Here is a 57,671-nt window from a genome sequence, read left to right as displayed (position 1 = left end):
GGCACCGTCCGGGACCTGGGGCCCGCCCGGGCCACCGGGCCTGCCCACACCCCTGGGCCCGCCCGGGCCCCCCGGCACCGCGTACGCCCGGCCGGGAGGGGATCCGGTCGCGGTCACGTCACCACCCGGCCGGTACTCATACGGTGATGCCGCCGTCGACCTGGAGCACCGAGCCGGTGATGTAGGCGGCGCGGTCGCTCGCGAGGAAGGCGACGAGGTCGGCGACCTCCTCGGCCCGGCCGAAGCGGCGCAGGGGTATCTGCTTGGCCGCGTCCTTCTTGACCTTGTCGGCCAGTTCGGCGGTCATGTCGGTCTCGATGTAGCCGGGCGCCACCGCGTTGGCCCGGATGCCGTACCGGCCGACCTCCTTGGCGAGCGCCTTGGAGAAGCCGATGATGCCCGCCTTGGACGCGGAGTAGTTGGACTGCGTCGCGTTGCCGTAGACGCCGGCGACCGAGGAGATGTTGATGATCGTGCCGGACTTCCGCTTCATCATCTCGAAGATCACCGAGCGGCAGACGTGGTAGACGCCGTCGAGGTTGGTGTCCAGCACGCTGTGCCAGTCCTCGTCGGACATGAGCAGCAGCGGGTTGTCCCGGGTGATGCCCGCCGAGCAGACCACCACCTCGACCGGGCCGAGGGCGGACTCCGTCCTGGCCACCCATTCCTTCACGGCGGCGGCGTCGGTCACGTCGACCCGTACCGCCATGGCGCGCACGCCGAGCTCGCCCGCCTCCTTCTCCAGCGCCAGTGCGGCCGGTTCGTCGGACCGGTAGCAGAAACTGACGTCGTGGCCCTCGGCCGCGAGCCGCAGCACGACGGCCCGGCCGATGCCGCGTGAACCCCCGCTGACCAGGGCGACGCGCGTCCCGTTGTCGTCTGTCATGTACTTCTTCTCCTCGCGGCTGCCGGTCAGCGGGACGCTGGTCCGGTGTTTTTCGTGTGGGGTCGCTCGCGGGGGCGGAAGGCCACCGTGACGGTGCCGACGCTCAGCACCGGTTCGTCGCCGGTCCTGCTCTCGCCCTCGAGGACCAAGGTGTCGTCCACCGCGCGCAGCAGCCGCACGTGATGCTCGACCACCTCGCCCGGGAACACCTGCCGGTGGAACTCGACGTCCCTCATGGAGCCGAACAGCATGGTCAGGCCGCCGGACTCCGGCCCGTCCGGCCGTGCGGCCAGCAGGCCCGCGGTCTGGGTCCAGGACTCGAGCAGCAGGAAGTCCGGGTAGGCGAAGTCCGCCTCCGGGGGATCGGCGCCGAGCCGGGCGTACCACGGCTCGTTCAGCGTCACGGCCTTGAGCGAACGGATCTCGTCGGCTCCGGTCATGAGGACCCGGTCGACGAGGAGCATCGGATAGCGGTGGGGCAACGCGGCGCGTGTCTCCCCGGCGCCCCTCACCGTGCCGCCCCGTGCCGGTAACGGAGCCGGGCCGTGGCGGCCGGCCCCCGGCCGGTCGCCACCTTCGCGGTGCAGCGCCAGTCGGAGCCGCGCGGCTCCCAGACCAGCTCGATGTCCAGTACGTCACCCGGGTGCACCGCGGCGAGGAAGCGGCCGGACTCGACCGAGGCCAGCCGGACGCCCCCGGCCCCGGGGGGTACGGAGGTCTCCGCGGCGGTGCGCACACACTCCAGCACGCACACGCCGGGGAAGATCGGGAAGTCCGGGTAGTGCCCGGCGAAGACGGGTTCCTCCGCGTCGATCACCACCGAGTACCGGGCGGACCACTTCCCCGTGCCCGTGTCGTGGCCCGGCTCCCGCACCGTCCGGGGGCGGGCCAGGACAGCGGTCGTCACGAACGCTCCCCCAGCTTGCGCAGCACCTCTTCGTAGGCGCTGTCCAGCGTCCGCACCGTGCGCATCTCGTGCTCGGCGAACTTGACGCCGTACGTCCGCTCCAGCACGACGACGACCTCCAGGGCCATCAGCGAGTCGACCCCGAGCTCCTCCACGAAGTCGGTGCCGTCGCCGACCTCGGACACGTCGGCGTCGATGGTCTCGGCCAGCAACGCACGGAGTTCCTCCCGATCGAGCTGGGCCACCGCGTCGATTGACATGCTCTTCCTTCCGGTTGCGCTCGGACCGGCCGGTCAGCCGGCGAGGGTGCGGATCACGGCGCACGCGACGAGGCCGTCGTCGTCCACCGATGAGATGACGGCGACGTCGCCCGCCGCCGAATCCCCCCGGCCGGCGGCGCTCAGCACGGAGCCGATCTGGAACGCGGCGGACGCGCCGGAGGTGTCCCCGACACCGTCCAGGGACGGCGCCCGGTCCAGGGCCCCGGCGCCGAAGCGTGCGGTGAGCACCTCGCGCTCCTCGTCACCGGCGCGTCCGGCGAGACCGGAGGCCGAGACCGACCGGACCTCCTCGGCGTCGACACCGGCCCGCGCCAGTACCCCGTCGAGGCAGGCGTCGAGCACGGGGCGCAGCCCCGCGCCTGAGTAAACCCGGGACTCCACGGCCAGCACCTCGGCGAGGGCACGGCCGTCCTGGCCGGCCTCCGACGCGGACTCAAGCATGAACATGGCGCAGCCCTCACCGAGCAGCGCACCCCTCGCGTCCTCGTCACGCCGGTGGTGGTCCAGCCACGCCCGCGCGTCGGAGAACTCCTCGACGGCGCCGCACAGTACGGTCTCGGCGCGGCCCGCCCGCAGCAGTCCGGCCGCGTAGTTCAGCGCGGAGAGTCCGGCGACCCGGCCGCCGGCGATCGTGGTGTTCGGCCCCTTCAGCCTGTGCCAGATGGCGCACTGGCCGGCGGCGCAGTTCATCACCGCGTTCGGCATCAGCGAGGGGTCGACGTAGAAGGGCCGTTCACCGACCAGGGAGGCGCGGGTGAAGTCCATCATGCTCTGGGCGCTGCCGGTGGTCGTGCCGAGCACCAGGGCGGTCTCCTCGTCGCCGCCCCTGCGCCTGTCCCCGCTGTCCCGCAGCAGGTCCCGGACGGCGGTGACGGCCAGCCCGGTCACCCGGTCCATCGACCGGGTGCCCTTCCTGCCGAGCACCTCGCGGAGGTCGAAGCCGGGAACCAGGCACGCCCGGTCGTCCGGCGCGGCCCACTCGCCGGAGTCCAGTACGGACGTGGCGTCCCTGTTGGCCAGCACACCGGCCGCAAACTCGTCCTTGCCGATGCCGTACGGCGACACCGCGGACCACGCGGTGATCACCGGCCGGTTGAGGGTCGTGGACGCGCTCGCCGAAAAGGTCATGGTCATTCCGTCCTGCTCAGAGTCCTTGGGGCCGACATCTCGTTCAGACCGCGCCCGGCCCGGGGGCCGACGCGGCCGACGGGGCCGACGGGGAGGGCGGCCGGAGTACCAGCGCCGCGCTGCCGTCGTCCTCGTCGCTGCCCGCGACCAGGCACACGGCGCCGTCCGTGCCGGCTCCGAAGCCGCCGATGGCCGCCGCGGCCTGCACGACACCCAGCGCGCCGGACAGCTCGCCCCAGATCGTGGCGAGGTCGTGGCCCGGCAGCTCGGAGGGCAGCGCCTTGGCCGCGGCACCGGAGGCGAACCAGCCCGTGAGGCCGGTGGGTTCACCGGCGGCGAGTTCCCGGAAGCCGGCGGCCACGTCCGCTCCCCGGGTGTGGCCGCCGATCACCGCGTGGACCGTGGCCCCGCGGGCCTCGGCCGCCTCGGCGCGCTCCAGCACGAGGGCGGCGCCGCCGTCGGCCACCGGGCCGCCGACGAGTTCGCGCACGATCACATTGTCGGGCTCCACGCCCACCACGACGGCCTGGTCGGCACGGCCGGACCGCAGCAGGGCGGTGCCCCAGCGCATCGCGTCGATGCCGGAGCCCGGTCCGTTGCAGACCATCAGGTTGGGGCCGTGCAGGCCGAACCTGATGGCGATCTCGGAGGCGATGATGTTGCTGGAGGCGTTCGGGGTGTCCATCGGGCTCAGCCCGCGGGTGCCCTCGTCCGCGATGGTCCTGGCCACACGGCAGGCCGTGTCGACGTTGCCCAGGTTCGAGCTCACCAGCACGGCCACCCGGGTGCCGTCGGCGGTGAGCGTGCCGTCGTCGAGCAGGCCCGCGTCGGTGAGCACACGCTGCGCGGCGACGAGCCCGAGCTGGGTGGCACGGTCCTTGTAGCGCAGGCCCTTCTTCCCCAGGACCGCCGCCGGGTCGACCGAGCCCACGGGGCGGACGGCGGCGGCCAGTCCGGCCGCGGAGTCCGCACCCGGCAGGGCGACCCCGACTCCTGTCACGTAGATGCTCATGGCGCCTCGACAATCGCGACGGCGTTGATCCCGCCGAATCCGAATCCGTGTACCTGGGCGAGCGAGACCTTGTGCTCGGCCTCCTCACCGCGGACCAGCCGGAAGCCGGCGGCCTCCTCGATCGGCTGCTCCAGCCCGACCAGCGGCGGGACCTTGCCGGTCGCCATCACCTGCAGGGCGGTGACCAGGCTCAGCACCCCCGCCGATCCGCTGGTGTGCCCGGTCATCGGCTTGATTCCGGTGACCACCGGGCCGCCCGCGTCCTGGCCGAAGACCTCGGCGTACGCGGAGGCCTCCACCAGGTCGTTGAGCGGCGTCCCGGTCCCGTGCAGCATCAGCAGGTCGATGTCGGCCGGCCGCGTGCCCGCGTGCAGATGCGCCTGCCGGATCGCCTCGGCGACGTACTTCTGGTCGGGTGCGGTGGGGTGCTTGGCGTCGCAGGTCATCCCGACGCCGCGGAGCCTGCCCCACAGCGTGCCCTCCGGCCCCGCGAAGTCCTCGCGGCGCAGCACGACGGCGGCTGCCCCGTCGCCGAGGATCGTGCCCTTCCGCTTCACGTCCAGGGTCCGCAGCGCGCCGGGCGGCTCGGGCTGGACCCGGTCGGCCAGGCCGAACATGCTCTCGGTGATCGAGTCGACTCCCGCCACGATCACGGTGTCGGCCTCGCCGAGTTCGAGCATGTCGGCGCCCAGCGCCAGGGCGTACAGCGAGGCGGAGCAGGCGTTGGAGAAGGTGTGCGTGTCGGCGGTGGCGAACCGTTCCCGCAGGGCGGTGCCGAAGTGCAGCCGCTCGGGGCCGAAGGGCACCCCGTCACGCCACCACAGTTCGGCGGAGCGCAGCTCGCGCAGTCCGGTGCCCACGAGCACCGGGCAGTCCGACAGGTCGTCGCCGAGGCCGGCCGACTCGGCGGCCTGGCCTACGGCGTCCAGCAGGAAGCCGGTGGCCCGCAGCGTACGGTCCACCCCCGGCTCGGGCCGGTCGTCGATCTCGAAGAGCTGTGTGCCGGTGTACAGGTCGTGGTCGAACCCGCGCATCGGGCCGAGGCCTCCGCGCCCCGCACAGAGGCTGGTGAAGATCTCGTCCGCGTCCCGGCCGATGCTCGCGACCGCGCCGACTCCGGTGATGGGCAGCCTCACCGCTCACCCTCCTGGTATCTGCCGAGGATGACGATCGCGTTGTTGCCGCCGAAGGCGAGCCCGTTGTTCTGCACGATGCGCAGGTCCGCCTCGACGGACTCGTTGGGCACGCAGTCGATCTCGCACTCGGGATCGGTCTCGCGATGGTTGATGGTCGGCGGGATGAAGCCGTGGTAGGCGGACAGCGCGCAGGCGATCGCGGCGAGGGCGCTGGCGGCGCCCATCGTGTGGCCGAGCATCGACTTCAGGGACACGGTGCGCGGCGGGGTGTCGCCGAACACGTCGTGGATCGCGCGCGACTCGGTCACGTCGTTGGCCTTGGTCCCGGTGCCGTGGGCGGAGATGAGGTCGACCTCCTCCTCCTTCACACCGGCGTTCTCCAGCGCGATCTCCATGCACCGGGCGACGCTCGCCTGGTTCGGGGCGACCTGGTGGTAGGCGTCGCAGTTCATCCCGTAGCCGAGCACCTCGGCGTAGATGCGGGCGCCGCGCGCCTGGGCGGAGGCGAGGCTCTCCAGCATCAGCACGCCCGCGCCCTCGCCGGTCAGGATGCCCTTGCGCTCGGAGTCGAAGGGGCGGCAGACGTCGGGTGCGATGGTGCCGAGCCGGTAGAAGCCGGTGAACGTCTTGCGGCACATGGCGTCCGCGCCGCCGCAGAGCGCGTAGTCGGCCGCTCCGGAGCGGATGGCGTCGAAACCCTGGCCGATCGCGTAGTTGCCCGCGGAGCAGGCGGTGGCGATGGTCACCGCGTCCACGTTCGACAGGCCCAGTTCCTGGGCGGCGGCGATGGACAGCCGGTTCGGGGATATCCGGCGGGCGACGGTCGGGTCCATGGCGGCGGGCCCGGACCGGACCTCGGTCTCCACCAGCTGGTCGAGGTCGTAGGACTCCCCGTCGGTGGTGCCGATCGAGATCATCCCGCGCATGGCGCGCAGCGCGTCGAGGTCGACCCCGGAGGCCTCGACGGCCATCCGGGCCGCGGCGACCGAGAAGGTGGTCGCCCTGCCCAGGCTCTCGACCGGCAGGTTGTGGATCCAGCGCTCCGGCTCGGCACCCGTGATCTCGCACCCGTTGGCGTGCGCGAAACCCTCGGTGTCGAACAGGGTGATCGGCTTGGCGCCGCTGCGGCCCGCGCGCAGGCCCTCGGCGAACTCATCGGCTCCGACACCGATGCTGGAGAACACGCCGAACCCGGTCAGCACGACCCGGGACGCCGCGTCGTCGCGCATCGCGTCAGAAAGGCTGTCAGACATCAATCTCCCTCGGTACGGCCTGGTCACCACTGGTTCACCACGTGCTCACCACGGGCATCACGGTCACCACGGAAAGGGGGTTCGGCGGATCACCCGTCGGTCAGGGCCGGGTGATCCGCCGGGGCCGGGGAGCCGGCGGTGTGCCGGCCCCCCGCGCCTGCTTCCGGGCGGCGGTCCCTCCCGGCGGGACCCGTAGGTGCCCCGCGGGTGCCGGGGGCCGATCAGGGGCCCCGCGGGCGCCCGGGGGCGGTTCCGGCCCGCTTCGCGGGGGCCGCAGCGCCCGGGCACCGTGCGCGAGCGGTCGTCCGGCGTGCCGTGCACCGCGTCCGGCGCGGTGCGCCGGTCCACCAGGGGCCGCCGGAACGTGCCTACTTGGCGTCGATCGACTCCTGGACGACGGCGTAGACCCCGTCGAGGTTGACCATCCGCTCCAGCTCGGACTGGTCGATCGTGATCTTGAACTCCTTCTCGAGGCCCGCGAGGATCTCGATGGCCCGCAGCGAGTCCGCGCCGTACTCCTCCTTGAAGAGGCCCTCGTCGGTCACCTCGTCCTCCTCCAGCTCGAGGATGTCGCAGACGATCTCCTTGATGCCGGCCCGCTGTTCGACGGTGGAAGCGCTCATGTGAATCACTCTCAGTTCTTCGGAAGGTGTGCATGGCTCGACCGGACGGGGTGTCCATCGGTCACTTGCTCGGCGGCAGGCGGGCGGTGACCCGCCTGCCGCCCGATCTCAGCCGGTTGTGCCGGCCGGATCCCGGGCCGCCGTTCCGCGGCCCGAGCGGGCCCGCCGGGATGCGCCCCGGCAGACCTCCCTCGGGTCCCAGCCGTCCGGCCGGGCGGGGAGGAGGTCCGGATCCCCGGACACCACTCCCTGCCGGCCCTGCGCGAGCAGCGGCCGGCCGAGGATGTGGGAGGCGCACGAGATGCCGCCGAGCATGACGCCCGCGACACCGTTGCCCGCCTGGGTGCTGGCCCCGACCACGTGCAGTCCGGCGATGCCGGTCGTGGTGCCGGGCCGGGCCGTGCCGCCCCATTCGGCCATGCCGAACGGGGTGCCTCCGGAGGCCAGGGTGTACCGCTCGTGGGTCAGCGGGGTCGCCGCCTCCAGGTGCGTGATGTGCCCCCGCAGCGGCCCGATGGCCTTCTCCGCCGCGCGCAGGGTGGCTTCGGTGAGCTCCTGCTTGCGGCGCAGGTACCGCGCCTGGTGGCGGTAGGTGGCACTGCCGCCCTCGGCCCCGTCGGTGACGCCCCACCACTCGTGATCGGGCGGGCAGAGCGTCATCACCTGCAGGTTGGCGTGGCCCGGCGGGCACAGAGCCCTGTTGCCGGGGTCCTTGAGCGAGGCGAACGAGCAGAAGAGGAAGGGGACCTCGCCGACGTCACCGGCGCGCGCCCGGTCGAAGTAGCCGTCGATGTCGTCGGTGTCGTACCACCACAGGTTGGCGTTCGGCCGGTCCCGCAGGTCGATGTCGAGGCCGAGGTAGAGCACCAGCCACGGCATGCCCATGCGTGCGTTGCGGGTGCGTTCGGCGAGGGACTTCGGGAAGTGTCCGGCGCCGACCAGGTCGAGCACCGTGCGGCGGTAGTCCGCGTTGGACACCACCAGGCCGGTGGTGACCGTCTCGCCGCCGTCCAGGCCGACCCCGGTGACCTTGCGGTCCTCCACCAGGATGCGCCGCACCCTGCTGCGGGTCCGGATCTCTCCGCCGTGGGCCTCGATGACCTCCACGAGCCCTGCGGCGAGCGTCTGCCCGCCACCGGCCGGGTAGTAGGCACCGCGGAGGTAGTGGTCGGTGACGCTGGTGTGCCGGGCGACCGTCGCCTGGCGCGGGGTCAGTCCGTAGTTGGGCGCCTGCGCCGCGAGCACCGTACGGGCCCGCGAGGACAGGCCGCAGTGGCTGAACAGGTCGTCCAGCGTCCGCCTGCCCCACTCCCGGACCGCGACGGTGCCCTTGGCGATGTCCGCGGGCGACCAGGTGTGCGACTCGAAGAGGGCCGCGCGCTGCTCCTCGCCGACGGCCGCGCAGATGTCGGTGAAGGTACGCAGGCCCTCGGCCTCGTCCGGCATCGCGGCGACGAGCCGCTCCCGGTACTCCGGCCAGCCGGCCGGCATGTCCACGGAGGCCCCGGGCACCCTGATGAGGTCGAAGCCGCTCCGGTCCATCTCCAGGAACTCGACGCGGTCGCGGAGTCCGAGCCCGCCCAGGACGGAAGGGATGACACCGCCGGGCTCGCAGTCACCGAGGTAGTGGACGCCGACGTCGAACTCGTAGCTCCGCCGCCTGCGGAAGACGTGGCTGTTCCCGCCCACCACCGAGAACTGCTCCAGCACCAGGACACGCCGGCCGGCGGTGGCCAGGTAGGCGGCGGTCGTCAGGCCGCCCAGGCCGGCACCGACCACGACGGCGTCCCACTCGCCGCCGCCCGGGTTGCTGTTGCCCACAGTGCTCTCCTTGTCGCTTGCCGCTGATGCTTCTTCGTCGCCCCGCGGAGGCCGGTGGCCGCGTTCCGTGCCGCGGCCACCGGCCGGTCTCAGCCGCAGCCGCCGGCGTGTCCCGCGTCGCCGCCGGCAGGCAGCAGGTCGGCGTGGGCCGCCGGGTCCGGCGCGTCGGTCTTCGGAGCGGTGGTGCCTCCGGCCCCCTGGACGGCACGGACGAAGGACTCGACCCGGTCGAGGCCCCAGTACTTGTCCCTGCCGGTGATGAAGAACGGCACGCCGAACAGGCCGTCGTGGGCCGACTCGGCGAGCAGGGCGGCGCCCCGCTTGCGCAGTTCCGCGTCCTGGGAGGCGGTGGACAGCCGCTGGGCGTCCAGGCCCAGCTCCTCCGCGATCGCGGCGATCACGGCGGGCTCGGAGATGTTCTTGCCCTCCTGCCAGCGGGCGCGGTACGCCGCCGCCACGAAGTCCTTGCCCCGGCCCTCGTCCTCGGCCGCTATCCAGGCGAGGTGGGCGACCTCCCAGCACGGCTCACGGTCGACGGGCCAGGTGATCTGTGTCAGTCCGCGCTCGGTGGCGAGCCTGCGGGTGTCCTGAAGGATGTAGAAATTCTTCGCCCGGCTCATGGCGACGATCGGAAGGGTGACCCCCTCCTCCGCCAGCAGCTTCGCGGTCTCCTGGTCGGGCTCCCAGAACGGCAGCCAGTCGAGGGAGTCGAGCACCTCGGGGTGGGTGGCCATGAGATCGCGGTAGGCGAACCAGGAGTACGGGCTGCGCAGGGAGAAGTACCAGCGCGGTGGGCGTTTGGAAGCCATCGGTTCCTCCGGGGCTCGGTCGTCCGGGGCTGTGTACGGGCCGGGTCACTCGCCGCGCAGGGCGCGCAGGACCTCGTCGTCGAAGACGGTCATCTGCCACTCGGCCTCCGGCGACTCCTTGTGGCAGTAGCCGTGGGTGATCGAGCCGGTGGCGGTCCGGACGAGCGCGCCGTCCCGCACGACGTAGAAGTCCACGCGGGAGGTGTAGAGCATGTCCTTGAAGACGGACTCCACGGTGTAGACGGTGTAGAGGTCCTCCTCCATGACCGTCTCGTCCGTGAAGTGGATCTTGCACTGCGTCACGACCGGGATCCAGCCGCGCTCGTTCAGCATCCGCTTGATGCTGATGCCGCGGGAGGCGACGAAGACGTGCTTCGCCTCCTCCATCTGCCGCAGGTAGCCCGACATCTGCATGCGCTCGGTGAAGTGGCAGTAGTAGTACGGAACCCGCCACTTCCAGCCGACCGCGTTGGTGTCGCCGATGATCTCGGCGAGCACCGGGTCGGTGTCGCTGTTCTCGCCGCGGTGGAGGGCCCCGGCGAAGTCGTCGGAGGGGGTCGCGGTCAGCGCGGTGGGCTCCGCCGTGGCGAGCCGGTCGACGAGGAAGCGCTGGAGCCCCTCGGGGAGCGCCTCCGTGGCTTCGACGTTGCCGTCACGGCGCAGCAGGACGCGCAGCTTGGAGGTGACGGCCTTCTTCGGTGCGCCGTCGCGCTGGACGGTCGCGGTGACCGCGAAGACCATCGCGGTGTCGGTGTCCTTCGTCTTCGGCGTGACCTCCAGCAGGACGTCGTCGTCGAGCGTGAGCACCGTGTGCAGACGGGTCTCGAGTCCGGCCACGTCGAAGTTGACGCCGTGGACGAGGTACAGCTCGCTCGCGCCGAGGCCGACGGCCCGGAAGTGGTCGAGGACCGCGGCCTCGAGCAGGTAGTTGACGCACTTGAAGCCGATCGCGGTGTTGATGTTCCCGCCCTCGTAGGGGGGCCGGAGGGTGACCGAACTCGGTTCGTCGAGAAGCTGCTTGAGCGCGACGTCGGACAGGGTGGTCATCGTGGGCTCCCGTACTCAGTTGACCGCCGCCGGGGTGCGCCCGGCCGGCAGGGTGGCGAGGAATTGCTGGACAGCGAGCGCGAAGAGCTCAGGACGCTCGGTCATCGGTGAGTGCCCGCAGTCCTCGATGCGCGTGACCGAGGCGCGGCGCAGCTCGCGGGCGAGTGCCTCGCCCTCGGGCGGCGGCGCGAGCGTGTCGCCCGTGCCGATGACGATGTGGACGGGCAGGTCGATCCGGTCGGCGTGCAGGAACGGTGTGCGCAGGTAGGCGTCGAGATAGCGGACCGCCCAGTAGGGGCCGAGCCGCGCACAGGCGAGCTCGGCCATGTCCGCCCTTACGGCCGGGTCCAGGCGGTCACGGGCCGTCAGGCGGATGTACTCGTCCGCGCTGCGGCGCATGGCGTCGAGGGTCGTCGGCAGCTGGGCCCAGGTGAAGTCGGTCGGGTCCTGCCGGAAGAAGGGGGAGACCAGCACCACGCCGCGGATACCGAACCGCTCGCGCGGGTCCTCCCCTGCGGCGATCGTGTCGGAGAGCAGGGCGAGGAGCAGGATCGTGGCGTAGGAGTGCGCGACCACCACGTCGGCGCCCCCGGGGACCCCGTCGACCGCCTCGCCGACCCACGCCTTCTCGTCGCGCCCGGTCACCGCGTACGGGCCGCCGGCCCGCCACGGCAGACCGGCCGTCCACAGGTCGAGCCCCGGGGGCCGGTGCGCGACGAAGGCGTCCCAGCAGCTCTCGCCGCTGCCGAGGCCGTGCAACAGCAGCGCCCGGTGGTCCGGCCGCGGGCCGGGCACACCTCGCCGTCGGAGCACGAGCGGCTCGACATCGCTGTCTCGGAGCACCGGAGAGCCCTTTCGGAGGCATGGGAGAAGAACAGGAGGACGTGGGGGAGACGACCGGAGCGAGAGGGCCGGCCGTCGGCGGAGGGCGGACGCACCGTCCTCGTACGAGGACTGTCCCGGCCCGCCCCGGGAATCCCGGTGGGTCATGGAGCGGGCCGGGGACAGTGGACGCGTACCCCTGCGGAGGCCGTCCTGCGGTGTCGTACCGGCATCGGTTCGACGTGGTCCGATCGTGCCGGAGGAGCCCTGAGCGAGGACAGGGCCTTTACAGCAAGCTGCGACTACAAAGACTTCCAAGCGGTGACGGCGGCCTCGGCGCCGTCCGGTGTGCCCGTCGAACGGCGGGCCGCGAGAAGGGCCTTGGGCCAGTTCACCGTCAGCGCCGCGCACAGCCGCGGGCCGCGGTGGTAGGCGACCGCGAACCGCCGGCGGGGCCCGCCGGCCCGTACCACCGTCACCTCCGCGCCGGGCTCCGGGCGGCCGAGCAGGGCGACCTTGCCGCCGTACTGGTCGGACCAGACGAAGTACTCGTGCCGGTGCGCCACCGGTCGCGGTTCGAGGATGTTGTGGACGGCGACGTCCGCCTGCTCCACCGCGTCCGTCCAGTGCTCGACCCGTACGTGCCGGCCGAGCCGGGGGTCGCGGCACCGGGCCACGTCCCCGACCGCGTACACGGTCCGCCCGGCGTCGACCGCGCAGAACTCGTCGCACAGCACTCCGCCGTCGCCGTCCAGCGGCAGGCCGGAGGCGGCCAGCCAGTCCGTCGCGGGCCGTACGCCGACACCGGCCACGACCGCGTCGGCGCGCAGCGTGGTGCCGTCGGCAAGCTCCACCCCGGTGACGTCGGGGCCGCCGGTCACCCCGACGACCGAGGTGCCGCACAGCAGCCGTACGCCGTTGTCGGTGTGCAGCCCCGCGAGTTCGGCGGCGACCTCCTCGCCGAGCAGCCCGGACAGCGGGGCGGGCAGTGCCTCCACGATCGTGACGCCGATCCCGCGCGCGCGGGCGGCGGAGGCCACCTCGGCGCCGATGAAGCCGCCTCCGGCAACCACCAGGCGGCCGGAGGGCGCCATGCCGTCCAGGCGCGCCCTCAGACGCAGCGAGTCCGCCAGGGTCCGCAGCGGGTACACACCCCGGCGCGGGGTGCCGGGCAGCGCTCTTGGGACCGCTCCGCACGCCAGGACCAGCTTGTCGTAGGGGAGTTCGAGGCCGGAGTCCAGCCGCAGCGTACGGTTCACCGGGTCGACACCGGCGGCGGACGTGACGTGACGCTCCGCCTGCCACTGCGTGGGGTCTCCGAGCGACGCCCGGTCGGGTGTCCACTCCCCGGTGAGGATCTGCTTCGACAACGGGGGCCGGTCGTAGGGTGCGTCCGGGTCGGGGTCGACGAGTGCGATCAGGCCGGTGTGCCCCGCCCGGCGCAGGCCGCTCGCGACGCGGCTCCCGGCGACGGAGGCGCCGACGATCACCACGCGCCCGGCGTTCACAGCGCCGCCCCGTCCCGGGCCAGGTCCGGCTCCGCGCCGGCCGTGCGGCCGACGAGCCGGCGGGGCGTGCGCAGTTCCAGCACGTCGCGCAGGCCGAAGGTCCAGCCCTCCTTGCGGGCCCGGCCCGCGAGGCGTACGGCCCGCAGGCTGTCTCCGCCCCGCGCGAAGAAGTCGTCGTCGAGGCGGACCGACGGCACCCCGAGCACTTCGGCGACGAGCTCGCACAGCCGTGCCTCCGCGGGACTCTCCGGCTCGGCGCCCGGGGACGCTCCGAGCGCCGGGGGCTCGGGAAGAGCGGCCTGGTCGAGCTTGCCGTTCGCGGTCAGCGGGAGGGCGTCGACCACCATGATCCGTGCGGGCACCATGTAGGCGGGGAGCACCTCCGCGACGGCGGCGCGCAGCGCGGCGGGGTCGAGGGTCACCCCGTCCTCCGGCACCGCGTAACCGGCGAGGTAGCGCTCTCCGGGCGTGTCCTCGCGCGCCACCGCGGCGGCGAGCCGCACGCCCGGCCGGGAGGCGAGCACCGAGCTGACCTCACCCAGCTCGATGCGGTAACCGCTGATCTTCACCTGGTCGTCGGTGCGGCCGAGGTACTCCAGGAGCCCGCCGGGGCCGGTCCTGGCGATGTCCCCGGTCCGGTACATCCGGCCGCCGCCGAAGGGGTTCGCCACGAACCGCCCGGCGGTGAGGCCCGGCCGGCCGAGATAGCCGCGGGTGACCTGCCCGCCCGCGATGTACAGCTCCCCGGCCGTGCCGTGCCCGGCCGGCGCGAGCCGCTCGTCCAGCACGTACAGCTCGGTCGCCGGGGTCGGGGAGCCGATGGGGACGGCGCCCGGGGCCGTCGTGTCCCCCGGCTCGATGCGGAACACGCAGCAGCCGACGGTGGCCTCGGTGGGCCCGTACTCGTTGATGACGGCAGCGCCGGGGTGCGCGGCGCGCCACCGGTCGACGACGTCTCCGCGCAGCATCTCGCCGCCCACCACCAGTTCGCGGGTGGGCGCCAGCGCACCGGGCAGCACGGTGAGCAGGGGCAGGTGCGACGGCGTCGCCTTGACGAAGCCCGGCCTGGCGTCTTCCGGACCGGCCGCCGGCTCGTGGTCCAGCTCCGCCACCCGCAGGCAGCCGCCCAGGAGCAGCGGCCCGTACAGCGCGGTGACGGTGAGGTCGAAGGTCACCGGGGAGTGCAGCAACGCCCCTTCCGCCAGCCCCGGGTACGCCGCGCAGGCGAAGTCCAGGTAGCGCGCCAGGGTGTCGTGCTGCACGGCGACGCCCTTGGGGCGGCCGGTCGAGCCGGACGTGTAGATGACGTAGGCGAGGTTGCCGGGGCGCAGCGGCGCGGTGCGGTCGGCCCCCGTGGGGTCGTGGGCCGGGAGGCCGGCCGCCTCCGCGGCGGCGAGGGCCCCGGCGACCGTCAGGGTCTCAGGCCCGGTGCCCGCGCCGGGCGGCGCGGCGCGCTCCCCCAGCACCAGGCCGAGCCCGGTGTCCTCGACGATGAACGCGGTCCGCTCCGCCGGGGCCCCGGGGTCCAGCGGGACATAGGCCGCACCGGACTTGAGTACGCCGAGCAGCGCCACCACCAGGTCGGCCGACCTCGGCAGCCGCACGCCGACGAGGTGCTCGGGGCCGATCCCGCGGGCGGTCAGGTGGTGGGCCAGCCGGTTGGCCCGGGTGTTGAGCTCCCCGTAGGTCAGCGTCCGGTCGCCGTCGCGGACGGCGGGGGCGTGCGGGGTGCGCGCAGCCCGCCGCTGAAAGAGGTCGGGCAGGAGCTGTTCAGCCATCGTGTCTTCCATCCTTGGGAACGGGACGCCCCGTGACGGCGGGTCCCCGGTTCACCCGGCACGCCCGGCGGCCAGCTGGCGGATCGTCGGGGACAGGTACAGGTCGCGCATCGCGACCGCGGTGCCGCTGCGCCGGCGCAGCGCCGCTCCGACGCGCATGGCCAGCAGCGAGTTGCCGCCGAGGTCGAAGAAGTTGTCGTCGGGCCCCACGGGCACGCCCAGCACCTCCTGCCACACCTCCAGGAGGTCCGAGGTGAAGGCGTCCTGCGAAGCGGTCGAATCCGTGCCGCCCGCCTCCGCCGCCGTCTTCACGGGCGCGGGGCTCGGGAGGCCGCGCGCGTCGAGCTTGCCGTTCGGGGTGAGCGGCATCCTGTCGAGCGCGGTGACGGTCGACGGGACCATGTACTCGGGGAGGTACCGGGCCGCCCGCTGCCGCACTCCGGCGGTGTCGTCGCCCTCCAGTACGACGTACGCGTCGAGCTGAGCGGTCGCCGGGTCCTGGGGGTCGGTCCTGTTGAGCACGACGGCGGCGGCACCGACCTGCGGGTCGTCCAGGAGTACGGCGCGGATCTCGTCGAGTTCGATGCGGAAGCCGCGCAGCTTGACCTGGTTGTCCAGCCTGCCGAGGTGCTCCAGCCGGCCGTCGGGCAGCAGCCTGCCCTTGTCGCCGCTGCGGTAGGTCCGCTCCCCGGTGAGCGGGTCGGTGAGGAAGCGCTGCCCGTCGAGGTCCGGCCTGTTGAGGTAGTGCGCCGCGACCCCGGCCCCGCCGACGTGGATCTCACCGGCGACGCCGACGGGCAGCGGTCTGCCCTCCGGGTCGGCGACCCTGACCCACCAGCCGGGAAGGGCGTGCCCCACGGACCGCGATCCGGTGAGCGCCTCCTCCCTGGTGACGGTCTGCGCGGTCACGTGCACGGTCGTCTCGGTGATGCCGTACATGTTGACCACGCGGCACCGGGACTCCGGGTGACGGTCGAACCAGGGCAGGAGCATGCGGGGTTCGAGCCCTTCGCCGCCGAAGACCACCAGCCGTACGGGGGCCGGTCCGGCACCGTCCCGTTCGACGTCCATCAGGTGGGCGAAGGCGGACGGGGTCTGGCTGAGCACGGAGACCCGCTCCTGGACCAGCAGCCGGTGGAAGTCCTCCGGCGAGCGCGTCACCCAGTAGGGCACGACGACCAGGCGGCCGCCGGTGAGCAGGCAGCCCCAGATCTCCCAGACCGAGAAGTCGAAGGCGCTGGAGTGGAACAGCGTCCAGACGTCGTCCGCGCCGAGCGCGAAGTCCTCCCGGGTGGCGGCCATCAGGCTCAGCACGTTCACGTGCGGGATGACGACGCCTTTGGGGCGGCCGGTCGAACCGGAGGTGTAGATGACGTACGCGGGGTCGTGCGGGCCGGCCGCCGAGGGCGGGGGCCCCTCGCACGTGCCGGGGGCGAGCCGGACGAGCTCCGCCGTGCCGATGACGCGGACGGCGCCGCCGCCGGGGAAGTCCTGCCGGTCGGTGACGACGACGGCGAGTTCCGCGTCCTCGGTCGTGTACGACAGCCGCTCGCGCGGGTAGGCCGGGTCCATGGGTACGTAGGTGGCGCCGGCCTTGAGCACGGCGAGCAGCGTGACGACGAGTTCGGCCGACCGGTCGAGGCAGACCCCGACCCGGTCGCCGTCGGCCACTCCGAGCCCGCGCAGCGCGTGGGCGAGCCGGTCGGCGCGGCTGTCGAGCTCGCGGTAGGTGAGCCGGTCGGACTCGAAGGACACGGCGACGGCGTCCGGGCGGGAGGCCGCGACGGCGGCCACGGCCGCGTCGATCCGCTCCGGACGGGGAAGCGGCGGGTGCGCGGGCCTGCCGAGCTCCGCCGTGGCCGCCAGCTCCGCCTCGTCCAGCAGGGCGACGTCCGCGACGGTGGTGCCGGGCGAGCCGGTGAGTGCCCCGTGCACCCGCGCCACATGTCCGAGCAGCCGGTCGGCGATGGCGGGGTGCAGCAGCCGCGTCGAGTGGTCGCAGCGCAGCAGCAGGTCTCCTCCGGCGGCGCGGACCACGGACAGGGTCACCGGGAACGGAGCGCTCTGGAACGGCAGGTAGGTGAGATCCTCCGTGCCGCAGGCGTCGGCCGGGTCGTGGCCGACGGCGACGACCCCCACCGCCGGGACGGCGCCGGAGTCACCGCGGGCGCGGCCGAGTTCACGGTGGAGCTCCTCGGTGTGCCAGGCGGAGCCGACGGCGAGAGCCGCCCGGACGGCCTTGTCCACGGTGGCGAGCGAGTGGGCCGGACCGGCCTCGACGGGTATGAGCGCGACGCCCTCGACGGCGCGCGGGTCCGCGGTGTCGGTGACCAGTGCCGGGACGAGAGGCCTGACGATCCCCTCGTAGCGGGCGAGAACAACACCCAGGGCGGCCGTCCAGCTCGCGGTGTCGCCGGCGGGGTGGCCGGGGGGCAACGGCAGCACACGGGTCGCCTGAGTGGCCGGCCCGTCCTCCCGGCCCAGCCCCCAGTCGGGCCGGTCGCCGAAGACGCAGCCGGCCAGGTCGGCGGCCTGCGCGACGGGATCCGGGGCCCCGGGTGCCTCGCCCGCGGAGGGCGCTTCGGGAACCACCGGTGGCGCGCCGGACACGCGGCCGGTCACCTCGGCGGCGAACCGCCGCAGGGCCGAGGCTCCGAGCACGGCGCGGTGGGCGACCACCACCAGTTCGGCCACGCCGTCGGTGTAGGTCAGCAGCACCCCGCGCACCGCCGGGTCCCGGTGGGCGACCAGGGGCCGGGTCAGCTCCCGCGTACGCCACCGGTCCGCGTCAGGCGAGTCGGATCGGCACGGCGCCGCCTGTGGCCACAGCGTCGCGGCTCCCCGGAAGACGTCCGGGGCGGCGGTCACCAGATCCGCCGCCCGGGCGGCGAACCGGGCCGCCGTCGCGTCCCCGGCGTCCCCGCGTACGGGTCCGGTGAGGGGCGCGACCACCGCGTGGCACACCGCGCCGGGTGCTGCCGGGCCGCTCGCCCGGATCCGGTCCCCGGAGGGGACGACGGTGCGCCGGGCGGGGCCGAGGCCCGCGACGGCGTCCTGTTCAGAGATCGACACGACTGGTTCCCTCGATGTGGTTGCGGCGCTTCACCGGGCGGTGAAGCCACCGTCGACGGTGAGCACGGATCCGGTCACCTGGGCGGACTCGTCTGAGGCCAGCCAGAGGGCCGCCCCGGCCACGTCCTCGGGCTCGATCAGCGCGTTCATCGGCTGCGACTGGAGGAACGTCTCCTCGCTCTCGGCGACCGGGAGATCGAGGGCCCTGGCTATCTGGCCGAGCATCCGCCCCTCCGCCCGGCTGTCGTCGCGGATCGACCCGGGACACAGGGCGTTGACGCGTACCTTCAGCGGCGCGTAGTCGAGTGCGGTCGCCTTGGTGAGGCCGATCAGACCGTGCTTGGACGCCGTGTACCCGGCGAAGTTGCGGTAGCCGACGAGGCCGGCGGTGGAGGCCACGTTGATGATGCTGCCCGCGCGCTGGGCGAGCAGCAGGGGGCCGACGACGGAGGTCATCCGCCAGGCGCCGGACAGGTTGATGTCGAGCATCACCTGCCACTCGTCCTCGCTGATCTCGTGCGCCGGCTTCCCCGAAGGCCCCACGATGCCCGCGTTGTTGACCAGGACGTCCACCCGGCCGAACCGCTCGCGGACCCGGTCGACGGCGGCGCGCAGGGCGGCCACGTCACGGATGTCGGCCTCGGCCGTGAGGACGGCCGCCCCTTCCTTGCGGCACTGCTCGGCGGTGTGCGCGAGCTGGCTCGCCGTGCCGAGCGCGTACGGGACGCCGTCGATGTCGTCGCACACGTCGAACAGCGCCAGGTCGGCGCCCTCACGGCCGAACGCCAGCGCACAGGCCCGGCCGACACCCCGGGCGGCTCCCGTCACGATGACCGTCTTTCCTTGCAGGCGCACGAGATCTCCTTACGTAGGGGGGTGATCGGGGAATCGGGCCGCCGCACTCATCCGGGGACGACGTCCGCGAGTACGCGGACCAGGGCCTCGGTGTTGTCCACCAGGTACATGTGACCGCCCTCGACCTCCACGAGGTCGAACCCCTCACTGGTGGCCTTGCCCCACTCCATGGCCTGCTCGGGACCGACGAGGGTGTCGGTGGAGCCGCGTACCGATGTGATCGGCACCGGCAGCGGGGTGTCCGACAGGGCGAGGTAGCTCTCGTGCATCTCGACGTCGGCCCGCAGCGAGGGGAGCAGCAGCTCGCGCATCTCCGGGTCCTCCAGCGCTTCGTGCCGGTAGCCGGCGAACTCCCGCACCCTCTCCAGGAACTGGTCGTCGTCCAGGCCGCTCGCACCGTTCTCCCGTCGGGTCCACGGGCCGGGGGAACCGCTGACCACGAGCGCGGCGAGGTTCACCCCCTCGGTCGTGGCCAGCCGGTGCGCGATCTCGTACGAGAGGACCGCGCCGAGGCTGTGGCCGAAGAGCACCACCGGCCCCGCGCCGGACACCTGCTCCAGCACCTCGGGCATCAGCCCTTCGACGGCCACCGCCACGTCCCTGTAGGGCTCCTCCGCGAAGCGCTGCTCCCGGCCGGGCAGCTGGACGGCCGCCAGGTCGAAGCGGCCCTCGCAGAGCGGGAGCCACGGGCGGAAGACCGAGGCCCCCGCACCGGCGAACGGCACACAGAGAACCATCGCTTTTGCCATCTCACATCCTCTTTCTGCTGTCGTACGGCGGCCGTTCGGCCGTCACGCGCGGTCCGCGCCGGGGGCGCCGGCCAGCTTCTTGGCCAGTACCGCCCCGATCCCGGCGAGCGGCGCCGGCCGCATCAGGTCGTTGTGCGCGGCGGGGACGGAGTGGATCTCCAGGTCGCCCTCGATGTGCTGCAGCCAGTCACCGGGCTCGCCCGCCGGATCGACGGTCGCGGCGAACATCACCGCGCCTGCCCGGCAGCGGCCGGTGACGGAACCCGCCTCCACCCGGAAGCTGTTGGCCATCACCCGCTGGAGGCGGCGCAGCTGCTCCTCGGTGAGCCCGGCGAGCTCCTTGCCCGAGGCGTGCATCGCGGCCATCACCCGGCCGAACTCCACCGGTCCGCCGAGCTCGTCGGCGTCCATGCCGATCGCGGCCAGGATGCCCCGCAGGAAGTCCTCCTCGGAGAAGGCGGCGGCCGGCTCCGGCTCCGTACGCGGGTAGGCGTCCAGCAGGGCGAGCAGCTCCACCTCCTGGCCGGCCGCCTCCAGCAGCCCCGCCATGGCGTGCGCGACCCGGCCGCCGAGCGACCAGCCGAGCAGCCGGTAGGGGCCCTGGGCCTGCACCGTGCGGATGCGGGCCACGTAGTCGGCGGCCATCTCCTCCACGGTCGCCGGCAGTGGCTCGTCGTCGCCGAGTCCGGCCGCTTGCAGGCCGTAGAGCCCGACGTCCGCGGGGAGGTGCTCGGCGAGCCCGGCGTAGGGCCAGCTCAGCCCGCCGAGCGGGTGGACGCAGAAGACGGGTGTCCCGGTGCCGCCGGAACGCAGCGGCAGGAGCCGGCTCAGCGGCCCCGCCCCGTCCGCATCGGCGAGACGGACGGCCAGCGCCGCGACCGTCGGGGCCTCGAAGATCGTCACCACCGACATACCGGCGCCCAGCCGGTCACGGACCATGCTGATGAGCCGGGTGGCCAGCAGCGAGTGGCCGCCGAGCTCGAAGAAGTTGTCGTCGATGCTCACCGTGCCGTGGCCGAGCAGCTCGGCGAAGATCTCGCAGAGCGCCGTCTCGGTCGCGTCGCGCGGGGCCCGGCCGGGCACGCGTTCCAGCAGCTCCGGCTCGGGCAGTGCCTTCCTGTCGACCTTGCCGTTGGGCGTGACCGGGACGGCGTCGATGACCGTGTAGTGCACGGGCACCATGTGGTCGGGGAGCACCCCGGTCAGGTGGTCGCGGAGCGCGGCGGCCTCCGGGGCCTCCTCCGTTCCGGCGGGTGTGACGTACGCGGCGAGCGTGACCCCCGAGGGCGTGGTGCGGGCCGTGACGACCGCGCTGCCCACGCCGGGGTGCCGGGTGAGGGCGTGCTCGATCTCGCCCAGCTCGACGCGCCGGCCGCGGATCTTCACCTGGTCGTCGGTACGGCCGAGGAACTCCAGGACCCCGTCGGCGGTGACCCTGGCCAGGTCGCCGGTGCGGTACAGCCGGGAGCCGGGCGGGCCGTAGGGGTCGGCGACGAACCGCTCGGCGGTCAGCCCGGCACGCCCCAGGTAGCCGTGCGCCAGCTGCACCCCGCCCAGGTACAGCTCACCGCCGCTGCCCACGGGGGCCGGTGCGAGGGCGGGGTCCAGCACGTACGTCCTGGTGTTCCAGACGGGCCTGCCGACCGGGACCACCGCGGCGGCGGAGTCCTCGGCGCAGTCCCACGCGGTGACGTCCACCGACGCCTCGGTCGGGCCGTAGAGGTTGTGCAGACCGGCCGGCAGCAGCGCGCGGAACCGCTCACGCAGCCCGGCGGGCAGTGCCTCGCCGCTGCACAGCACCCGGCGCAGACCGGTGCAGTGCGCGGCCTCGGGCTCGGCGAGGAATACCTCCAGCATGGACGGCACGAAGTGCGTGGTCGTCACGCCGGCGTCCTGGATCAGGCGCGCCAGGTAGGCCGGGTCGCGGTGCCCGCCGGGCTCCGCGACGACCTGGACCGCCCCGGTCACCAGCGGCCAGAAGAACTCCCACACCGACACGTCGAACCCGGACGGTGTCTTCTGCAGGACCCGGTCGTCCGGGCCGATCCGGTAGGCGTCCTGCATCCACAGCAGCCGGTTGACGATGCCCCGGTGCGGGACGACGACCCCCTTCGGGAGGCCTGTCGAGCCGGAGGTGTAGATGACGTACGCCGGAGAGTCCGGCAGCGGCCCCGGCAGCACGGCGGTGCCCCGCGCGGCCGCTGCCTCCTCCCGCGTACCGGGCTCGTCCAGGACGACGAGGTTCCCGGCGGCTCCCACGGGGAGAGCACCCAGCGCCCCGCTCGTGGTGACCACCACGGCCGGGGCCGCGTCGGCCAGCATGTGGGCGACCCGTTCGGCGGGATAGTCCAGCTCGATCGGCAGGTAGGCCGCCCCCGCCCTGATCGTCGCCAGGAGGGCGACGGTCAGTTCCGCGGAGCGGGGGACGGCCACGGCGACGACATCGCCCCGGCGGACGCCTCGCGCGACCAGGAGCGCGGCCAGTGCGGCGGAGCGTCCGTCCAGCTCCGCGTAGCTGAGCCGCTCGTCACCGGCCACCAGCGCGAGGGCGTCCGGGGTCCGCGCCACCTGCGCCGCGAACAGCCCCGCGATCGTCTCCGGCTCGGGACCCGATTCCGTGGCGGCCGGCAGCTCCAGGGTCCGGGCGGTGTCGTTCCACCCGGTCAGCAGCAGCTCACGCTCGCCCTCGTCGAGGATGTCGAGCCGGCCGATCGGCGTCGTGGGATCGGCGGTGCCGGCCGTGAGCAGCCGGACGAGCCGCTCGGCGATACGCCGGACCGTGCTCTCGTCGAAGAGGTCCGCACTGAAGTCCAGGGTGAGGTCGATGCCGGCGGGGCCGCCGTCGGGACCCGTGCGCTCGACGAAGTTGAACCCCAGATCGAACTTGGCCGCACCACCCTCACCGTCCACCGGACGCGCCACCAGACCCGGCAGATCCAGCGACGCCACCGCATTGTTCTGCAACACGACCATCACCTGGAACAACGGATGCCGCGCCAACGACCGCGCCGGCTGCAACGCATGCACCAACTGCTCGAACGGCACATCCTGATGCGCGAAAGCCGCCAGATCCGTCACCCGAACCCGATCGACCAACTCACCGAACCCAGGATCCCCCGACACATCCGCCCGCAACACCAACGTATTGACAAAGAAGCCCACCAAATCATCCAACGCCGCATCCGTACGACCAGCCACAGCCGTACCCAACGGAATATCCTCACCACCCCCCAACCGCGACAGCAAACCCGACACACCAGCCTGCAGAACCATGAACACACTCGAACGCGAAGACCGCGCCAACCCCACCAGATCCCGGTGCAAACGCGCACCCAACCCCACCGAAACCGTCCCGCCCCGATAACTCGAAACCACCGGACGCACACGATCCACCGGCAAACTCAACTCATCAGGCAACCCCTCCAACACCTCACGCCAATAACCCAACTGACGCGAAATAGCCGAACCCTCATCCCCCTCATCACCCAACACCTCACGCTGCCACAACGCATAATCCGCATACTGCACCGGCAAATCAGCCCACCCAGGCGCCACACCCCCCACCCGCGCCCGATAAGCCACACCCAGATCCCGCGCCAAAGGCGCCTGAGACCACCCATCACCCGCAATGTGATGCACCACCACACACAACACATGCTCAACATCCGACACCCGGAACAACCACACCCGAACCGGCAGATCAACCGAAAGATCAAAACCAACGGACGCCACCCCCGCCAAAGCAGCACCCACACCCCCCGCCGCCACATCCACAACCTCGAACGGCACCACCACATCCCCCACCGCGACAACCTCCTGCCACGGCTCACCACCCACATCCGGAAACACCGTCCGCAACGACTCATGACGGCCCACCACATCAACCAGAGCCGCCCGCAGAGCCCCCACATCCAGCACACCCGACAAACGCACACCCAACGGAATGTTGTACGTCCCGCTCGGCCCCTCCATACGATTCAAGAACCACAGACGCCGCTGAGCGAAAGACAACGGAACCCGCACAGGACGCACCATCGGCACCAACGCCGCACGCCCACCCACCGACGAACCCACCACCCGCTCCGCCAAAGCCACCACCGACTGCGCGTCGAAGATGTCCCGGAAGGGGAGTTCGATGCCGAAGGTGGCGCGGACGCGGCTGACCAGCCGGGTCGCCAGGAGGGAGTGACCGCCGAGGTCGAAGAAGCTGTCGTCGATCGACACCGAGGGGACCCCGAGCAGCTCGCAGAACAGGTCGCAGAGCGTCCGCTCGACGTCGTTGCGGGGAGCGCGGGCCGTGCTGTGGCTCGGCTCGGGCAGGGCGTCACGGTCGATCCGGCCGTCCGCGGTGCGCGGGAGCGCGTCGAGCGCGACCCAGTGCGCGGGCACCGCGTGGCCCGGGAGCAGGGCGGCGGCGTGGGCGCGCAGCGCTGCGGCGTCCGCCGGAGCCGCCGCGTCGGCGGGGACGTGGTACGCCACGAGGGCGGGCTCGCCCGAGGGACCCGGGCGTACGGTCACGGCCGCGGCAGCGACAGCGGGGTGCGCGGTCAGCACCCGCTCGGCCTCGGCGGGTTCGACGCTCCTGCCGCCGAAGGTGAACCGGGCGTCCGTACGGCCCAGGAGCTCGACCGTGCCGTCGCGCGTGAACCTCGCCAGGTCGCCGGTGCGGTACAGCCGGGCGCCGGGCGGGCCGTAGGGGTCGGCGACGAACCGCTCGGCGGTGTGCGCGGCACGGCCGAGGTAGCCGTGGGCCAGCTGGACCCCGCCCAGGTACAGCTCACCGGGGCTGCCGGGGGGCAGGGGCAGGAGACCGGCGTCGAGCACGAAGGCGCGGGTGTTCCAGGCGGGCCGGCCGGCGGGCGGGTACGCCGCCGCGTTCCCGGGCCCGGTCCCGACGGTGAGCGCGAGGGCGCCGAAGGACGCCTCCGCCGGCCCGTGCAGGACATGGAGTTCCGCCCCGGGCAGGACCGACCGCAACCGCTCGGCCTGCCCGGCGGGCAGCGGCTCGCCGCCGCACAGCACCCGGCGCAGACCGGTGCAGTGCGCGGCATCGGGCTCGGCGAGGAACGCGTCCAGGACGGACGGCGCGAAGTGGACCGTGGTCACGGCCTCGTCCCGGACGAGCCTGGCGAGGCCCGCCATCTCGGCGTGGTCGCCGGGCGGCGCGACCACCTGGGCGGCTCCGGTCACCAGGGGCGCGAGCAGTTCCCACACCGAGGCACCGAGGTCGGCCGGCGCCTTGTGCAGGATCCGGTCGTCCGCGTCGAGCAGGCAGGTGTCCTGCATCCACAGGAGCCGGTTGACGAGGCCCCGGTGCGGTACGGGCACTCCGAGGGGTTCCCCTTGCGGGCCGGCCGTGTGGAGCAGGTACGCCGGGGAGTCCGGCAGGGGTCCGGGCAGGACCGTGGAGGCGGGAGCGGTGGCGTCGTCGCCATCGGTGGTGAGCAGGACGGCCGAACCGGGGGCCGTCCTCGTCAGCACGGACCGCCAGCCCTGGGTGGTGAGCACGGCGGCGGGTGACGCGTCGGCCAGCAGGGCGCGGATCCGCTCGGCCGGGTGCTCCAGCTCCAGGGGCCGGCACACCGCCCCGGCTCGCAGCACCGCGAGGTGCGCCACGGTCAGTTCCGCGGAGCGGGGGACGGCCACGGCGACGACGTCACCCCGGCGGACGCCCCGGGCGACCAGGAGCGCGGCCAGTCGGGCGGAGCGCGCGTCCAGCTCCGCGTAGCTGAGCCGTGCGTCGTGGGCCACCACCGCGAGCGCGTCGGGGGTCCGCGCCACCTGCGCCGCGAAGAGCGCGGTGATCGTCTCCGGCTCGGGCTCCGTGTCCGTCGCTGCGGGCAGCTCCAGGGTCCGGGCGGTGTCGTTCCACCCGGTCAGCAGCCGCTGCCACTCACGCGACTCGAGCAGATCCAGCTGGCTGATCGGCATCGACGGGTCGGCGACGCCCAGGGACAGCAGGCGCACCAGGCGCCGGCCCAGTTCCTCGACGGTCTCCTCGTCGAAGAGGTCGCTGCTGTACTCCACGCTGAGGTCGATGCCGGCGGGGCCGCCGTCGGGACCCGTGCGCTCGACGAAGTTGAACCCCAGATCGAACTTGGCCGCACCACCCTCACCGTCCACCGGACGCGCCACCAGACCCGGCAGATCCAGCGACGCCACCGCATTGTTCTGCAACACGACCATCACCTGGAACAACGGATGCCGCGCCAACGACCGCGCCGGCTGCAACGCATGCACCAACTGCTCGAACGGCACATCCTGATGCGCGAAAGCCGCCAGATCCGTCACCCGAACCCGATCGACCAACTCACCGAACCCAGGATCCCCCGACACATCCGCCCGCAACACCAACGTATTGACAAAGAAGCCCACCAAATCATCCAACGCCGCATCCGTACGACCAGCCACAGCCGTACCCAACGGAATATCCACACCACCCCCCAACCGCGACAGCAAACCCGACACACCAGCCTGCAGAACCATGAACACACTCGAACGCGAAGACCGCGCCAACCCCACCAGATCCCGGTGCAAACGCGCACCCAACCCCACCGAAACCGTCCCGCCCCGATAACTCGAAACCACCGGACGCACACGATCCACCGGCAAACTCAACTCATCAGGCAACCCCTCCAACACCTCACGCCAATAACCCAACTGACGCGAAATAGCCGAACCCTCATCCCCCTCATCACCCAACACCTCACGCTGCCACAACGCATAATCCGCATACTGCACCGGCAAATCAGCCCACCCAGGCGCCACACCCCCCACCCGCGCCCGATAAGCCACACCCAGATCCCGCGCCAAAGGCGCCTGAGACCACCCATCACCCGCAATGTGATGCACCACCACACACAACACATGCTCAACATCCGACACCCGGAACAACCACACCCGAACCGGCAGATCAACCGAAAGATCAAAACCAACGGACGCCACCCCCGCCAAAGCAGCACCCACACCCCCCGCCGCCACATCCACAACCTCGAACGGCACCACCACATCCCCCACCGCGACAACCTCCTGCCACGGCTCACCACCCACATCCGGAAACACCGTCCGCAACGACTCATGACGGCCCACCACATCAACCAGAGCCGCCCGCAGAGCCCCCACATCCAGCACACCCGACAAACGCACACCCAACGGAATGTTGTACGTCCCGCTCGGCCCCTCCATACGATTCAAGAACCACAGACGCCGCTGAGCGAAAGACAACGGAACCCGCACAGGACGCACCATCGGCACCAACGCCGCACGCCCACCCACCGACGAACCCACCACCCGCTCCGCCAAAGCCACCACCGACTGCGCGTCGAAGAGGGCGCGCACCGGCAGCTCGATCTCGAAGACGCTCCTGATCCGGCTCACCAGGCGCGTCGCGAGCAGCGAGTGGCCGCCGAGGTCGAAGAAGTTGTCGTCGATCGACACCGACGGGACCCCGAGGATCTCGGCGAAGAGACCGCACAGCATCTCCTCGTGCGGGGTGCGAGGCGCACGGCCGCCGGCTCCGGCCCCGCCGGCGGCCAGGAGCCCCCGGGACGAGCCGTCACCGGGGCGCGGGGCTGATTCGGGTACCACCCAGCCGAGGGGCGGGGCGACCGACCGCAGGACGTCGGCGACCGGCTGCGTACCGCCTCCGGCTACGGTCCGCAGGACGGTTTCCAGATTGCCGAGGATCCCGGCGACGGACTCCTCGGAGAACAGGCCGTCCTGGTAGCCGAGGCGCAGCTGGAGCCTCCGGCCGGGCACGGCGATGAGTGTCAGCGGGTAGTGCGTGGCGTCGGCCCCGTCGACGCCGGTGACCGTGAGGTCACCGAGCGAGCCCCGCAGGCTCTCCGCGTCCACCGGATAGCTCTCGAACGCGACCAGGCTGTCGAACAGCTCGCCGTGACCGGTGGCGCGCTGGATCTCGGTGAGCCCGATGTAGTGGTGGTCGAGCAGCCCCGACTGCTCGGCCTGGACGCGCAGGAGCAGCGACCGGAGGCTCTCGGTTTCGTCCAGCCTGATGCGTACGGGCACGGTGTTGATGAACAGGCCGACGATGCTTTCGACGCCCTCGATCTCGGGCGGACGGCCGGAGACGGCGGCGCCGAACACGATGTCGCCGGCGCCGGTGAGCCCGGCGAGCTGAAGACCCCAGGCCACCTGCACCATGGTGTTGACCGTGATGCCCAGGCGGCGCGCCAGCGCCGTCAGCTCGGCGCTCTGCTCCTCGGGCAGTTCGAGGGTGAGCCTGCGGGGCAGCCTGTCGACCGTCCCGTCCGCCTTCGGGGCCACCAGGGTGGGGGCGGCGAGGCCCTCGAACGCGGCCTGCCAGGCCGCCAGCCCCTGCTGCTTGTCCTGCTTCCGCAGCCAGGCGAGGTACAGCTTGAACGGCACCACGGGCGGCAGGCCCGCCGCGTCGCCGCCGCGTTCGTACAGCGCGAAGAGCTCACCGAGGACCAGCGGCATGGACCAGCCGTCGAGCAGGATGTGGTGGCAGGTGAACATGAGCCGCCAGCCGCGCTCGGCCAGGCGCACCACCGTGAAGCGCAGCAGCGGCGGGTCGGTGAGGTCGAAGCGCAGGGCCTCGTCGGCCGCCGTCAGCTCGGCCAGCCGGGTCCGCCGGGCGTCCTCGTCGAGGCCGGACAGGTCGTGCGTGTGGACGGGGGTCTCGAACGCGCGGGGCACCACCTGCACCGGCTTGCTCAGGTTCTCCGACAGGAAGCCGGCCCGCAGGTTGTTCCTGCGGAGCAGGAGGGCCGTCACCGCGGCGCGGAAGACCTCCAGGTCGAACGGGCCCTCGAGGTCGACGGCCAGCCGCACGGTGTAGACGTCCAGGGCGTCGTCGTCGTACGTCGCGTGGAAGAGCATGCCCTCCTGCAACGGTGCGAGCGGCAGGATGTCCTCAAAAAGATCCTTGCGGGTCACCGGGTCTTCCTCCACTCAGCTTCCAGTACCCCGAGATCGTCGAGTTCGAGGTCGATCAGTGACAGGTCGGACGGGGCGAGACCGGCCGGCTCGCCCTCGCCCCCGCGCTCCGCGAGCGCGGTGAGGACGCGGAACCATCCCTCGGCCAGCGTCCGCACGGCGTCCTCGCTCAGCAGCCGGCGGGGCCAGGTCCAGTTGGCGACCAGCCGCGGTCCGTCGGGGCCGTCCTGGACCAGGACGTTGAGGGACAGCGCGTGGGGGGCCGGCATCTCCGGGTCGCCGCCGAGCTCCCGGAGGACCTCTCCGTCGGCGGACATGGTCCAGTCCCCCGCGCCGGGGGTCGTGTGCGCGGTGTCGCCGGTCTCCGCGGCGACTTCGGTGCGTCCCAGGTAGTTGAAGCCGAACTGCGGGCCGGCGAGCGCGGCCAGCGTGTCGCGGGTGTGGGGGTTGAGGTGGCGCAGCAGGCCGTAGCCGACGCCCTCGTCCGGCATCTGCCGCAGCGTCTCCCGGACCCGGGTGAGGGCCTTGTGCAGGGCGGCCGGGTCGGTGAGGACCCTGCCCCACGGCACCGGCCCGAGGTCGAGGCGCACGGGTGCGAGGCTGGTGAACCAGCCGACCGTACGGGAGATGTCGAGCTCCTCGCCCTGCGGGATCTGCCGGCCGTGCCGCTCGACGTCCACCAGCACCTCGGTGCCGGCGCCGAGCCCGCGCCCGCGCCGCCAGTCGGCGACGGCCAGGGCGAAGCCGGTCAGGAGCACGTCCTCGACGCCGCCCCGCACGGCGGCCGGCACCTCGGTGAGGAGCGGCCCGGTGACGGCTTCGGGCAGGGTCAGTACGAGCGCGTCCTGGGTGGCCATGGTGTCGACGGCCGGGTCGCGCGTCTCCTCGGTCACCGGCACGTCCCCGTCACCGAGCTGTTCGGCCCACCAGGTGACCTGGGCCGCGCGGGCGGGCTCGGCCGCGAGGCCGGTGAGCCACTGGGCCCAGCGCCGCCACGAGGTGCCGACGGGCTGCAGCGCGGGTTCGCGGGACTCGTGGGCCGCCTGCCACGCCTCGGCGAGATCGGGTACGAGGATCCGCCACGACACCCCGTCGACGGCTAGGTGATGGCCGAGGAACAGCAGCCGTCCGGGCTCGTCGGGGCCCGCGTCGAACCACACCACCCGCACGATGTCGCCGTCCGCCGGGGACAGCAGCGCGACCGCGCGCTCCGCCGCATCGGCGACGGCGGCCCGCACCCGCGCACCGTCCGCGCCGGTGATGTCGACGCGGCTCACGCAGCCGGCGGGATCCACCGCGCCGCGTTCCCGCACCTCGTAGGACCAGGCTCCGCCCTCGTCCACCGTCAGCCGCAGTCGCAGGGCGTCGTGGTGGTCGAGCACGGTCCCGACCGCCGCGGTCAGGGTCTTCAGGGTCATCCGGGCGGGGACCTGGAGCAGCACCGACTGGTGGAACCGCTCCGTACGGCCGCCGTTGTCACGCAGCCAGTGCGTCATCGGGGTCAGGGGCACCGCGCCGATCCCGGCGTCGGGGTCCTGCGGGGGCAGTTCGTCGACGGCGCGCGCGACGGCCGCGAGTCCGGCGGCCGTCCGGTGCTCGAAGACGTCCCGGGGGGTGATGACCAGCCCGCCCTTGCGTACCTGGCCGACGAGCTTGATGGAGACGATGCTGTCGCCGCCGAGCTCGAAGAAGTTGGCGTCGGCGTCCACGTCGGACAGGCCGAGCACAGTGCCGAACGCGTCGGCGAGCACCCGCTCGGCCTCGGTGGCCGGGGCCCGTCCGCCGCCGGGGCCGGCAGCGGGAACGGGTGCGGGCAGCGCCGCGTGGTCCAGTTTGCCGTTCACCGTCAGCGGCAGCGCGTCCACGACCACGTACGCCTGCGGGACCATGTACTCGGGCAGCCGCCCGGCCGCCCATGTCCGTACGGCCGCGGTGTCCAGGACCGTGTCCGGGGCGGGCACCACATAGCCGGCGAGCTGCCGGACGCCGGGCCGGTCCTCGCGCACCACGACCGCGGCGCCGTCCACCTGGGGGCAGCCCGAGAGCACGGACTCGATCTCGCCGAGTTCGATGCGGAAGCCGCGCAGCTTCACCTGGCTGTCGCGGCGCCCGACGAACTCCAGCACCCCGTCCGCGCGCCACCGCACCACATCGCCCGTCCGGTACAACCGGGAACCCGGCACCCCGAACGGATTCGCCACGAACCGCTCCGACGTCAGACCCGGCCGGCCCAGATACCCACGCGCCAGCCCCACCCCCGACACGTACAACTCACCCGGAACACCCACCGGGCACAGGCCGAGGGCGCCGTCCAGGACGTACACCCTGGTGTTGGCGATCGGTCCGCCGATGGGCGGGGTGACGGTGCCGTCCACCGGGTCGCTCGCCGTGGCGCAGACGGTCGTCTCGGTCGGCCCGTAGGCGTTGATCACCCGGCGGCCGGGTGACCAGCGCGCGGCGAGGTCACGGGGGCAGGCCTCGCCCGCCGTCACCAGGGTGAGGCCCTCGGGGGCGTCCTGCGGATCGGCGCCGGACAGCGCCGTCGGGGTGAGGGTGGCGTGGGTGATCCGCTCCCTGGACAGGAAGTCGGTGAGCGCCTGGCCGAGCACAGGACCGTCGGCCGGGGTCAGCACGAGCGCCGCACCGTTGAGGAGGGCCATGACCGTCTCCCAGGCGGAGGCGTCGAAGCTGGGCGCGGCGAACTGCCCGACCCTGCTCTCCCGGTCCACACCGAGCCGCTCGGCGTGCCAGGCGGCGAGACTTCCCAGTCCCCGGTGGGTGACGGCCACGCCCTTGGGCCGCCCGGTGGAACCCGAGGTGTAGATGACGTACGCGGGGTGGTCGGCCGACAGCGGTGAACGGCGGTCCGCGTCCGTGACCTCGGCCCCGGAGAGGTCCGCCAGTGCCGCGGCGGTCCCGGGGCTGTCGAGGATCAGCGGCTCGCCGCACCCGCCGGGCAGCCGGCCGGCCAGGGCGGCGACGGTGACGACGAGCGTGGGGGCACTGTCGCGGACCATGTACGCGATCCGGTCGGCCGGGTGGTTCGGATCGACCGGTACGTAGGCCCCGCCCCCGGTCATCACGGCCAGCAGCGCGACGGTCAGTTCGGCCGACCTGGGCAGGACGAGCGCGACCCGGTCCTCCGGTCCGACACCGCGCCCGATCAGCAGCCTGGCGAGCCGGTTGGCCCGGTCGGCCAGTGCCGCGTAGTCCAGTTCGGTACCGCCCGCGAGCACGGCGGGCCGGTCGGGTACGGCCGCAGCCTGCCGGGCGAACAGCGCGGGGACGGTGCCCTCGGGCACCTCCCGGTCGCTGGCGTTCCAGCCGGTGAGCAGCTGTCCGCGCTCCGTCGCGGGAAGGATCTCGAGACGGCGCACGGGCGTACGCGGGTCGGCGGCGACGGCACGCAGCAGCGTGACCAGGTGACCGGCCATGCGCTCCACGGTGTCCCGGTCGAACAGGTCCGTGCTGTAGCCGAGGATTCCGCGGATGCCGCCTTCCGCGTCCTCGGCGAGGCTCAGCTCCAGGTCCACCTTGGCGACCGGCAGCAGCATGTCCTGGACGGTGGCGCGCAGACCGGGCAGCTCCAGCTCGCCCGAGCTGTTGTTCTGGTACGCGATCAGCACCTGGAACAACGGGTTGTGCGAGAGGGAGCGATCCGCTCCGACGAGGTCGACGAGCCGCTCGAACGGCAGGTCCTGGTGCGCGTAGGCCTCCAGGGCACTCCCGCGTGCCCGGTGCAGCAGGTCGACGAAGCTCGGGTCACCGGACACGTCGGTGCGCAGCACCAGGGTGTTGACGAAGAAACCGACGAGGTCGTCGGCCGCCGAGTCGGTCCGGCCGGCGACCGGGGTGCCGATCGGGATGTCGGTGCCGGCGCCGAGGCGGGACAGGAGCGCCGCCAGGGCGGCCTGGAAGACCATGAACGGCGTGGTGTCGGTCTTGTCGGCGAGGACCCGCAGGCTCTGCGCCAGCTCCGGGCCGACCGTGAGGGGCACCTGGGCGCCCCGGTGGGTGGCGACCGGCGGGCGGGGCCGGTCGGTGGGGAGTTCGAGCTCCTGCGGGGCACCGGCCAGCTGCCGGGCCCAGTACTCCCGCTGCCCGGCCGCGAGGCTGTCCTCGTCGTGCTCGTCGCCCAGCAGCCGCCGCTGCCACAGCGTGTAGTCCGCGTACTGCACCGGCAGCGGGCGCCACTTCGGCGCTTCACCGGCGAGCCGGGCCCGGTACGCCTCGCCGAGGTCGCGGGAGAGCGGCTCCTGCGACCAGCCGTCGCCCGCGATGTGGTGGACGACGACACACAGCACGTGCTCGTCCGCCGAGATCCTGAAAAGACGCGCGCGCAGCGGGAGTTCACGCGCCAGGTCGAAGCCGGTGGCCCCTGCCTCGTCGAGGGCGGCGGGCAGCGCCTCCTCCGTCACGTCGGTGACCTCGACGCCGACCACCGCCACCGCGGCGGGCACGATCTGCTGCCAGGGTTCGCCGTCGGTGTCCGGGAACACGGTGCGCAGCGACTCGTGCCTGGAGACCACGTCGCCGAGGGCCGCTGTCAGTGCCGGCACGCTCAGCTCGCCCTGGAGACGGACGGCGAAGGGGATGTTGTAGGTGGCGCTCGGCCCCTCCATCCGGTTCAGGAACCACAGCCGTCGCTGGGCGAACGACAGCGGTATCCGCTCGGGGCGTTCGGCGGGACGCAGCGGTGTACGGGCCGGGGACGCGCCGTCCATGAGCCGGACGGCCAGCCGGGCGACGGTGGGCTCCTCGAAGACACGCCGGATCGACAGTTCCACGCCGAGCACCGCGCGTACCCGGCTCACCAGCCGGGTGGCGAGCAGGGAGTGCCCGCCGAGTTCGAAGAAGTTGTCGTCGACGGACACGGAGGACAGCCCCAGCACCTCCTGGAACAGCCCGCACAGCAGTTCCTCGTGCGGCGTCCGGGGCCCGCGTGCCTCCTCCGCGACGTACTCGGGGACGGGCAGCGCCTTCGTGTCCAGCTTGCCGTTGGTGGTCAGCGGCAGGGCGTCCAGGACGACGACGGGCCGCGGGACCATGTACTCCGGGAGCCGTTCGGCGGCCCAGGCGCGCAGTTCCTCCCCGTCGAGCGCGGCCCCGGCGGCGGGCACCGCGTAGCAGACGAGCTGCCGGAGGCCGGGCCGGTCCTCGCGCACCAGTACGGCGATCTGGCCGACCGCCTCGTGGCCGGCGAGGACGGACTCGATCTCGCCGAGTTCGATGCGGAAGCCGCGCAGCTTCACCTGGCTGTCCCGGCGCCCGACGAACTCCAGCACCCCGTCCGCGCGCCACCGCACCACATCGCCCGTCCGGTACAACCGGGAACCCGGCACCCCGAACGGATGCGCCACGAACCGCTCCGACGTCAGACCCGGCCGGCCCAGATACCCACGCGCCAGCCCCACCCCCGACACGTACAACTCACCCGGAACACCCACCGGGCACAGGTCCATCCGGCTGTCGAGCACGTAGACCTGCTTGCCGTCGAACGGCCGGCCGATGGGCACCGGGTCCGGCACGGGCCGGTCCGCGCCGAGCGGGTGCGCGGCGGCGATGACGGTGACCTCGGTGGGCCCGTACGCGTCCACGACCGTGATGTCCGGGCAGGCGTCCAGCACCTGGCGCACCGCTGCCGCGGGCACCGCCTCGCCGCCGGCCCACACCTCGCGCATCGGGCGGAGGATCTCCGGGGCCTCGGCGGCGATCAGCCTGAACAGGCCGGTGGTGAAGAGGGCCGCGGTGACACGGCCCTCCTCCACGGTCCGCCCGATGGTGGCCATGTCGAGATCGCCGGGCGGCCCGACGACGAGGGTGCCGCCGTTCAGCAGCGGGGTCCACATCTCGTACGTCGACGCGTCGAACGCGTGCGCCGAGTGCATCAGCACCCGCTCCTGCGCGCCGTTCGCGAAGCGGCTGTCGGCGGCCAGGTCCGCGATCCCCCGGTGGGTGACGGCGACGCCCTTGGGCCGGCCCGTCGAGCCGGAGGTGTACATGACGTAGGCGAGGCGTTCCGGGCCGGGCGGCATGGGCACGCCGCCGAGGGGGACCGGGTAGGAGTCGGGCAGGTCTCCCTGCTCCAGCACCAGCGACGTACCGCTGTCCTGGAGGACGTCCGCGCGCCGGGACTCCGGCCAGCGGTGGTCGACGGGCACGTAGACCGCTCCGGCCCGCAGCACGCCGAGGACGGCGAGCACGAACTCGACGGAGCGCTCCATCACGATGCCGACCGGCTCCTCGGGGCGCACGCCGCGGTCGATCAGCCACGCGGCGATCTCCTCCGCCCTGCGGGTCGTCTCCGCGTACGTCAGCGACCGGTCGCCACGGACCAGGGCCTCCCGCTCCGGGGTCTCGGCGGCCCGCAGCGCCAGCAGTTCGGGCAGCGTGCGCGCGGGTTCCGGCACGGGGGTGGGGTTCCACCTGCCGAGCAGGTCCGCGCGCTCGCCGGCGTCCAGCAGGTCGACCGCTCCGGCGGACAGGTCCGGTTCGGCGGCGAAGGCCCGCAGGACGGCGGTGAGACGCCTGCCCAGGCTCTCGACCTCGGCCTCCTCGAAGGCGTCGGAGCGGTAGGTGAAGCGGAGTTCGATCGAGGACCCGGGGATGACCATGAGGGCGAGCGGGTAGTGCGCGCCGTCCGTGGAGAAGTGCCCGGCGACCGAGAGACCCCCGGGCAGGGTGAGCGCAGCCGGGTCGACGGGGAAGTTCTCGAGGACGGTGAGGGTGTCGAACAGGTCCCCGTGCCCGGCGGCCCGCTGGATCTCCGCCAGGCCGAGGTGCTGATGGGCCATCAGCCTGCTCTGCTCCTCCTGGAGCCGCCCGCAGAGCCCGAGCAGCGTCTCCTCGCGCGGGACGCGGACCCGCACGGGCACCGTGTTGAGGAAGAGACCCACCATGGTGTGCACCCCGGGTATCTCCGGCGAGCGGCCGGCGAGGGTCATGCCGAAGGTGACGTCCCCGCGGTCGGTGAGCCTGGCCAGCACCAGGCCCCACGCGGCCTGCACGACCGTGTTGAGGGTGATGCCGTGCTCCCTGGCCCGCCCGGTCAGCCGGGCGGTGGCCTCCGGACCGAGCGGGACGGAGACCTTGCTGGGCAGCACCGTCGTGGACCGGTCGTCGGGCATCGCCGCGAGCAGGGTCGGCTCGTCCAGCCCCTCCAGGGCGCTCCGCCAGGCCCGGACCGCGGCTTCGCGGTCCTGCTTGGCGAGCCAGGCCAGGTGGTAGCGGTACGGGGTGACCGGCGGCAGGACCGAGGCGTCCCCGCCGGCCGCGTACAGCTCGAACAGCTCGCGCACCAGGACGGGGGCGGACCAGCCGTCCAGCAGGATGTGGTGGTTGGTCACCAGCAGCCGGTGCCGGGCGTCGGCTACCCGGATGACGGTGAACCGGAGGAGCGGCGGGCGGCGCAGGTCGAAGCGGGTCGCGCGGTCCCGCTCGGTGAGGCCGCGCAGCTCGGCATCCCGCTCCTGGACCGGGAGGGTGGTCAGGTCGGCCTCGTGCCACGGCAGCTCGGCCTCCTTCGGCACGAATTGCAGGGGGCGCGGGCCGTCGTGCCGGAAGCCGGCGCGCAGGTTGCCGTGCCGCGCCAGCAGTGCCTGCGCGGCGGCGCGCAGCGCGGGCACGTCGAGCGGACCGTCGATGTCGAGTCCCAGCTGCATGACGTAGACGTCCGGGCCCGACTGCTCGTCGTACTGCGCGTGGAAGAGCAGGCCCTCCTGGAGCGGGGTGAGCGGGAGTACGGCTTCCAGCGACGGCTTCTCGTTCGAGGTCATTCCGAAACGCTCCACTTCGACTCGAACTCGTCGAGTTCGTCCTGCGAGACCAGTGCCATGTCCCATCCGCCCGCGTCCGCCGGGCCGGAGGTCCCGCCTCCCGCGGGTGCCGGTCCGGCCGTCGCGGCGATGGCGCGCACGGTGCGGTGCGTGAACACGTCCTGCGGGGTGAACACCAGGCCCTCGGCGCGGGCCCGGCTGACGAGCTGGACCGAGACGATGCTGTCGCCGCCCAGCCGGAAGAAGTCGTCGTCCGCACCGGCCCGGGGGACCCCGAGCACCTCGGCGAACAGCCGGGCGAGCGTCTGCTCCTGCGGTGTGGCGGGAGCCGTGTCCGAAGCGGACGCCGCCGCGTCGGGCGCGGGCAGCGCCTTGTGGTCGAGCTTGCCGTTCAGCGTGACCGGCAGGGCGTCCAGGAGCACCAGGGCGGTGGGCACCATGTGGTCGGGCAGCCTCCCGGCGAGCGCCGTGCGCAGCCCGGCCAGCAGCGCTCCGCTCCTGCGGGCCGTGAGCGGGTCGTTCGCGAGGCGGGCGGGCACCGTGTCCGGGAGGTACAGGTCCCGGTAAGCGGGTGCCGCGCCCGTTCCGTCCTCGGCCGGCTCGGGGACGAAGACCGCGTCGAGCCGTCCGTCGTCCGCCCCGGCCGTCCAGGTGACCAGCGCCCGGTAGCCGGCGGGCTCTCCTGTTCCGTGCAGGGCCGTGACATCGACGCCGGCCGGGACCGCCCCGGTGCCGTCCGCCCCGGCCAGGTCGGCGTCGAGCCTGCCGTTGGGGATGCCGGTGACGCGCAGCCCGTCCGGGCGCTCGTCGCGCAGCAGCGCGGCGATGCCGTCGAGGCCGCCCGCCCGTTCCCAGGCGAGCGCCGGCACGTCCGCGAGGCTGACGGGCGCGGCCGGACGCTTGTGCAGGACCACGTCGTAGCGGTAGCGGCTGAGCTCGTTGGCGTAGTCGCCCCGCTTGACGCGGACGTCCGCGCCGCCGAAACCGTCGAGGGCCAGATTCCCGAACAGGGCCGGGTCCAGCAGCAGTTCGGTCTCGCGCTCGACGGCCCGGTCCACGGCGTGCCGGGTGGCGTCGGGGCCGTCCCCGGGGTGGGCCGTGCGGTGCACGGCCGTCCGCATGGGGCGCAGCAGCCGGAGGTCGCGGACGTCGCCGAGGAAGACCGCGCCGGTGTCGCCGAGCAGCGCGAACGCCTTCTCGATGACGTCCGTCAGGTAGTCCAGGCCGGGGAAGTACTGCGCCACCGAGTTGATGACGACGGTGTCGAACGTCCCCACGGGCAGCTCGTCCAGCTGGTGCGCCGGTGTCGCGGTGAAGCAGGTGCGCCGCGCGAGTTCGGGGATCTGCGCCGTCTGCCGGCACAGGGTGTCGATCACCTCGCCGGAGAGGTCGGTGCCCCAGTAGAGGTCCACGTGCGGCGCGACCGGCGTCATAATCAGCCCGGCGCCGACGCCGATCTCCAGGACCCGGCGGGGGCGCAGCTCCAGGATGCGGTCGACGGTGGCCGCGCGCCAGGCCCGCATCTCCGCCTCGGGCAGCTCGGTCCCGTCGTAACTGCTGTGCCATCCGCTGAAGTTCTCGCCGAGCGGCGGTCCCTGGTGGGCGGACGCTCCGTACACCTCGTCGTTGACGGTCTGCCACTTCTCGACCTGGTCGCTCTCCAGGCCGGTGTCACGAGCGCCCGCCTCCTGCGCGGCGGGCACCACGTAGCCGACGAGCCTGCGCTCGCCCGGGCGGTCCTCGCGGACCACGACGGCGGCGGACTCGACCTGCGGCTGGTCGGTCAGCGCGGCGGTGATCTCCCCCAGCTCCACGCGGAAGCCGCGCACCTTCACCTGGTCGTCGGCGCGCCCGGCGAACTCCAGCTGCCCGTCCGCGCGCCTGCGCACCACGTCGCCGGTGCGGTACATGCGCTCGCCGGGGGCCCCGAACGGCGCCGCGACGAAACGCTCCGAGGAGAGCCCGGGGCGGCCGAGGTAGCCGCGTGCCAGGTTGAGCCCGGCGATGTACAGCTCGCCGTACACGCCGACCGGGACGGGGACGAGCCGCGCGTCCAGCACGTAGGCGCGGGAGTTGGCGATCGGGGTGCCGATCGGCGGCGTGACCGCGCCGGACAGCGGGGCGCTCATCGTGGCGCAGACCGTCGTCTCGGTGGGGCCGTAGGCGTTGATCATGCGCCGGCCCGCCGACCAGATCCCGGCCAGCTCGGCCGAGCACGCCTCGCCGGCGACGGTCAGCACCATGCCGGGGGGTACGGCGCCGGGGTCGAGGCCGGTGAGCGCGATGGGCGGGATCGTCGCGTGGCTGATGCGCCGGTCGGTGAGGAACCGGGCCAGTTCCTCGCCGAGCAGCAGCCCGCCGCCGACGGGGAGGACCAGCGTCGCGCCGCTGAGCAGCGCGATGCATGTCTCGGACACCGCCGCGTCGAAGCTGGGAGCCGCGTACTGGACGACCCGGCTGTCCGGCCCGACGGCGAAGCGCTCGCTCTGGGCCGCGGCGAGGTTCCCGATTCCCCTGTGGGTGACCACGACGCCCTTGGGGCGGCCGGTCGAGCCTGAGGTGTAGATGACGTACGCGGGGTGATCGGCCGAGGCGGGCTCCCGCCGGTCCGCGTCCGACAGCGGTCCCGTGGGGCGGGCCGCGATCCGGGCTGCGGTGGCCGGGGCGTCCACGACGATCACGGGCACGTCCGGCACCACCTCCCGGGCGAGGTCCGCGACCGCCGAGGTGGTGAGGGTCAGCGCGGGCCCGGAGTCCTCCGCCATGAAGGCGACCCGTTCGCGCGGATATCCCGGGTCGACGGGCACGAACGCCCCGCCCGCGGTGACCACGGCGAGCTGGGCCACGAGGAGGTCCAGCGACTTCGGCATGACCAGGAGCACCCGGTCCTCGGCGCCGATCCCGCGTGTGACCAGGTGGCGGGCCAGCCCGGCGACCCGCCGGGCGAGCTCGCCGTAGCTCAGCTCCGCCTCGCCCGCCACCACCGCGAGCGAGTCGGGGGTGCGTGCGGCCTGCTCGGCGAAGAGTTCGGCCAGCGTGGCTCCGGCGACCGGGGACGCGGTGTCGTTCCACTCGACGAGGATCCGCCGGCGCTCCTCGGCGCCCAGCACGTCCAGCTCGCTCAGGCGGCTGTCCGGCCGTTGGGTGGCCTGGTCCAGCAGACGCGTCAGCCTGACGGTGAGCAGCTCGATCGTCGCCCGGTCGTACAGGTCGGTGGCGTACTCGACGGCGCAGGTGGTGTGGGCCGGGGTGTCCCCGTCGCCCTCGACCTCGCGGAAGTCGAAGAGCAGGTCCAGCTTTGCGGTGTGGGTGACGGCAGGCTCGATCCAGGCGTCGAGACCGGGCAGGTCCAGCGCCGGGGTCTCGTTGTTCTGGAAGCCGAGGCCGATCTGGACCAGCGGGTGCCGGCCCGCCGAGCGTTCCGGGTTGACGGCCTCGACGAGCCTCTCGAAGGGAAGGTCCTGGTTGGCGAAGGCGGCCAGGCCGTCCGCGCGCGCCCGGCCCAGCAGGTCGGCGAAGCTCGGGTCGCCGGACAGGTCGGTGCGCATCACGAGGGTGTTGACGAGGAAGCCGACCAGGTCGTCCAGGGCCTCGTCGGTGCGTCCCGCGATCGAGATGCCGAGCGGGATGTCGTCGCCCGCGCCGAGCTTGCCGAGCAGCGCCGCCAGGGCCGTCTGCACCACCATGAAGGGGCTGACGTCGTGCTCGCGCGAGCAGCGGGTCAGCTGCTGGTGCAGCGCGGGCGGCAGGTCGAAGCGGAGGGTCTCGCCGCGGTAGGAGGCGACGGCCGGCCGGGGCCGGTCGGTGGGCAGCGTGACCTCTTCGGGCAGTCCGCCCAGGTAGCGCGTCCAGAAGGCCAGCTGGCCGGAGATCGCGGAGCCCGGGGTGCCCTCGTCGCCGAGGATCTCGCGCTGCCACAGGGTGTAGTCGGCGTACTGCACCGGCAGCGGCTCCCAGTCGGGACTCCTGCCGTGGCAGCGCGCGGTGTAGGCGGTCTGGAGGTCGCGGGTCAGCGGCACCAGGGACCAGCCGTCACCGGCGATGTGGTGCATCGGCATGAGGAGGGCGTGCTCCTGCTCGGACACGGCGAACAGGTGCGCGCGGATGGGCGCCTCGGTGGCCAGGGCGAACCCGGCGGCGGCGCGTTCGGTCATCGCCTCGGCGAGCCGGTCGGCGGCGATCTCGGTCACCCCCATCACGGGGGTGGCCTCCTCCGGCGTCAGGATGTGCTGGCGCGGGGTGCCCAGGCGGTCGGGGAACACCGTGCGCAGACTCTCGTGCCGGGCGACGACGTCGCCGATCGCCGCCTGCAGCGCCGCGCGGTCCAGCGAGCCGTTCAGCCGTACGACGAGCGGGATGTTGTAGGTCCCGGAGCCGCCGTCGATCTTGTCGACGAACCACAGCCGGAGCTGGGCGAAGGACAGCGGGATCTCTTCCGGCTTCTCCATCCGGGTCAGCGGGCGCCGGGCCGTGGGCACGTCACCGTGGCCGGCGAGCCAGGCGATGAGCGCCGCGGGGGTGGGCGCCTCGAAGACCGTACGGATGGCGAGCTCGACGCCGAACGCGGCGCGCACCCGGCTGACCAGCCTGGTCGCCAGCAGCGAATGACCGCCCAGGTCGAAGAAGTTGTCGTCCAGGGAGACCGAGGGCAGACCGAGGATCTCGGCGAAGACCCCGCAGAAGATCTCCTCCTCGGGTGTGCGGGGCGCCCGGCCGCCGGCGGTGCCCGTCATGTCCGGGGCGGGCAGCGCCCGGGTGTCGAGCTTCCCGTTCCCCGTCAGGGGCAGCACGTCCAGCTGGACGAACGCGGTGGGCACCATGTGCTCGGGCAGGGTGGCGGCGGCGTGCTTGCGCAGCGCTGCCGGCTCCAGCTCGACCCGGCCACCGGGACCCTGGCCGCCGACGACGTAGGCCACCAGCCGCATGTCGTCCGGGGTGTCCTCGCGCACGACGACGGCCGTCTGCCGGACGTCGGGGTGCAGCAGCACGGCCGCCTCGATCTCGCCCAGCTCGACGCGGAAGCCGCGGATCTTGACCTGCTGGTCCGCCCGCCCCAGGTACTCCAGGTCGGCGCTGCCGTCCGGGGCCCACCGGGCCAGGTCCCCCGAGCGGTACATGCGCTCCCCCGCCGGGCCGAACGGGTCCGCGACGAACCGGGTACTGCTCAGGTCCGGCCGCCCCAGGTAGCCGTCGGCGACGGCGGGCCCGGCGACGTACAGCTCACCGGTCGCACCGGGCGGAACGGGGCGCAGCGCCGTGTCGAGGAGGTAGACCCGCAGATCGCTGATGCCGAGGCCGATCATGCTGCTGCCGGACGTGACGCAGGACGCGTCGAGCATCCGCTCGGTGGTGTGCACCGTGGTCTCGGTGATGCCGTACATGTTCACGAGCCGCGGCGAGTCCTCCGGGTGCCGCTCGTACCACTCGGCGAGCCGCCCGAAGTCGAGCGCCGCCCCGCCGAAGACGACGTACCGCAGGGCGAGCGCCCGCCCGGTGTCCGGGTTGTCCCGGTCGGCCTGTATCAGCTGGTAGAAGGCCGACGGCGTCTGGTTGAGGACGGTGACCCGCTCCCGAACGAGCAGGCGCAGGAACTCCTCCGGCGCCCGGCTGACCGCGAACGGCACCACCACGAGCGTCCCGCCGTGCAGCAGGGCGCCCCAGATCTCCCAGACGGAGAAGTCGAAGGCGTACGAGTGGAACAGCGCCCACACGTCGTCGGGCCCGAAACCGGACCAGCGCGCGGTCGAGTCGAAGAGCCGGATCACGTTCCGGTGGGCGACGACGACGCCCTTGGGCCGACCGGTGGACCCGGAGGTGTAGATGACGTACGCCGCCTGGTCGGGCAGGACCGGCCCGCCGCGCTCGGCGTCCAGGATCGGGTCGCTCGGCAGCCCGGCCAGCTCGGCCACCGTCGTCACGTGGTCCAGCACGATCTCCGGAGTCCGGACCGCGAGCTGGGTGAAGGCGTCGCGCTGTGCGGTGACGACCACGGCGGGCTCGGCGTCGCCGAGCATGTAGGCCACCCGGTCGGCGGGGTACTCGGGGTCGATCGGCAGGTACGCCGCCCCGGCCTTCAGGGTGGCCAGCAGCGCCACGGCCATCTCCACCGACCGGGGCATCGCCAGCGCGACGAGCTGCCCGCGCCTGACGCCCCGGCTGATGAGCAGCCGCGCCAACTGGTTGGAGCGCTCGTCCAGTTCCCGGTAGGTGAGGGCCGTGGTGCCCGACGCTCCGGGGTACACGACGGCGCGGTTGCCGGGGTGGGCCGCCGCCGCGGCGGCGAACCGCTCGGGCAGGGACACGGACTCCACCGGTGCCGGGGTCCGGGCGGCGCCGCCCCAGTCGCCGACGAGCCTGGCCAGTGTCCCGGGGTCGACGACGTCCAGGGCGCCGATCGGACGGTCGGGGTGCTCGGTGAGTTCGGTGAGCAGCCGGGTGATCAGCCGGTGGTGCTGCCGCACCGCGTCGACGCCGTACACGTCCGGGTTGGCCGAGACGTCGAACTGGAAGCCGCCGTCCTGGCGGCCGACGACGATCAGGGAGAAGTCGTCGTCGTGCCCGGCCACCAGCGGGTGCAGGCTCGCGGGCAGCCCCGCGAAGTGCAGGGCGGGGGCGACGACATGCAGGTTGAGTCTCGGCCCGAGCAGCCGGCCGTCGGAGCCGAGCAGCTTGAGGTCGCGCCGGAGGTCCTCGTAGCGGTAGCGCTTGTGCCGGGAGACGGCGCGCATGCGCTGATGGGCGTGGCGTACGAGCTCCTGCGCCGTCATGTCCGGGCGCACCGTCATCCGCACGCCGACCACGTTCGACACCATGCCGGGCACGGCCCGCCCCGCCCCTGTCGTACGCGCGGCGACCGACAGGGCGACGACGACGTCACCGCTGCCGGAGATGCGGCTCGTGTACGCGGCGAGGGCGGCCAGCACCGCGGCCGGCCACCCGACCCGGGCGCCGCGGGCGGCGTCGCGGATCCGGGTGCCGGTCTCCGCCGGGACCTGGCGTGTCTCGCGTACGAGGTCGGTGGGCAGGGCCGTCGGGCGGTCGCCGAGGCTCACGGCGTGCGGCCGGTCCTCGAACTGCGCGGTCCAGAAGTCCCGGTCGGCGGCGAAGGCGGCGGACTCCTGGTAGGCGGTCTCGTCGTCGATCAGCTCGCGCAGCGGGGGGAACGCGCCGCCGGAGGTGTCCTCGCCCGTCACGAGACCGGTGTAGACGTCGGCGGTGCGGGAGGCGACGAGGCTCGCCCCGAAGCTGTCCATCACGAGGTGGTGGTAGCGGTAGTAGAAGAAGAAGCGGTCGTCGGCGACCTTGATGAGCGCGAAGCGGTACAGGGCGCCGTCGAGCACGTCGACCGGCGTGCGCGCGTCGGCCCACATCCAGCGGTCGGCCGCCTCGGCCGGCCGCTCCTCCGCCGTCAGGTCGAGGACCTCCACGGGCTCCGCCGACCAGTCGGTGACCGGCTGGATCACCTGGACGGGGGCGGCTCCCTCCTCGGTGAACCGGGCGCGCAGGGCCTCCGTCTCGGTCACGATCTGCCGCATCGCCGTGGTGAACAGCAGCGGCTCTACCGCACCGGCTATCTCCAGGTACAGGGCCGCGTTGAACGTCGCGTTCGGACCGCTGAGGCTCTGCGCGTACCAGATTCCGGCCTGGCCGGCGGTCAGCGGCAGAACCGTGGCTGACGAGTCAGACATCTGTCCTCTGTTTCTTCGGGCCTGGCCGATCCGGGAACCGGTCGGTGAGCAAAGGGACGGCAGACACGGGCTCCGGACGGCCGGCACCGATGCGGGCCGGCTCAGCGGCCGCCGGTGGGCGGGCACAGTCGTGCCGTCCGCCCGTGGAGCCGGTTTTCCGTCGGCTGCGGTCCATCGACGTTCGGTAAACGAATACACGTCCGGACAAGCCCTGCGGCACGTCGGTGCAATTTCCGGAAAGGGCTCTTCTCACCCTCGGCGCAAAAGCATTCGGCTTCCCCGGATCCGACTTCCTGCAGCAAACGGCAGTGACTCCGGCGGACCGGAATTCCGTCCGTAGCATCGGCCCGAGCAGGCTCATGACCACGACAAAGACAGGGAAAACCCCTATGACCGACGCCATGGAGATGCCGGCGACCTGCCCCGTAGCCCCCCGCGGATGGCCCAACCCGCTGCTTCCCGAGTACGGTCAGGTCCCGGCGGGCCGGCCGCTCACGCAGGTGACCATGCCGTCGGGCAGCAAGGCGTGGCTCGTCTCCCGGCACGACCACATACAGCGGCTGCTGGCGGACGACCGGTTCAGCGTCGAGCCGCACCCGACCTTCCCCATCAGGTTCCCGGCGCCCCAGGAACTGCTGGACATGATCGCCCGCGACTCGAAGAACCTGCTGGTGACCATGGACCCGCCCCGCCACACGCGGGTCCGTCAGATGGCCCTTCCCGACTTCACCATCAAGGCGTCCGAGAAGCTGCGCCCCCGCGTCCAGGAACTCATCGACCGTTACCTGGACCGGATGGAGGAGGCCGGCGGCCCCACCGACCTCGTCCAGGCCCTGGCCCTGCCGCTGCCCGCGCAGGTGATCTGCGAGATGGCCGGCATCCCCGAGGCCGAGCGCGACGTCTTCACGCGCAACGCCGCGATCATGGTGGGCACGCGCCACTCGTACACCATGGACGAGAAGATGGCCGCCAACGACGAGTTGATGAAGTACTTCGCGGAGCTCGTCACCGAGAAGCAGCAGAACCCCACCGACGACATGCTCGGCAACTTCATCACCCGCGCCGGCCGGACGGACGAGTTCGACCACCACGGTCTGACGCTGATGACGAAGATGCTGCTGCTCGCGGGCTACGAGTTCATCGTCAACCGCATCGCGCTCGGCACCCAGACGCTCCTCGACCACCCCGAGCAGCTCAAGGCCCTCCAGGCGGACCCGGCGGGCCTCATGCCGAAGACCGTGAACGAGGTGCTGCGGCACTTCAGCATCGTCGACGAGATCATCGCCCGTGTGGCGCTGGCCGACGTCGAGATCGACGGCGTGACCATCAAGGAGGGCGAGGGAATCCTCGTGCTCAAGGGCCTCGGCGACCGGGACCCCGCCAAGTACACGGACCCGGACGCGTTCGACATCCACCGCGACTCGCGGGACCACCTGGCCTTCGGCTACGGCGTCCACCAGTGTCTGGGCCAGCACGTGGCACGGCTGATGATGGAGCTCTGCTTCACCTCGCTGTTCGCCCGCTTCCCGGGGCTGCACGTGGTCGAGTCCGACGAGCCGATCGAGCTCGTCGACGGGCTGCCGCCGGTGCACAAGCTCGTGGTCGGCTGGTGAGCGGGATGCGGGTACACGTCGACCGTGACCGCTGCATCGGCGCCGGGCTCTGCGTGATGAGCGCTCCGGCGGTCTTCGACCAGGAGGACGAGAGCGGTCTCGTCGTCCTCCTCGACGAGACCCCCACGGGTGCCGACGCCGGGCACGCGCGCAAGATCGCCGAGCACATCTGCCCGTCGAAGGCCGTCCGGGTCACCGGCGGCTGAGCCTCCCGACCCAGCGGCCCCGCGGGTCCGCCGCCGCACACGCGGGGCGGACCCGCCGTCGTTCCCTCCCCCAGCACGCCTCTTGGGCACACCTCCCGGGCGGGCAGCTCGCCGTTCCGCGGTGCCCGCCGCCGTTCCCCACGGCCGCACCCTTCCGCGGTGCCGGCCGTCGACCAGAGTGGACAGCACACATGACCAGACTCAGCGGCTGGAAAGCACTCGACGCCGGGCAGGGATCCGAGCTCGTCCTGGCCGTCGACTTCGCCACCACCGGGCGCTCCGATTCCAGCTTCTCCGACCTCGCCCCGCGCCTCGGCCCGCAGTTCACCGTGTGGGAGACCAGGCAGCCCGACACCGGCGGGGGGATGTCCGCCGCGGACTACGTCGAGCGGTGGGCCCGCGAGGTCGAGGACAGCGGGCGCGCCGTCCGGGCGGTGCTCGGCTACTGCGCCGGCAGTGTCTTCGCCGGTGAACTGGCTTCCAGGCTCGCCGCCGGGCAGGCGGAGCCGCCCCGGTTCCTGGTCTTCGACCCGGAGGTGCCGACCCTGGACGCCCTGCACCGGGACTTCGACGCCATGCTGGGGCAGTTCGCCTCGGTCCTGACCGCCGGCGAGGTGGCCGCCGCCCGGCAGGCCGCTGCCACGGCGCTGGCGACCGCCCCCGGATTCGCCGCTCTCGGGAAGGAGCTCGTCCGGATCTTCCGTGAGCAGGCCGGCGCCGCGTTCGCCCGCGAGGAGCTGGACATGGACCTGCTGGAGGAGTTCGCGGCGGTGTTCGAGTCGTTCGTGTCCTATCTGGACGCGGCCCGGAGCATCGATCCGGCCGGCGCGTGGCGCACCGCCACCGCGGTGAACTCGTTGCAGCCCACCGAGGGCGCTCTGCTGGCCGCGCGCGCCGTGGAGATCCCCGTCGGCCACGTCGACATCCTGCGCAGCGACCTGACGGCCGGCGCGGTGCGGGAGATCCTGTCGCTCCACGCGGCCTCCTGAGAGGCGCCGGTCCTTCCGCCCAGGCGCCTGGCCGGGCGGAAGGACCGGCGGACTCCTGCCCGGTCAGGGCGCCGCCGTCGCCGTACGGTCGAGCCGCGCGCGCGGCCGGCTCGAACCGACGAGCGCGCCGACGGTCATGACGCACCGGTCGCCGTCCCAGGTCTCCCCCGACACGAAGACGTTGTCGGTCATCATCCGGTCGATCCGGGCCACATGACGCAGCACCGCTCCCGGACGGACCTCACCCGCGAAGCGGCAGCGCCGGAACGCCGCCGCGACCTGCACTCCCCCGGTCGTGCCGCTCGACAGCCACAGGAGCACCGAGGACTGCCCGAAGGACTCCAGCATCAGCGTCCTGGGGTACATGTACCGGGAGAGCGGCAGGCCGTCCTCCATCGCCCCGTAGCACGGCTCGGACCCGGAGACGGCCTTGACCGTGGTGATCTCCCTGCCCGGTTTCAGCGCGTCCACCCGGTCCACCAGCAGCATGGGGTGGCGTACGGGCAGCCGGTCCAGGATCGCGGTGTAGTCCGGCCCCGACGCGGCGGCGTGGGCAGGGGGCGGTCCTCCGGCCGGTGCGAGCCCGCCGGACAGGACGGCGTCCGGGCCGCCGAGCACCACCTTCGCGGCGACGACGGGGACCCCGTCCTGGCGTACGCCGTCGGCGGTGACCAGCCACTGCCCGCCTCCGGACTCCGTGGCCGTGACGTCCAGCCGGATCTCGTCGCCGCCCTGCATGGGCGCCAGCCACCGGGCGGAGACGACCTCCAGCAGGTTCAGCGGCTCGTCGGCGCCGGTGCACGAGGTCAGCGCCTGCCGGAGCCCTTCGAGCACGAACACGGCGGGCAGCAGGGTGAGGCCGGGGAAGTGCCCGGCCATGTACGGGTCGTCGGCGCGGACCGTCTTGAAGGTGCTGAAGCTCAGGCCGGGTCCGTCCGCACGCCGCTCGATCCGGTCGACCGCGCGCAGCGGGGTCGCGTAGGTGTGCGGGGCCCCGGCAGGCCGGCCGGTCATATGAACCACACGTGGTCGTACGAGGGCCAGCGGGCCGCCAGTTCGGCGGGGCCGAGTGCCACGGTGCCCGGCAGCAGGTCCTCGGGCCGGAACCCGAGTGCGGTGAGCGCGGTGTCGTCCACCAGGACCTCGAAGCCCGCGTCGACCAGATCGCGCACGGAGCCCCGGTAGTCCGGCAGCGTGTCCAGGGTCGTCGAGCCGAGCCGGACGGAGGGCACGTACGTGTGCTCGTCTACGGCCATCGTCACCGTGGCACCGCGCAGCGCCAGGTCCACCTGCTCGAACTGTCCGTGCAGGTCGAGCAGTCCGTACAGGGGGTGGAAGAACTGGACCTCGACGGCGCCCCGGTAGGCGCGGTCGAGGACACAGAGCACCCTGCGGCGGGACTCGTCGCGCTCGGTCGTCGTCATCAGGCTCCTCCGAGGTACAGCGTCTGCCTGGCCGCGTCGATGGTCCCCGCCAGCCGGAGCGGCGAGCGGTGCCGCACCTGCGGGATGTGGTGGGTCGCGCCGCGCTCCTCGGAGCAGGCGGTGCACGCGATCCAGGCGAAGCGCCCCGCGCTGTCGGCGCTCAGTCTCCGGACGATCGCCGAGGGCGAGGGGTAGTGCCCTTCGGGATCACGGGTGTTGGGGAGCTTGGTGTCGCCGAAGGTGTCCTGGGTGAGCATGTTGGCGTAACCGCACGCCCAGACCCGTACGGACCCTCCGCCGGCGAGTACCGCGTGCGAGAGCCGCAGCGCGGAGGTGACCACGTCGCCGGAGTGCGGCGCGGCCGTCATGATCAGCAGCAGGTCCCACACGCGGCGCTTCATCGGGGTCGCCATCAGTGCCACACCCCTCTGCAGTCGTCCTCGGCCAGGGCGGCGGCGACGGTGTCCATGCCGGCGAGCTTCACGTGCGGTGACAGCCTGCCGGCGTCGAGAGCGCGCTGTGCGGCGGAGAAGTCGTCCACCAGGATCTCGGCGCCCGCCCCGGCGAGCCGTTCCACCTCGGGCACGTCGCTCCCCACCGCGCTGAGCACCCCGTCCTCGACGAGGTAGACCCGCACCCGGTGGCCCGCCTCGGCCAGGGCCACGGCGTCCAGGAGGAAGGCGCCCGCGCCGGGGCCCGCCCAGTTCCCCTTGCTCTCGATCAGGAAGTAGGAGGGGGCGGCTCCGCCGGCGTCCGCGCCGCGGACCGGCTGCCCGTCCATCAGCCGCTCAGCTTCCGGCTGAGCAGTTCGCAGATGTCGGGGAAGGTGCGGAGCCCGATGAGCTCCTCCTCGGGGATCCTGATCGCGTAGCGCTGCTCCAGCGTGACGGCGAGCTCCAGAGCGATCACCGAGTCGGCTCCCAGCTCCTCGATGAGCAGCGCGTCATCGGTCAGCGCCGAGGACTCGACGTCCAGGGTGTCCGCCACCATGTCCCGCAGCTCCGACCTGTCCAGCGTGCTTTCCGCACCCACCGGATTCCCTTTCCTTCGGCTTTCCCTGTTCAACTCCGCGATATTCCGCATTCATTACTCATTCGATACGGAGTCGGCTGGTCGCGGCCGATCGTATTGCAGGAGATCGGAGGCGCCGGAGTGGTCCCGTAATTCCTGCAGGTACTTGCAGGCAGAACGGTCACCGGGTACCGGCACGGCACCCTGGTCAATCGGTGAATTTCTTTCTGCACGATCCGGAGAAGTGGGGTGCGCCGGTGACGGTCGTGGTCACGGGGCTGGGAGCGGTGTCCTGCTTCGGCGGCGGAGTCGACGCGCTGTGGGAGGGCCTGCTCCGCGCCGATCACCGGCCGGTGCCCGCACACGAGGCCTGCGGTCTGCCCGAGCACCCTCGGTTGTACGCGGCCCCGGCCGTCGGGGCCGCCGCCCCCGGGCGCACCAGCTCGCTGGTCGTCGAAGCGGTCGCGGAGGCCGTCGCCGAGGCCCGGCTGACCCGCGACGACCTGCTCGACGCGGGCCTGACCGTCGGCACGTCACTCGGCGACATCGACCTCGCGGAACTGCCGGACGGGCCCGGACGCCGGCTCGCCACGCACGGCGTGGCCGCTGTGGTCGCCGGCCGGTTCGGCATCGGGGGGTGCGGCCACACCCTGTCCACCGCCTGCTCCGCCGGGGCCTACGCGGTGGCCTGGGGCGCCCTGCTGATCGAGACCGGGCAGGCCGACGTCGTCGTCGCCTGCGGCGGCGACGCCTTCTCGCGGGTCGCCGTCGGAACGCTCCACCGGTTCGGGCTGCTGGACCCGGTGTGCTGCCGGCCCTTCGACACCGGTCGCTCGGGCATGGTCACGGGCGAGGGCGCGGCGGCCGTGGTGCTGGAGTCGGCCGCCTCCGCCCGGCGCCGGGGGGTGGCCGCGCAGGCGGTGCTCGCCGGGCAGGGCTGGAGCTGCGACGCCCACCACCCGATGGCGCCCGAGCCGTCCGGCGGTCAGCTGCGGCGCTCGGTCGCCCAGGCCCTCTCCACCGCCGGGCCACCTGGTGCCGTGGTACTCCACCGCGCCGGTGTGGCACTCAACGACTCCGTGGAGAGCACCGCCGTCAGCGAGGCCGTCACCGCTGCCGGGGGGGACATCGCCGCGACGGCGGGTTACGCGCCGAAGGCGGTCATGGGCCATACCGCAGGCGCGGCAGGCGTGTTCGGCTGTGTCATCGCCGCCCGGATGCTGGGCGCCGGTCTGGTGCCGCCCAACGCGCACGTCACCGCGGTCGACCCCTCCTGCCCGATGGATGTCCCCCTGGCAGGACCGGTGCCGCTGTCCCGCCCGGCCGTGCTCGTGAGCGGGACCGGGTTCGGCGCCAACAACGCGGCGCTCGTCTGGGAGGCCGTCGCGTGAACGTGTTGCTCATGGGCGCCGGCTCGGTGGCGGAACGTCCTCCCGCCGCGGAGGAGAGCAGGGCGGCGGCCTGGTTCGACCCTGCCGAACACCTCGGGCGGCGCGGCTGGAAATACCACTCCCCCGCCACCCGGTACCTCCTCGCGGCCGGTCATCAGGCACTGGGCAGACGCCACGACGACCTGCCCCTCGACGGCGCGCCGAGCCTGCGCCTCGGCGTGGTCACGGGCACCCAGTACGCGATCGCCCACGCGCACCGGCGGATGGACGACACCCTGCGCACGCTGGGCGTCCGGGGCATCAGCCCGGCCGAGGTACCGGCCTTCTCCATGAGCACCCCGGGGAGCCAGCTCGCCATCGGCGCCGGGGCCAGGGCGTTCTCGGTCACGCTGACGAATCCCGGCACCGCGGGTCTGGAGGCCGTGCACTTCGCGGTCACGGCGCTGCGGACGGACCGCGCGGACCGGGTGGTGGCCGCTGCCACCGACCAGGCACCGGACGGCGACGGGGAGCGCGAGCTCGACGGCGCCGCCGCCGTCGTCCTCTCGGCCCCGGACCGCGCCGACCGGGCCCGCGCGCTGGCCGAAGTCACCGGCGGGCTCTCGCGGTTCGTCGCGCGGGGAGCCGACGGCGGCCGGGACCCTGACGTGGTCGCGGCGGCCGGGAGGCGGATCGCCGCCCTGGCAGCCGGCACGCACGGCGTCAGGCTGGTCGTCAGCGGGCCCGCCGGCGCCGCACGATTCGGAGCCGCGGTGCGCGACTCCGTCGCGACGGCGCTCGCCGGGACCGGCGGTTCCCTGTGCGCTCCCGGCGGGGAATTCACCGAGGCCCGGCACTGCTCGGTGTCCGGGCTGCTGGAACTCATAGCGCTGGCGGGGACGGGGGAGAGCGCCCTCCTCGTGTCCCTCTCCGATTCCGGGCACCTCACCGCCATAGCACTGCGCAGCCCGTCACGGCCTTGATTTCACCATTTCCCTGCAACTGACGTATCTCTGAAAGGAGATGGGATACTTGGCCACCGATGACCGGTCGGATAGCATGCCGATCATGACAGCAATGGCGGCACAGCCGACCTCACGGCTGATGAAAATGCGCAGGATATGCGGCTACGGCACCGTGGTTGCGGTCATGCCGTACATGCTGATCAAAATCGTCTGGACATTCGGACTGTTCCTTCCGAACGAAGAAATGGGCGAAGCGGACTGGCGTGCGATCAACGCGACGACCGCGGTGCTCGCCGCAGTGGGAATTCTGCTGGCGGTCGCGTTCATCCAGCCCTGGGGCCAGAGACTTCCCGCGTGGCTGATCGTCCTGCCCGTGTGGGTCGGCACCGGCCTGCTCGTGCCCATGCTGGTGCTGGCGCCGGTGCTCGGTCCCGCCGCCATGTCCCAGGACGAACAGGCCGCCGCGTCCAACGACTTGTGGGCCTACGAACAGGTCCTGGTCATGATCTCGCTGGTGGGCGTGGGGATCGGCCTCCCGCTCGCGCTCGCCGGATACGCGAAGGCGCGGTGGCCCGAGGCGCTGAGCGGCCCGGTCGACCCCGGTGAGACCCGGGGGAACACGCAGGCGCTCCAGACCACCGTGGCCAGGCTGCTGGCGGCGGGCTGCGTCGTGCTCGGCCTCGTCAAGGTGTTCTGGGCGGCCGGCGGAACGCTGGGACTGGACGCGGACCGCCTGTCCTACCGCGACATGTGGTGGCACCTGCTGTCCCTGAGCACGGGCGTCTGGGCCTTCGCCGGGGCATGGGGGCTCCTGGTACTGACGAGTCGCCGCGGCCCGCGGAAGTTCCTGATCCCCATGGCGGCGTCGTGGATCTCCTCGGGCATGCTCTTCTCCTACGGCCTCTACAGCCTGCTCACGAACCTCGGCACGAAGCGGCCCTCCCCCGAGAGCGACGTGGCCCACCTGCTGGCGGGCCAGGCAGGCACGGTCCTGGGCGTACTCATGGGAATGGTCATCCTGATGGTGCTCCACGACCGCAGGGCCGCCCTGCGCGAGGCGGCCTGAACCCGTCCGCGCACACCCGCACCTCGCGCCGGGAACGCCGCGCCGACACCGTCGGCGCGGCGTTCCCGTGTCACGGGCGCCCCGCTCCGGGAGCGGGTTCGGTGCACCAGCGCGGCAGCCCGGCCCAGACGTCCGTCTCGTAGAAGTGCCCGCCCGGCAGCTCGAACGCCTCGAAGCCGCCGTCCGCCAGCGACTTCCAGTCCCGTTCCACCTCGTCGAAGGGCTCGGTGTCACCGGAGCCGTAGAGCACCCTGAGCGGTACGGTCGCGCGGGTCCCCTCGGTGAACCGGTACGACTCCGAGACGGCGAGGTCCGCACGGAGCAGTTCCACCGCGATGGCGCGTAGTTCGGGTTCGTTGGCCACCACCGCCGACATCTGCCCGAACGTACGCATCCAGTCGACGAGGACGTCGTCGCTGTCGGCCGTACGGGGGATGTGACTTCCGCGCACCCCGCGCCGGTGAGGTGCGACCCCGCCGGAGACGACGAGCGCCGACGGCCGCGCGACGCCGAGGCGTTCGAGCTGCGCCGCCGTCTCGAAGGCCAGCCAGGAGCCCATGCTGTGGCCGAACAGCGTGTAGGGCCGGCCCGCGAGACCGCGGACCGCTCCCACCACGTCGTCGCGCAGGGCGATCCAGTCGCGGGCGAACGGAGTGCCGAATCTGGACTCCCGGCCGGGATAACAGATCAGCGCCAGCTCCACGTCGTCCGGCACGACGTCGGCCCAGCGGCGAAACGGTGCCGTCCCACCGCCGCAGAAGCTCAGGCACACCAGCACCCGGCTCGCGTCCGGCCGTGGCCGGGGCCGGTACACCGCGGGGGTGGAGGAAACCGTCTGCATGATCGTCCTCTCCGGCTCCGTCCTACTCGGACTCGGCCATCTGACGCACCAGGCTCAGCGGGCGCATGTCGGTCCAGTTCGCGTCGACGTAGTCCAGGCAGGCCTGCCTGCTGTCCTGGCCGTGCTTCACCGTCCAGCCGGAGGGTATCTCGGCGAACGCCGGCCACAGCGAGTGCTGGCCCTCCTCGTTGACCAGGACGTAGTAGCTGGCGTCGTTGTCCTCGAACGGGTTGGTGCTCATCTTTTTCTCTCCAACGTTTTTCCGGGATGGGAAGAGATGTCTGCCGAAAGACCGCACGGGAGCGATTCGGCGGGGGTGTGCGAAAGCACATCGGCACACGCCGGATTCAGGCGGTGCCCTTCCGGGCCGCCGGAACAGCGGCAGGAACCGGCCCCCCGTGCTCCGTGTCCTCGCACGGGCTCGGGGAACGCATGTCGCCCATCAGCATCAGAGCGGCACGCGCCGAGGGCAGAACCGACCGCCCTTCGCGGGTCAGCCGCGCACCGCTGGGGTGCCGGGTGAACAACTTGAAACCGAGGGACCGTTCCAGGCACTGGATCTGATAGGTGATCGCTGCCTGCGAATAACCGAGTCGCCGTGCCGCGGCATCCATTCGCCCGGTTTCCGCGACCGAAACGAAAGCCTTCAACTCACGCTCGTGCATCACACCTCGCATTCGGCCCGTATCGCGGCAGAAATTCCGAAGACCAAGAACGCCGTGCCGAAATCCTATCGATATCTCCGCCGCTCCTCCCCCTCTCCTTTCAGGAAGCTGCACAGCCGCACGGCCGCCGGATCGGCGGGAGGGTGTGACGCCGGGCAGGGGGGCGAGGAAGCCGCTCGCCCCCTGCCGGAAGCCGGCGAGGGGGCGAGCGGTCGTGCGGTCGTGCGGTCGTGCGGTCGTGCGGAGGAGAATCCGGAGCGGCTACCGGCCTCGCGAGCCGACGAGGTCCTCGGAGCCGTCGTGGGCGCCGGGCTCCGCACGGTCGCCCGTGGGCGCGGCGTCACGGTTGCCCGGCCACCAGGCTTTCGCTCCGACGAGCGTGGTGATCGCCGGCACCAGCAGGATCGCGGTCACGAACGCGCTGAGCAGGATTCCGAAGGCGACCGCGAAGCCCATCTGCTTCAGCATCGCGTTGTCCGCCAGCATCAGCACGCCGAAGGTGCCGGCGAGGATGACCGCCGCGGCCCCGATGGTGGGCGCGGAGTGCGTGACGGCCCTCCGGACGGCCTCCTGCGGCTCCTTGCCGCTGTTGATCTCCTCGCGGAGCCTGGCCACCATCAGGATGTTGTAGTCGGTCCCGATGGCGACGACGAAGAGGTAGACGATCACCGGCAGCATGAACAGCAGCCCGTCCGAGCCACTTTGGAACAGCCAGACGGTGGCACCGAGGGTGCCTCCGAAGCCGAGGCCGACCGAGATCATCAGATACCAGGGAGCGATGAGGCTGCGCAGCATCAGGCCGAGGATGAGCATGATCGCCACCGCGGCGATCGGGAACACGAGCTTGTAGTCCCGGTTCACCGCGGTCCGGACGTCCGTGAGGACGGCCGTGCTGCCGCCCACGAACTGTTCGGTGTTCTCCGGGGCGGCCTCGTGGACCGTGTCCCGCAGCTCGCCCCCGACCAGTTCGATGGCCCTGTCGTCGGTGGGACGGTGGTCGAGCACGACGGCGTACTGCGCGACCGTGCCGTCGGGGCTGACCAGGGCCGGGGCGACCTGCGCCACGCCGTCGACGCCCGCCAGCTCCTTCTCGTAGGCCGCGAGCCGTGCCGTGTCCAGGGACGCCTTCCCGGTGGACTTCACATAGACGAACGTGGGGTCGGACTGCCCGGCGGAGAAGCCGCTCTGGAAGTCCTCCATCGCCTGGACGGACTCCAGGGTGTCCGGGAGCGAACTCTCGGTGTCGTACTCCGCCTTGAAGCCGAAGACCCCCGTGGCGAGCGCCACGAGCACCACACCGGACACACCCGCGATGACGCCCGGCCTGCGGGAGGCGAAGCTCCCGACGCGGTCCGAGAGCGCGTTCCTCGGCTGTGTGCGCCAGGCCTTGGACGGCCAGAACGCCTTGGTGCCCAGCAGGGAGAAGACGGCCGGTACGAGGGTGAGGGCGGAGAGCAGGGTGACGGCGACGGCGATCGCCAGCGCGAGGCCCATGCTGCTGAGCATGCCCATGGAGGACAGCAGCAGCGAGAGGAACGCGGCGATGACGACGCCCGCCGCGGACGCGATGGTCTCGCCGACCCGGCCGGCGGCCGTGGCCAGCGCCTCCTTGGCCGGCATGCCCTCCCGCAGGTGCTCGCGGTAGCGGAACAGCAGGAAGAGCGTGTAGTCGGTGCCGACACCGAAGAGCACCACGATGAGGATGGCCGAGATGGAGGCGGGAGCCGCCATGCCGGCGAGCTCGCTGGCCGTGGCGATGACCCCCATGGTCACCGTGAAGACCACCCCGATGACGAGGACGGGCAGCAGCGCGATCACCGGGCTGCGGAAGATGACCAGCAACAGGACGATGATGAGGACCAGCGTGGCCATCATGACCATGGCGTCGGTGCTGTCCGAAGCCTCCGTCGAGTCCAGGACGGTGGCGGTGGCCCCGGTGTAGCCCACCTCGAGCCCGCTGCCGGAGAGCCGCCCGGCGGTCTCCTCACGGATGTCGCCGACGGATTCGACGAGCGTCTCGTCGTTGGCCGTCTTCGTCGAGGCGAAGACGTGGACGAGGGCGATCTTCCCGTCCGGCGACACCGCCTTGGGGTCGGCCACCACTTCGGTGATCTTCGCGAACCTCTCGGCCCCCAGACCGGCCGCGATCTCGCCGGTCTTCTTCTTGTCGGCCTCGGTCAGCTTGCCGCCGTCGGCACGCCGGACCACGCCGATGGCCGCCGGCTGGCGGCTCTGCGGGAAGGCGTCCCGCTGGATCTCCACCGCGCGGACCGACTCGTAGTGCGACGGGAGGAACTCCGCCTGGTCGTCGGTCGGCTTCAGCTGCGGCGCCAGCGCGACCAGGGCTGTGGTCGCCAGCAACCACAGCGCGACGACCAGCCATGGGCGGTTCACCGAGAACCGCCCTATCCCTCGGAACATGGGAATCCTCCACGTCTTCACCCGCGGCTCGTCCCGCGGCCGCGTATCTGCACTCGGACCTTTGGACCGCCACGTTCCGCAACGCGCCCGACGACTTCAAGTAGCCGTGCAACGACCTGCAGCGACAACCGGTCAGCGTCCGCCGCGCCAGGAGACGTGGGCGGAAGCCGGGGACTCCGCACGCCGCCAGGAGGCCCGGGCGGTCCCCGTGCCGCCCGGTGCGGACGGCCCGGATCGCCGGCCCGCGGCCAGCACCACCGCGACAGCTGCCGCCAGCTCCTCGGGAGTGGGCGAGCCGTGCACGACTCTCAGCAGGGATCCGCCCTGCTCGTCGCCGGCGCTCACGCGGGCTGGTTCCCGTGCTTGCGCGAGGGCAGGTCGGCGTGTTTGAGCCGCAGCATCTCCAGGGCGCGGATCAGCAGATGGCGCGTCTCGGCGGGGTCGATGACGTCGTCGACCAGGCCGCGCTCAGCCGCGTAGTAGGGGTGCATCAGCTCGGCCTTGTACTCCTTGACCAGCTGACCGCGCACCGCCTCGGGGTCGTCGGCGCCGGCGATCTCGCGGCGGAAGATGACGTTGGCCGCGCCCTCGGCGCCCATGACCGCGATCTCGTTGGTGGGCCACGCGTAAGCCAGGTCGGAGCCGATGGATGTGGAGTCCATGACGATGTAGGCCCCGCCGTAGGCCTTGCGCAGGATCAGGGAGATCCTGGGCACGGTGGCGTTGCAGTAGGCGTAGAGCAGCTTCGCGCCGTGCCGGATGATCCCACCGTGCTCCTGGTCGACGCCGGGCAGGAAGCCGGGTACGTCGACGAGGGTGACCAGCGGGATGTTGAACGCGTCGCAGAACTGGACGAAGCGAGCGGCCTTCTCGGACGCCTCGATGTCCAGCACCCCGGCGAACGACAGGGGCTGGTTGCCCACGATGCCCACGACGTGGCCGTCGAGGCGGGCGAGCGCGCAGACGATGTTGCGGGCCCAGCGTTCGTGGACCTCCAGGAAGTCGCCGTCGTCGACGAGCTCCTCGATGAC

38 protein-coding genes are annotated in these 57,671 nt (G+C 72.6%); 6 read left to right on the top strand and 32 right to left on the bottom strand.

The genetic code is table 11. The features are described from left to right. Window positions 1-136: 136 nt before the first annotated feature. From fabG to ABZY45_RS28070, 21 genes are all read right to left on the bottom strand, one after another. A complete protein-coding gene (gene fabG / locus ABZY45_RS28170) occupies window positions 137-886 on the bottom strand; it encodes a 3-oxoacyl-[acyl-carrier-protein] reductase (RefSeq protein ID WP_356744270.1) in 750 nt (249 codons plus the stop codon). Between the two features lie 26 nt (window positions 887-912). Beyond that, complete coding sequence (locus ABZY45_RS28165) at window positions 913-1,368, bottom strand: beta-hydroxyacyl-ACP dehydratase (RefSeq protein ID WP_356744268.1); 456 nt, start codon at window positions 1,366-1,368, stop codon at window positions 913-915. Between the two features lie 26 nt (window positions 1,369-1,394). Beyond that, complete coding sequence (locus tag ABZY45_RS28160; protein ID WP_356744266.1) at window positions 1,395-1,793, bottom strand: hypothetical protein; 399 nt, start codon at window positions 1,791-1,793, stop codon at window positions 1,395-1,397. Further along, complete coding sequence (locus ABZY45_RS28155; RefSeq protein WP_356744264.1) at window positions 1,790-2,053, bottom strand: acyl carrier protein; 264 nt, start codon at window positions 2,051-2,053, stop codon at window positions 1,790-1,792. Before ABZY45_RS28155 ends, ABZY45_RS28160 begins: the two co-directional genes overlap by 4 nt. Window positions 2,054-2,086: 33 nt before the next feature. Beyond that, window positions 2,087-3,202: a beta-ketoacyl synthase N-terminal-like domain-containing protein gene (locus ABZY45_RS28150; RefSeq protein WP_356744262.1), complete on the bottom strand. Its 1,116-nt coding sequence runs from the start codon at window positions 3,200-3,202 to the stop codon at window positions 2,087-2,089. Window positions 3,203-3,245: 43 nt separating this feature from the next. After that, on the bottom strand, window positions 3,246-4,214 hold the full coding sequence (locus ABZY45_RS28145; RefSeq protein WP_356744260.1) for a beta-ketoacyl synthase N-terminal-like domain-containing protein: 969 nt from the start codon (window positions 4,212-4,214) through the stop codon (window positions 3,246-3,248). Further along, window positions 4,211-5,350 (bottom strand): beta-ketoacyl synthase N-terminal-like domain-containing protein, encoded by a 1,140-nt coding sequence (locus ABZY45_RS28140; protein ID WP_356744258.1) that lies wholly within the window; start codon window positions 5,348-5,350, stop codon window positions 4,211-4,213. Before ABZY45_RS28140 ends, ABZY45_RS28145 begins: the two co-directional genes overlap by 4 nt. Continuing rightward, complete coding sequence (locus ABZY45_RS28135) at window positions 5,347-6,603, bottom strand: beta-ketoacyl-[acyl-carrier-protein] synthase family protein (protein WP_356744256.1); 1,257 nt, start codon at window positions 6,601-6,603, stop codon at window positions 5,347-5,349. Before ABZY45_RS28135 ends, ABZY45_RS28140 begins: the two co-directional genes overlap by 4 nt. A gap of 368 nt (window positions 6,604-6,971) precedes the next feature. After that, window positions 6,972-7,226, bottom strand: coding sequence for an acyl carrier protein (locus ABZY45_RS28130; RefSeq protein WP_145809406.1), 255 nt, complete (start codon window positions 7,224-7,226; stop codon window positions 6,972-6,974). 108 nt (window positions 7,227-7,334) lie between these two features. Continuing rightward, window positions 7,335-9,047, bottom strand: a complete 1,713-nt coding sequence (locus tag ABZY45_RS28125) for an NAD(P)/FAD-dependent oxidoreductase (RefSeq protein ID WP_356744253.1) — start codon at window positions 9,045-9,047, stop codon at window positions 7,335-7,337. A gap of 89 nt (window positions 9,048-9,136) precedes the next feature. Further along, a complete protein-coding gene (locus tag ABZY45_RS28120) occupies window positions 9,137-9,856 on the bottom strand; it encodes a DsbA family protein (RefSeq protein WP_356744251.1) in 720 nt (239 codons plus the stop codon). Between the two features lie 45 nt (window positions 9,857-9,901). Then, the gene (locus ABZY45_RS28115) at window positions 9,902-10,903 is read right to left on the bottom strand and encodes a hypothetical protein (protein ID WP_356744249.1); all 1,002 of its coding nucleotides are present in this window, start codon (window positions 10,901-10,903) and stop codon (window positions 9,902-9,904) included. Between the two features lie 15 nt (window positions 10,904-10,918). Then, the gene (locus ABZY45_RS28110; protein ID WP_356744247.1) at window positions 10,919-11,746 is read right to left on the bottom strand and encodes an alpha/beta hydrolase; all 828 of its coding nucleotides are present in this window, start codon (window positions 11,744-11,746) and stop codon (window positions 10,919-10,921) included. Between the two features lie 281 nt (window positions 11,747-12,027). Continuing rightward, a complete protein-coding gene (locus ABZY45_RS28105) occupies window positions 12,028-13,233 on the bottom strand; it encodes an FAD/NAD(P)-binding oxidoreductase (RefSeq protein ID WP_356744245.1) in 1,206 nt (401 codons plus the stop codon). After that, window positions 13,230-15,011: a non-ribosomal peptide synthetase gene (locus ABZY45_RS28100; RefSeq protein WP_356744243.1), complete on the bottom strand. Its 1,782-nt coding sequence runs from the start codon at window positions 15,009-15,011 to the stop codon at window positions 13,230-13,232. The genes ABZY45_RS28105 and ABZY45_RS28100 overlap by 4 nt, the downstream gene beginning before the upstream one ends. A gap of 51 nt (window positions 15,012-15,062) precedes the next feature. Then, a complete protein-coding gene (locus ABZY45_RS28095) occupies window positions 15,063-18,083 on the bottom strand; it encodes an amino acid adenylation domain-containing protein (RefSeq protein ID WP_356744241.1) in 3,021 nt (1,006 codons plus the stop codon). Between the two features lie 30 nt (window positions 18,084-18,113). Beyond that, on the bottom strand, window positions 18,114-18,938 hold the full coding sequence (locus ABZY45_RS28090) for an SDR family oxidoreductase (protein WP_356744239.1): 825 nt from the start codon (window positions 18,936-18,938) through the stop codon (window positions 18,114-18,116). A 47-nt stretch (window positions 18,939-18,985) separates the two neighbouring features. Next, window positions 18,986-19,687, bottom strand: coding sequence for an alpha/beta fold hydrolase (locus ABZY45_RS28085; protein ID WP_356744237.1), 702 nt, complete (start codon window positions 19,685-19,687; stop codon window positions 18,986-18,988). Window positions 19,688-19,729: 42 nt separating this feature from the next. Then, entirely contained in the window at window positions 19,730-28,606 is an 8,877-nt protein-coding gene (locus ABZY45_RS28080; protein ID WP_356744235.1) for an amino acid adenylation domain-containing protein, read from the bottom strand. After that, a complete protein-coding gene (locus tag ABZY45_RS28075; RefSeq protein WP_356744233.1) occupies window positions 28,603-36,381 on the bottom strand; it encodes an amino acid adenylation domain-containing protein in 7,779 nt (2,592 codons plus the stop codon). The genes ABZY45_RS28080 and ABZY45_RS28075 overlap by 4 nt, the downstream gene beginning before the upstream one ends. Next, window positions 36,378-44,069 (bottom strand): amino acid adenylation domain-containing protein, encoded by a 7,692-nt coding sequence (locus ABZY45_RS28070; protein ID WP_356744231.1) that lies wholly within the window; start codon window positions 44,067-44,069, stop codon window positions 36,378-36,380. The genes ABZY45_RS28075 and ABZY45_RS28070 overlap by 4 nt, the downstream gene beginning before the upstream one ends. 389 nt (window positions 44,070-44,458) lie before the next feature. On the opposite strand from ABZY45_RS28070, the gene ABZY45_RS28065 reads away from it, so the two are divergent. From ABZY45_RS28065 to ABZY45_RS28055, 3 genes are all read left to right on the top strand, one after another. After that, a complete protein-coding gene (locus ABZY45_RS28065; RefSeq protein WP_356744229.1) occupies window positions 44,459-45,682 on the top strand; it encodes a cytochrome P450 in 1,224 nt (407 codons plus the stop codon). A gap of 5 nt (window positions 45,683-45,687) precedes the next feature. Then, window positions 45,688-45,888, top strand: a complete 201-nt coding sequence (locus tag ABZY45_RS28060) for a ferredoxin (protein WP_356744227.1) — start codon at window positions 45,688-45,690, stop codon at window positions 45,886-45,888. A gap of 191 nt (window positions 45,889-46,079) precedes the next feature. Then, window positions 46,080-46,877 (top strand): hypothetical protein, encoded by a 798-nt coding sequence (locus ABZY45_RS28055; protein ID WP_356744225.1) that lies wholly within the window; start codon window positions 46,080-46,082, stop codon window positions 46,875-46,877. A 63-nt stretch (window positions 46,878-46,940) separates the two neighbouring features. On the opposite strand, the gene ABZY45_RS28050 is transcribed toward ABZY45_RS28055, so the two are convergent. The 5 genes from ABZY45_RS28050 to ABZY45_RS28030 are packed head-to-tail and all read right to left on the bottom strand — an operon-like array spanning window position 46,941 to window position 49,333. Next, window positions 46,941-47,891, bottom strand: a complete 951-nt coding sequence (locus ABZY45_RS28050; RefSeq protein ID WP_356744223.1) for a hypothetical protein — start codon at window positions 47,889-47,891, stop codon at window positions 46,941-46,943. After that, window positions 47,888-48,301, bottom strand: coding sequence for a hypothetical protein (locus ABZY45_RS28045; protein WP_356744221.1), 414 nt, complete (start codon window positions 48,299-48,301; stop codon window positions 47,888-47,890). Before ABZY45_RS28045 ends, ABZY45_RS28050 begins: the two co-directional genes overlap by 4 nt. Further along, window positions 48,301-48,714 (bottom strand): hypothetical protein, encoded by a 414-nt coding sequence (locus ABZY45_RS28040; RefSeq protein ID WP_356744219.1) that lies wholly within the window; start codon window positions 48,712-48,714, stop codon window positions 48,301-48,303. Before ABZY45_RS28040 ends, ABZY45_RS28045 begins: the two co-directional genes overlap by 1 nt. Then, the gene (locus tag ABZY45_RS28035) at window positions 48,714-49,082 is read right to left on the bottom strand and encodes a hypothetical protein (RefSeq protein ID WP_356744217.1); all 369 of its coding nucleotides are present in this window, start codon (window positions 49,080-49,082) and stop codon (window positions 48,714-48,716) included. Before ABZY45_RS28035 ends, ABZY45_RS28040 begins: the two co-directional genes overlap by 1 nt. Continuing rightward, entirely contained in the window at window positions 49,082-49,333 is a 252-nt protein-coding gene (locus ABZY45_RS28030) for an acyl carrier protein (RefSeq protein ID WP_356744215.1), read from the bottom strand. The genes ABZY45_RS28035 and ABZY45_RS28030 overlap by 1 nt, the downstream gene beginning before the upstream one ends. A 194-nt stretch (window positions 49,334-49,527) precedes the next feature. Between ABZY45_RS28030 and ABZY45_RS28025 the strand changes: the two genes are divergently transcribed. The 3 genes from ABZY45_RS28025 to ABZY45_RS28015 all read left to right on the top strand — a co-directional run bounded on the left by ABZY45_RS28025 (window position 49,528) and on the right by ABZY45_RS28015 (window position 52,713). Beyond that, window positions 49,528-50,703 (top strand): beta-ketoacyl synthase N-terminal-like domain-containing protein, encoded by a 1,176-nt coding sequence (locus ABZY45_RS28025; protein WP_356744213.1) that lies wholly within the window; start codon window positions 49,528-49,530, stop codon window positions 50,701-50,703. After that, entirely contained in the window at window positions 50,700-51,665 is a 966-nt protein-coding gene (locus tag ABZY45_RS28020; RefSeq protein WP_356744211.1) for a beta-ketoacyl synthase N-terminal-like domain-containing protein, read from the top strand. Before ABZY45_RS28025 ends, ABZY45_RS28020 begins: the two co-directional genes overlap by 4 nt. A gap of 85 nt (window positions 51,666-51,750) precedes the next feature. Further along, window positions 51,751-52,713 (top strand): hypothetical protein, encoded by a 963-nt coding sequence (locus ABZY45_RS28015; RefSeq protein WP_356744209.1) that lies wholly within the window; start codon window positions 51,751-51,753, stop codon window positions 52,711-52,713. A 70-nt stretch (window positions 52,714-52,783) separates the two neighbouring features. On the opposite strand, the gene ABZY45_RS28010 is transcribed toward ABZY45_RS28015, so the two are convergent. The 6 genes from ABZY45_RS28010 to ABZY45_RS27985 form a co-directional block, all read right to left on the bottom strand. Then, a complete protein-coding gene (locus tag ABZY45_RS28010; protein WP_356744207.1) occupies window positions 52,784-53,554 on the bottom strand; it encodes an alpha/beta fold hydrolase in 771 nt (256 codons plus the stop codon). Between the two features lie 22 nt (window positions 53,555-53,576). Beyond that, window positions 53,577-53,795: an MbtH family protein gene (locus ABZY45_RS28005; RefSeq protein WP_356744205.1), complete on the bottom strand. Its 219-nt coding sequence runs from the start codon at window positions 53,793-53,795 to the stop codon at window positions 53,577-53,579. Between the two features lie 106 nt (window positions 53,796-53,901). Beyond that, window positions 53,902-54,219 (bottom strand): LysR family transcriptional regulator, encoded by a 318-nt coding sequence (locus ABZY45_RS28000; RefSeq protein WP_356744203.1) that lies wholly within the window; start codon window positions 54,217-54,219, stop codon window positions 53,902-53,904. A gap of 261 nt (window positions 54,220-54,480) precedes the next feature. Continuing rightward, a complete protein-coding gene (locus ABZY45_RS27995; protein ID WP_356744201.1) occupies window positions 54,481-56,640 on the bottom strand; it encodes an MMPL family transporter in 2,160 nt (719 codons plus the stop codon). Between the two features lie 132 nt (window positions 56,641-56,772). Beyond that, window positions 56,773-56,985: an acyl-CoA carboxylase epsilon subunit gene (locus tag ABZY45_RS27990; protein ID WP_356744199.1), complete on the bottom strand. Its 213-nt coding sequence runs from the start codon at window positions 56,983-56,985 to the stop codon at window positions 56,773-56,775. Further along, window positions 56,982-57,671 (bottom strand): carboxyl transferase domain-containing protein (locus tag ABZY45_RS27985; RefSeq protein WP_356744197.1); only part of this gene is annotated, 690 nt, incomplete at its 5' end. The genes ABZY45_RS27990 and ABZY45_RS27985, both read right to left, overlap by 4 nt.

The sequence above is a fragment of the Streptomyces sp. NPDC006516 genome (assembly GCF_040611875.1).
Classification (GTDB): Bacteria; Actinomycetota; Actinomycetes; order Streptomycetales; family Streptomycetaceae; genus Streptomyces.
Note: the sequence above shows the minus strand (reverse complement) of the source record. Positions and strands in the feature narration are given on the sequence as shown.

What these genes read in the sequence shown, in the direction of transcription:
- fabG (WP_356744270.1), bottom strand. Translation starts at nt 886, where the DNA reads ATGACAGACGACAACGGGACGCGCGTCGCCCTGGTCAGCGGGGGTTCA.
- ABZY45_RS28015 (WP_356744209.1), top strand. Translation starts at nt 51,751, where the DNA reads ATGACAGCAATGGCGGCACAGCCGACCTCACGGCTGATGAAAATGCGC.
- ABZY45_RS28120 (WP_356744251.1), bottom strand. Translation starts at nt 9,856, where the DNA reads ATGGCTTCCAAACGCCCACCGCGCTGGTACTTCTCCCTGCGCAGCCCG.
- ABZY45_RS28100 (WP_356744243.1), bottom strand. Translation starts at nt 15,011, where the DNA reads ATGGCTGAACAGCTCCTGCCCGACCTCTTTCAGCGGCGGGCTGCGCGC.
- ABZY45_RS28070 (WP_356744231.1), bottom strand. Translation starts at nt 44,069, where the DNA reads ATGTCTGACTCGTCAGCCACGGTTCTGCCGCTGACCGCCGGCCAGGCC.
- ABZY45_RS28005 (WP_356744205.1), bottom strand. Translation starts at nt 53,795, where the DNA reads ATGAGCACCAACCCGTTCGAGGACAACGACGCCAGCTACTACGTCCTG.
- ABZY45_RS28065 (WP_356744229.1), top strand. Translation starts at nt 44,459, where the DNA reads ATGACCGACGCCATGGAGATGCCGGCGACCTGCCCCGTAGCCCCCCGC.
- ABZY45_RS28040 (WP_356744219.1), bottom strand. Translation starts at nt 48,714, where the DNA reads ATGGCGACCCCGATGAAGCGCCGCGTGTGGGACCTGCTGCTGATCATG.
- ABZY45_RS28145 (WP_356744260.1), bottom strand. Translation starts at nt 4,214, where the DNA reads ATGAGCATCTACGTGACAGGAGTCGGGGTCGCCCTGCCGGGTGCGGAC.
- ABZY45_RS28150 (WP_356744262.1), bottom strand. Translation starts at nt 3,202, where the DNA reads ATGACCTTTTCGGCGAGCGCGTCCACGACCCTCAACCGGCCGGTGATC.
- ABZY45_RS28010 (WP_356744207.1), bottom strand. Translation starts at nt 53,554, where the DNA reads ATGCAGACGGTTTCCTCCACCCCCGCGGTGTACCGGCCCCGGCCACGG.
- ABZY45_RS28130 (WP_145809406.1), bottom strand. Translation starts at nt 7,226, where the DNA reads ATGAGCGCTTCCACCGTCGAACAGCGGGCCGGCATCAAGGAGATCGTC.
- ABZY45_RS28155 (WP_356744264.1), bottom strand. Translation starts at nt 2,053, where the DNA reads ATGTCAATCGACGCGGTGGCCCAGCTCGATCGGGAGGAACTCCGTGCG.
- ABZY45_RS27995 (WP_356744201.1), bottom strand. Translation starts at nt 56,640, where the DNA reads ATGTTCCGAGGGATAGGGCGGTTCTCGGTGAACCGCCCATGGCTGGTC.
- ABZY45_RS28135 (WP_356744256.1), bottom strand. Translation starts at nt 6,603, where the DNA reads ATGTCTGACAGCCTTTCTGACGCGATGCGCGACGACGCGGCGTCCCGG.
- ABZY45_RS28050 (WP_356744223.1), bottom strand. Translation starts at nt 47,891, where the DNA reads ATGACCGGCCGGCCTGCCGGGGCCCCGCACACCTACGCGACCCCGCTG.
- ABZY45_RS28060 (WP_356744227.1), top strand. Translation starts at nt 45,688, where the DNA reads ATGCGGGTACACGTCGACCGTGACCGCTGCATCGGCGCCGGGCTCTGC.
- ABZY45_RS28075 (WP_356744233.1), bottom strand. Translation starts at nt 36,381, where the DNA reads ATGACCTCGAACGAGAAGCCGTCGCTGGAAGCCGTACTCCCGCTCACC.
- ABZY45_RS28045 (WP_356744221.1), bottom strand. Translation starts at nt 48,301, where the DNA reads ATGACGACGACCGAGCGCGACGAGTCCCGCCGCAGGGTGCTCTGTGTC.
- ABZY45_RS28115 (WP_356744249.1), bottom strand. Translation starts at nt 10,903, where the DNA reads ATGACCACCCTGTCCGACGTCGCGCTCAAGCAGCTTCTCGACGAACCG.
- ABZY45_RS28055 (WP_356744225.1), top strand. Translation starts at nt 46,080, where the DNA reads ATGACCAGACTCAGCGGCTGGAAAGCACTCGACGCCGGGCAGGGATCC.
- ABZY45_RS28000 (WP_356744203.1), bottom strand. Translation starts at nt 54,219, where the DNA reads ATGCACGAGCGTGAGTTGAAGGCTTTCGTTTCGGTCGCGGAAACCGGG.
- ABZY45_RS28035 (WP_356744217.1), bottom strand. Translation starts at nt 49,082, where the DNA reads ATGGACGGGCAGCCGGTCCGCGGCGCGGACGCCGGCGGAGCCGCCCCC.
- ABZY45_RS28085 (WP_356744237.1), bottom strand. Translation starts at nt 19,687, where the DNA reads ATGGCAAAAGCGATGGTTCTCTGTGTGCCGTTCGCCGGTGCGGGGGCC.